Raw genomic sequence first — 57,123 nt, 5'->3', positions numbered from 1 at the left:
CGGCGCCGCACTGGCTCAACCTGCGCCGCTGGCTGGACGCCAACCCCGACGACGAGCTGGCCGGTGAGCTGCGCCGGGAGCTGACCGAGGACCCGCTGCGGCACGTCCGCCACCGACGGGAGTACCTCGGCTGGGGCGTCTTCGCCCTGCTTCGACGCTGACCGCCGGGGGTCGGCCGCCGCGCCAGTCGCGGCGGCCGGCCCGCCGGTCAGCTTCGCGCCGGGGCGGTCCGGGGCAGGCGCTGCACCTGCACGGCGACCGCGGGTCAGTCGCCGCCGCCCTCGCCGTGCCCGGCGGTGGCCGCCGGGGTGTCGCCCCAGACGGCCTTCGCCCCGGAGTCCCCGATCCGATAGATCTGCACCACATTGGCCACCGCGACGACCACGGCCAGCACGGCGACCACCACGCCGAGCGCACCCTGCCCGGTGGCACGCCGGGGCTCGGCCGTGTCCCCGGTCGCACCGGCGGCGGACCGGCGGTGCAGCCAGTACAGCGCGACCGCGGCGACCAGCAGCGGCACCGCGAACCAGATCAGGGTGTCCCCCAGCTCGGCGTGCTCGCCCGGGTTGCCGACCCGCCGCTCCAGGCTCTCGCCGCTGTCGCTGGCGAGCGGGACCATGCCGGTGGCCAGCGCGGCGATCAGCACGACGAGCACGCCGAAGCGCCCCCGCCAGGAGGGTCGGACGGCCAGCGCGACCACGCCGAGCGCGGCCAGCGGCAGGAGGACCACGACGGCGTGCACCACGAGCGGGTGCAACGGCAGTCCGTTGACGGTGTCGGGCACGGATCTCTCCTCGGCGGTCGGCGATGGTCCGGCCACACTGTGCCCGGCGTTTCTTGGAAATTTCTTGGCCGGCCGGAGGTGGTGGACGCAGGCGTCCGTGCCCGCCCGAGGTGAGGTCGATCACGGGCGGTGGGCCCGGGCCCACCGGTACCGTTCCTCCTCGGGCGTGCGCACGTCGCGCGCCGCCCCACGGCGAGCGGCCGACCTGCCGCACCCCGCCCGGATCACGGCGCTCCCGCCGGACCAGCCGAGTAGAGGAGGGCACCGTGCCGGACGCCGGTCAACTGCTCGCCGACGCCCTCGCGGCAGCGCGCGGCACCGACGTACGGGCGGCCGAACGTGCCCTCGACCGGCTCGTCGTCGGCGACGGCCCGACGGTGGACGCGGCGCTGCTCGCCCGCCTGGTCCGCGGCGTCGGGCGGCTCTGGCCACGCGGCTGGCAGCCGGTCGACCTGGACCGGATCGCGACCCGGCGGCTGGCGGCCCGCGGCGTACGGATGCTCCGGGACGTGCTGGCCGCCCAGCGCCGGAAGCAGCCCGACCCGGTCCCGCCGTGGTTCGACGACCAGCTCGCCGAACTCGGCGCGGGCTGGGACGGCGACACCGGATGGCTGGACCGGCGGGCCGACGGTGACCGGATCACCGCGCTTCGGGACGCCGTCGAGGCGCTCGCGCTGGTCGAGGGGCTGCCGCCGGTCGCGGTGCTCCGCCCGCCGCCCGGTGGCACGGCCGCCGCGCCACGCGCCGCCGCCCCGGCCGGTGCGTCTCGGATGTTGGACCGGGTACGCGCGCTGCTGGCCAAGGCCGAGTCGACCACCTTCCCGGCCGAGGCGGAGGCGCTGACCGGGAAGGCGCAGGAGCTGATGGCCCGGCACAGCATCGACGCGGCCCTGCTCGACGCGACCGCCGAACGGCCGGACCAGCCGAGCGGCGTCCGGCTCGGCACCGACGCCCCGTACGCGGCGGCGAAGGCGTTGCTGATCCAGGAGGTGGCGGCGGCGAACCGGTGCGAGTCGGTGTGGTCCGACGACCTCGGCTTCGCCACCGTGCTCGGCTTCCCCGCCGACCTGGCGGCGGTCGAGCTGCTGCACACCTCGCTGCTGGTGCAGGCCACGACGGCGATGTTGCGGGGCCGGGGCGAGCGCACGGGCAACGGCCGAGGCGGCGGGCGGCGCACCAAGGGGTACGACGAGTCGTTCCTCAACGCCTTCGCGCTGCGGATCGGGGAGCGGCTGCGGGCGGCCACCTCGGCGGCGGACCGGGCGGCGGCCGAGGAACGCGGCGACGACCGGCTGCTACCCGTGCTCGCCGCCCGCTCGGACGCGGTCCGGGAACGCGTCGACCAGCTCTTTCCCGGCGTCACCCGGCACCGGCTGCAGGTACGCGACGCCGAGGGCTGGACCTCGGGCACCTCGGCCGCCGACCGGGCCTCGCTCGATGTCGGCTCCCCCGGCCACCGCGCGGTGCGTCGCGGTCGCTGACTTTTCTCGGGAGAATGTCGGATCGGGCGTGCCGGCTCCGACTCGTCCGGTGAGAGGCCACCGCCGGTGGCTCGTACCCGAGGAGTGACCGTGAAGTACATGCTGCTGATCTGGAACCGGCCCGGCTTCGTCGAGGCGCTGTCGGAGGAGGAGCGGAACGCGCTCTTCGGCGAGGTCGACGAGATCATGAAGGCGCTGACCGAGTCCGGGGAGCTGGTCGGCGGCGACGCGCTGGCCCACCCGTCGCAGACCCGTACGGTCCGGTCCCGCAGCGGTGGCGTCGAGATCACCGACGGGCCGTTCGTGGAGAGCAAGGAGCAGTTCGCCGGCTACCTGACGGTCGACTGCGAGACCCCGGAGCGGGCCGCCGAGATCGCCGCGAGCTGGCCGGACGTGCGGCGCGGCCTCGGCGTGCTGGAGGTCCGGCCGGTGATGGGCGGGGGCGGGACGGAAATGTGACGACCGCGGGTGTCGAGGACCTGCTGCGCACCCTCGCGCCGCAGGTCCTCGGCGTGCTCGTGCGCCGGCACGGCCAGTTCTACGCCTGCGAGGACGCGGTACAGGAGGCCCTGCTCGCCGCCGCCACCCAGTGGCCGGAGCAGGGCGTCCCGGACCACCCCCGCTCGTGGCTGGTCACCGTGGCGACCCGCCGGCTCACCGACGAGTGGCGCAGCGAGCGGGCCCGCCGGGACCGCGAGGTCGCGGTGGCGGTCCGGCAGCCGGCGTACGCGGCGGTCGCCCCGCCCGCCGACGAGGAGCCGCCGAGCGGGGATGACACGCTGAAGCTGCTGTTCCTCTGCTGCCATCCGGCGCTCACCGGCTCCGCCCAGGTGGCGCTCACGTTACGGGCGGTCGGCGGGCTGAACACGGCGGAGATCGCCCGGGCGTACCTGGTGCCGGAGGCGACGATGAGCCAGCGGATCCGCCGGGCCAAGCAGCGGATCGAGGCGGCCGGCGCGCGCTTCGTACTGCCCTCGGCCGCCGAACGGGACGAGCGGCTGCACGCCGTGCGGCACGTGCTCTACCTGATCTTCAACGAGGGCCACACCGCCTCCAGCGGCGGCGAGCTGCACCGGGCGGAGCTGACCGGGGAGGCGATCCGGCTGGCCCGGGAGCTGCGCCGGCTGCTCCCCGACGACGGCGAGGTCACCGGACTGCTGGCGTTGATGCTGCTCACCGACGCGCACCGGGCCGCCCGGACCGGCCCCGGTGGGGAGCTGATCCCGCTCGCCGAGCAGGACCGCACCCGCTGGGACCGGGGCGAGATCGAGGAGGGGATCGCCCTGGTGACCGAGGCGCTGACCTGGTCACCACCCGGCCCGTACCAGGTGCAGGCGGCGATCGCGGCGGTGCACGCCGAGGCGCCGACGGCGGCGGAGACCGACTGGCCGCAGATCGTCGGCCTCTACCGGGTGCTCGCCCGGATCGCGCCGAACCCGATGGTCACCCTCAACCAGGCCGGCGCGGTGGCCATGGTGGACGGCCCCCGGGCCGGGCTCGCCCTGCTGGCGCCGCTCGCCGCCGACGAGCGCGTCGCCGGGCATCACCGCCTCGCCGCCGTCCGCGCCCACCTGCTGGAACTGGCCGGCGAGCGGGACGACGCGCGGGCGGCTTACCTGGCCGCCGCGCGGGCGACCACCAGCCGGCCTGAGCAGCGCTACCTGGAGGTACGCGCCGCGCGGCTGGCCGCCGAGCGGTGAACCCGACGGGGTGGACGGCCGACCCGCCGCCGGCTCCGGGCGGACCGGGCCGGCGGCGGGTCGGGCCGCTCAGTCGACCGGGCGGAAGCGCCGCAGCCGGAGGCTGTTCGCCACCACGAAGACCGACGAGAAGGCCATCGCGGCACCGGCGATCATCGGGTTGAGCAGGCCGGCGGCGGCCAGCGGCAGGGCAGCCACGTTGTAGGCGAAGGCCCAGAACAGGTTGCTCTTGATGATGCGCAGCGTCCGCCGGGAGAGCCGGATGGCGTCCACGGACGCCATCAGGTCGCCCCGGACGAGGGTCAGGTCGGAGGCCTCGATCGCCACGTCGGTGCCGGTGCCCATGGCCAGTCCCAGGTCGGCCTGGGCCAGTGCGGCGGCGTCGTTGATCCCGTCGCCGACCATGGCAACCGTCCGCCCCCCGTCCTGGAGCCGGCGTACCGCGTCGACCTTGTCGGCCGGCAGCACCTCGGCGATCACCTGGTCGATGCCGACCTCGGCGGCCACCGCCCGGGCGACCGTGGCGTTGTCGCCGGTGAGCAGCACCGGGGTGAGCCCCAGCTCGCGCAGTCCCGCGATGGCGGCCCGGCTGGTCGGCTTCACCGCGTCGGCCACCGCGAGCACGCCCCGGGCCCGCCCGTCCCAGCCGGCGAGGATCGCCGTCCGGCCGGCGGCCTCCGCCTCGGTCGCGGCCCGCACGACCTCCTCGGGTACGTCGAGGCCCCGCTCCCGCAGCAGCCGAAGCCGCCCGACCACCACGTCCCGGCCGTCGACCGAGCCGGTCACGCCGAGCCCTTCGACGTTGGCGAAACCGGTGACCGCCGGCACCGGGCCGGCCTGCGCCGCGCCGTCGGCGACCGCCCGGGCGATCGGGTGCTCGGAGGCGGCCTCCAGCGCGCCGGCCAGCCGCAGCAGCTCGTCGGCGTCCTGACCGGCGGCGGGGAGCACGTCGACCAGGGTCATCCGTCCGGTGGTCACCGTGCCGGTCTTGTCCAGCACCACGGTGTCGACCTGGCGGGTGGACTCCAGCACCTCCGGCCCCTTGATCAGGATGCCGAGCTGGGCGCCCCGCCCGGTGCCGACCAGCAGCGCGGTCGGCGTGGCCAGCCCGAGGGCGCACGGGCAGGCGATGATCAGCACGGCCACCGCCGCGGTGAAGGCCGCGGTCGTACCGGCCCCGGTGCCGAGCCACCAGCCCAGCGTGCCGGCGGCCAGCGCGATCACGATCGGCACGAAGACCCCGGAGATCCGGTCGGCGAGCCGCTGCACGGCTGCCTTGCCGGTCTGCGCCTGTTCCACCAGCTTCGCCATCTGGGCGAGCTGGGTGTCGCCACCGATCCGGGTGGCCCGGACCACCAGCCGGCCGCCGGCGTTGACGGTCGCGCCGACCACGGTGTCGCCGGGGCCGACCTCGACCGGCACCGACTCGCCGGTGAGCATGCTGGCGTCGACCGCCGAGGTGCCGTCCTCGACCACGCCGTCGGTGGCGACCTTCTCCCCGGGGCGGACCACGAACCGGTCCCCGACGACGAGCTGGTCCACCGGGATCCGGGTCTCCTGGTCGCCGCGCAGCACCGCGACGTCCTTGGCGCCGAGTTCGAGCAGGGCTCGCAGGGCGGCGCCCGCGGTGCGCTTGGCACGGGCCTCGAAGTAGCGGCCGGCCAGGATGAAGACGGTGACGCCGGCCGCCGCCTCCAGGTAGATGTTGCCCGCGCCGTCGGTGCGGGTGATGTCGAAGCGGAACGGGTGGGTCATCCCGGGCATCCCGGCGTCGCCGAGGAAGAGCGCCCAGAGCGACCAGCCGAACGCGGCGAGGGTGCCGAGCGACACCAGGGTGTCCATCGTCGCCGCGCCGTGCCGCAGGTTGATCCAGGCGGCCCGGTGGAACGGCAGCCCGCCGTAGACGACCACCGGGGCGGCCAGGGTCAGCGACAGCCACTGCCAGTAGTCGAACTGCCAGGCCGGCACCATGGCCAGCAGGATCACCGGCACGGCCAGCGCCACCGACACCCACAGCCGGGTACGCAGCCCGCGCAGCTCGTCCAGCGGCTCGGCGGTCGCCTCGGCGGCGGCCTGCGCGGGCGGTGGCGGCACGGCGGCCGTGTAGCCGGTCTTCTCCACGGTGGCGATCAGGTCGTCCGGGGTGACCTCGTCGGCGTACCGGACGGTGGCCTTCTCGGTGGCGTAGTTGACCGTTGCCTCGACGCCGTCCATCCGGTTGAGCTTCTTCTCGATCCGGGCGGCGCAGGAGGCGCAGGTCATGCCGCCGATCGCGAGTTCGATCAGGTTCGGCGCGACCGGCAGGGGCGCGGAGCCCGTGCGCGGGCTTTTGGCGGTCGATGTCATCGCGGCACCTCCGGTCAATTGTGCCCGTGACCGGGGACGCCGTGCCCGGCGTCCGGGGTCGGTGCGGTGGTGGCCGGCGCCTGCGGCGCCGGAGCGGCCTGGTCGCCGGCCAAGACGGTGAACTCCGCGGTGTGCACCGCGTCGCCGTGCCGGAAGTCCAGGAACAGGCGGTACGTCCCGGCCGTGGGCACCTCGGCGGCGAAGCTGACCGCCGGCCCGGCCGGGGTCCGCCCGTCGCCGGGCGCGCCCTCCGGGTGCACGTGCAGGTACGCCAGGTCGCCCTGTCGCAGCGCCACCAGGTGCCCGTACGCCCCGAGGTAGGGCTGCAGGTCGGTGACCGGTTTCCCGTCCCGGCTGATGGTCAGGGTGAGCTGGCTGGTGCGGCCGGGCTGCGGGGCCCCGCTCAGGATGACGGTGTAGCCGTCGACGGTGGTGCTGGTGACGGGCGTGGGCAGTGGGCGCTCGACCAGCTCGCCGGGGACGGTGACGTCGACCCCGAGCGTGAGGGGCTCGCCGCCGGTCGGGGTGAAGTCGGCGAACGCCCGCCAGACGCCGGGGCCGGCGAGCGGCGAGGCGACCCGCCAGGTGCCGTCGGTGGCCAGCTCCGGGTGGACGTGCCGGAAGCCGGAGAGGTCGCGGCGGGCGACGATCAGGTGCATGCGCTTGTCGTGCGCCACGTCGTAGCGGGTGACCGGCTGACCGTCGGGCCCGGTGATCCGGAAGGCGAACTCGCCGGCGGGGGCGGTCACCGGTTGCAGGGTGTAGCCGCGGTCGGAGACGAGCAGCCCGCCGGGCAGGTGGTCGGTGGCGCCGGCCGTGTGGTCGGCGCCGGTGTGGCCGGCTTCGTTGCCGCCGCCGGTGTGGCCGGTTTCGGTGTTGTCGTGGCGGGTCTCGGCGGCCGGGGTGACGGGGCCGGTCAGCTGGCCGACCCCGTACGCCGTGCCGAACACCGCCGCGAGGCCGAGGGTGAAGCCGCTCAGCTTCGTCGCCGTGTTCATGGTGTTACCTCGGTTCCTTCGGGTCCGGCGGACCCGTCACGCCCCGACGAGGTCGTATCCGGCCTCGTCCACGGCGGCGCGGACGGTGTCCGTGTCCAACTGGCTCTCACTGGTGACGGTGACCTGGCCGGAAGCCAGGTCGACCTGGACGTCGCTGACGCCCGGGATCGCGCCCACCTCGGTGCTGACCGAGTTGACGCAGTGCCCGCAGGTCATGCCCTGCACCTGGTACGTGTTGGTGACCATGGCTAATCTCCTTTCCCACCGCCTCCGACCTTATACCCCCTAGGGGTAATTGGAAGCGAGACGTCTGCCACTTGACTCGTTACCGCTACCCCGTGGGGGTATCGGCCACGGGAAGGAACATAACATACCCCGGAGGGGTAAGCTATCCTCGACTTCATGACCGCACCGACGACCCCGACCCGGGGCTACACCGCCAGCAAGGACCAGCTGCTCGCGCGGCTCCGCCGCATCGAGGGCCAGGTTCGCGGCATCGAGAAGATGGTCGAGGACGACCGCTACTGCATCGACGTGCTGACCCAGATCTCCGCCATCCAGGCCGCCCTGGACAAGGTCGGCCTCGGCCTGCTCGACGGGCACGCCCGGCACTGCATGCGGGAGGGTGCCGCCGAGGGTCGCGCCGACGAGATGGCCACCGAGATGATGGCCGCCGTCGGCCGGCTCATGAAGCGCGGCTGAGCCGGTAGCCCCGGGGCGGACTGGCTACCATTCCCGGCGACAACCCGCTGGCGCCGCCCCGGCGCGCCTCCGCCGGCCGGTGGACCCGACCGGCCCGGCGACACGCTTGCCGCCGTGAATCGTTGGGAGTCTCGTCATGGGCGCCGACCACACCCGTCCCGCGCCGTCCGCCCCGCCGGGCGTACGACGGATCCTCGTCGCGACGGTGGTGCCGCTCTTCGTGATCACCGTGGTCGCCGCGCTCGTGCTCTGGCCACGGGACACCGGCCGGGAGCCGGCGGGCGGCCCGGACGTGCCCCGCTACCACGGCACGGTGACCCGGGTGGTGACCGAGCCCTGCCCACCGGCGCCGGAGACGCCGGAGGGCGCCCCGGGCGGATCCACCGGCCCCTGCGGGACCGTCACCGTCACCGCCGAGCAGGGCCCGGACGCCGGGCGACAGGTCGAGGTGCCCGTCCCGGCCGGACCCGGCGCGCCCCGGGTCGAGGTGGGTGACGCGGTCGTGCTGGTCGAGCTGACGGACCCGGCCGACCCGGCGGCGAAGAGCTACCAGATCGCCGAACACCAGCGCGGCGCGCCACTGGCCTGGCTCGCCGCGCTGTTCGCCGTCGCCATCGTCGCGTTCGGCCGCTGGCGCGGGCTGGCCGCACTGGGCGGCCTGGTGGCGAGCTTCGCCGTCCTGCTCGGTTTCATCCTGCCCGGGATCAGCGCCGGCCAGCCGCCGCTGCTGGTGGCGATCGTCGGGTCCGCGCTGATCATGTTCGTGGTGCTCTACCTGACCCACGGGATCACCGCGCAGACCTCGGTGGCGGTGCTCGGCACCCTGGGCAGCCTGGTACTGACCGGCGTCCTCGGCGCGCTGGCCACCGCGGCCACCCATCTGACCGGGTTCGGCAGTGAGGACGCCACCACCCTGTTGATGTTCCAGAACGACGTCGACCTGCACGGGCTGCTCCTGGCCGGCATCATCATCGGCTCGCTCGGCGTGCTGGACGACGTCACCGTCACCCAGGCCGCCACGGTCACCGAGCTGGCGTACGCGAATCCGGGGCTGTCCCGGATCCAGCTCTACCGGGCGGCCACCCGGGTGGGTCGCGCCCACATCGCCTCCACGGTCAACACGATCGTGCTGGCGTACGCGGGCGCGTCGCTGCCGCTGCTGCTCCTGCTCGTCGCCGACTCCCGCCCGCTGAGTCAGATCCTGACCAGCGAGTTCCTGGCCCAGGAGATCGTCCGCAGCATCGTGGCCACGCTCGGCCTGGTCGCCGCCGTACCGCTGACCACCGGGCTGGCCGCGGTGGTCACCGCCGCCGGGCGGCGCGCCGGGTCGGACGGCGAGCCGCCGGTGCCCCCCGCCGCTCGGCCACCGGCGGAACGGGACAATGCTCTGGAGGCGCTCGGCGGGGCGGCCGCGCGGCGGCGCGGGCCGCAGGGGAGCACGGAGGTCGCATGGTGAAACTCCGTAGCGTGACCGTCGGTTCCAAAGGCGACGGCGGTCACGCAGGGCAACGACGAAATCGCACTATTAGTCGGCTTCCGGACGTAGATCGCCGTGGGGACTCTCAGGTAACCTCGCTGCCGGTCACCGCCGAAGGCGCGCTACGGCGCCTGCGGTGCCGCCGCCCAATCGCTCGACGGCGAGCCGGGGAACCAGGTACGAGGGGTGAATCCGCGACCAGCGGTAGGGGCCACTTCCGCCCCGAACCCGGCAGCTAACCCGGTCGGCGGTCTACGGAAGGGAACACTGTGACGGCACCCCTGCGCCGCTGGTTGACACCCGTGGTGGCCGTACTCGCCGCGTTCGCCGTCGTCGCCGGGCCGACCCCGGCCATGGCGGCGCCCACCAACCCCACCCCGTCGGGGCACGAGGAGGACGACGATCCTCCGCTCATCACGGACGTCCTCAACGCCACGAACCGCGCGTACCTGCAGGCCAAGGCGAAGCTCGACAAGTCGCAGCAGCGCCAACGCCAGCTGGCCGGCGAGGTACGCGCCGCGCAGGCCGAACTCGACGCGCTGCGCCCGCAGGTCAGCCAGATCGCCGCACAGTCGTACCGCACCGGCCGGCTCGGCGTGATGGCCATGTTGCTGGAGAGCAACACGCCCGACTCGTTCGTCCAGCGCGCCGCCGCCCTGGACGAGCTGAACATGGTCCACGCGCAGCGGCTCGCGGCGGTCAACGCGGCGAAGACCCGGGCGGAGCAGGCCAAGCTCGCGGTCGAGGCCGAGGTACGCGAGCAGGAGAAGCAGAAGAACGCGATGGCGCGGGAGAAGGTCGCGGCGGAGAAGGCGTTGGCGCTGGTCGGCGGGCGGGGATTCACCGGCGGTCTGGTCTCGGCCACCTCGCCGGTCGCCCGGATCGGGCCCGGTCGCACCGCCGACGGTGACTGGAAGTCCGAGTCGTGCAGCGAGAACGATCCCACCACCTCGGGCTGCATCACGCCGCGCACCCTGCACGCCTACAAGGAGGTCCGGCGAGCCGGCTTCACCCGCTTCGCCGGCTGCTACCGCTCCGGCGGGCCGTGGGAGCACCCGAAGGGTCGGGCCTGCGACTGGTCGTTGCAGAACAGCGGCTTCGCGCCCTGGCACAACAACGACACCCGGATGTACGGCAACAACGTCGCCGCCTTCCTCATCCGCAACGCCGACCGGCTGGGCATCTACTACGTGATCTGGAACCGGCAGATCTGGTTCCCGGCGACCGGTTGGAAGTCCTACAGCGGGCCCTCCAACCACACCGACCACGTCCACATGTCGCTGCTCTAGGGCGTGCCCTGGTCGCTCCCGGCTGGGCCCTGGAGCGTCCCCACGGTGGTCGGGGTGCCTGGCGGCACCTCGGCCACCGTCCGCACCTCGCCCGCGCTGAGCCGGTACGACATGCCGACCACCCCGCACCGGCCGGCGGCCACCAGTTCGGCGATCACGGCGGACCGGGCCAGCAGCGCCTCCAGGGTCTGCGCGATGTGGATGTCGACGATCCCGTCCACGTCCTCGATGCCCTGGCGGGCGGCCTGGCGCAGGCTGGGCACGACGGCCTCGACCACCGCACCGAGGTGCCCGGCCGGTGAGGTACCGGTGGTGACCGCGTCGCGGGCGGCCTGCACCGCCCCGCAGGAGTCGTGGCCGAGCACCACGACCAGCGGTACGCCGAGCACGGTGATCGCGTACTCGACGCTGCCGAGCACCTCGGGTCCGACGGTGTGGCCGGCGGTCCGCACCACGAAGAGGTCACCGAGGCCGCGGTCGAAGATGATCTCGGCGGCGAGGCGGGAGTCGGAGCAGCCGACGATCACCGCGAAGGGGTGCTGGCCGTCGGCGACGGCGGCCCGGTGACCGGCGTCCTGGTTCGGATGGCGAGGCACACCGGTGACGAAGCGGGCGTTGCCGGCGTACAGCTCGGCGAGCGCCTGTTCGGGTGTGTTCGGCGTCATGGCAGTCACCTCGTCCTCGCGCGATACGACCTGGTCGACCCGGTCGGCGGCGGAGACGGCCGCAAGAACCAACGTCACACCCTCAGCGAAGATACGTCAAGATTTACGTGATACAGATTTCATGTGTTTGCGGGCGCTTGACCTGACGGCAACCGGAGGGGGGTCGGGGCAGGAGCCGGAACGCCCCGAGCGGGGTCATACCATGACCATCATGGCGACGACAGCGAGCGAGAACGGGAGCGGCCGTAACTGGACCTTCCTCACCAACCACGGGCACGTGCTGCTGGCCATCGCGCGCAACCCGACCGCCCGGCTGCGGGACGTGGCCGACGAGGTGGGGGTGACCGAGCGGGCCGCCCAGGCGATCGTCGCCGACCTGGAAGCCGGTGGTTACCTGCGTCGCACCCGGGTCGGGCGGCGCAACGAGTACACGATCAACCCGAGCGGCCACTTCCGGCACCCGGCGGAGGCCGACCAGCAGGTCGGCGCCCTGCTCGCCCTCTTCACCGCCGAGCCGGCCGCTCCCGGCGCCTGACGCCCGCGCTCCCGGACCGGATCGTCGCGCGGCGGGACCCGGCCCCGCGCCCACCGGACAGCCGGTACGCGCCGGGCGGTCGGTCCATCGCCCCGGCCGCCCGGCGCCACACTCCCGGCACCCTGCCGCCGGCACAGCGACGGTAATCTCAGCGAGTGCGCGACAGCTTGCGGCCGGACGGGACGACGGTGAGCGTCCGAACCGGACACCGGTTCCGGTCCATCCTCTGTGCGGCTGCGGTCGCGGCGCTGCTCGGCGGCGTCCTGGCCCCGCCAGCACCCGCCGTGGCCGCGCCGAAGTGCGGCCCGACCGGCGGTCCCGCACCCACCGAGAGGCCCTGGGCACTGGACCGGCTCGACCCGGCCGGGGCCTGGCGGATCACCCGGGGCGCGGGGGTCACCGTGGCGGTCATCGACTCGGGCGTCTCACCCAGCCACCCACTGCTGCGCGGCCAGGTGCTCGACGGCACCGACTTCAACAACCTGGCGCGGTCCAAGGGGCAGTGCGACCTGGTCGGCCACGGCACCCTGGTGGCAGGCATCATCGCCGGCCGGGAGGACACCGACACGGCGTACAAGGGGATCGCGCCGGAGGCGAAGATCCTGCCGATACGCGTGCTCGCCGACGGCAAGAAGACCTTCGACGAGTCGATCCCGGCACAGATCGGCCTGGCCATCACCTGGGCGGTCGACCACGGGGCCGACGTGATCAACCTGTCCCTGGCCACACTGGACGACCCGGCGCTGAAGAAGGCCGTCGACCGCGCCCTCGACGAGGGGGTGATCCTGGTGGCCGCCGCCGGCAACCGGCAGGAGAACCAGCAGGACCAGCCCGCCTACCCGGCCGCGTACCCGGGGGTCATCGCCGTCGCCGGAGTCGACGACAAGGACGAACACGTCGGCACCTCGGTCACCGGCGACTACGTGGACGTCGCCGCGCCCGGGCTGAACATCGTCGGCCCGGCGCCGCAGGGGGGATACCTCGCCGAGCCGCAGGGCGGCACCAGCTTCGCCGCGGCGTACGTCTCCGGGGTTGCCGCCCTGGTCCGCGCCGCCCACCCGAAGCTCAGCCCGAAGGAGGTCGCCCACCGGCTGACCCACACCGCCGACAACCCGCCGGAGGGGCGCAACGCCGAGGTCGGCTACGGGGTGGTCGACCCGTACCGGGCGGTGACCAGCCTGCTGGGCACGCGCAGCGACCCACCGGTCGGGGCGATGCCGGAGCCGGTCCCGCCGGCCGACCCACTGGCCTGGCAGCGGACCGTGGCGGTCTGGGTGGCCGTGGTCGGCGGGGCGATGGCCGGCGTCCTGCTGGTGCTCCGGCCGATCATGGTCCTCGGCCGGCGTCGCGGCTGGCGCCCCGGACGGCGGCCGGCCCGGCTGGACGCCTGAGCCCGTTCCAGGGCGGCCGTCGAGCCGCACGATGTTGATGACGCGCTATCGGCGTGTGGGCGGGCTCCCGGCCGCCGACGGCAGCCGCCCGCGGCGGGGTACGCCAGCCGTCAGCGGCCGGAATCCGGACCGCCGGCAGCGGCACCCGCGCCCGGAGGAAAAGCACTACGGCTCCGTCCCGGCCGAGCCGGGGCGGAGCCGCAGAGGACCCGTCAGATCAGGTCCAGAGCTTGGAGTTGCTCATCTCGGTGGACATGTAGTTCTCCCGAGCGATGCCGACCGCCTGGCCGATGTCGTTCAGGACCCGGTTGATGTCCTTCACCGCAGCGTCCCACTGGGCCTGGTGCTGCTGGTAGGCGACGCGGTCCTCGCCCTCCCACTCGAGCCTGGTCAGCATCGAACGCAGGGTGTCCAGCTTCTCGTCGATGGTCCGCGAGATGGCCTGCATCTGCTGGTTGCTGCTCTCGAGGACGGCGTAGTCGACCTTGATGCTCATCAGTTCCTCCTCTGCCTGGCTACGCGGATCACGGGTTGAGAGCAGCGTGGAACTTGTCCAGCATCTGCTGCTGCTCTTCGTCGTTGACCTGGTGCGTCGTGCCCGACTTGTCGAGCAGGTCAGCGATGCTGTCCATCGCCGTCAAGAGCTTCGCCGTGTCCTCGTTCCAGCGCGTCATCAGGTTCTGGAAACCCGTGGACGCCTGGCCCTTCCAAGCCATCGCCAGGTCGTCGACCACGTTCCACAGCTTCTTGAGCTCGCCATCGACGTCGCTGCGCGTGGACCGCACGTCACTCGCGGCGGTGTGCAGAGTCGCTGCACTGACCTCGAACGCCATGCTTCACACCCTTCCGTCATCTTCGTGGCGGCGGATCCGCCGCGCCCTCCCCCGCGGCAAGGCCAACGCACCCCACCGACGGACACTTCACCTCGAACGGTAGCGGACAAGCTCCAACCCGCGCAGCCCTGCATCCCTATCGTCGTTTTCGACAGGCCAGGACCGGCAACCGCTCCCGCTCCGTACCGTACAACGTGGACGGCGCTCGGCCCGAGCCGGACCGCAACCGTCGGCATCGATCGCCTGACGCCCCTCCACTAGGCCGGATCCGTCCACGCGGTCTGAATCAGCTGCTGACCGTCGCGGCGGCGGACCAGCGTGCCCCGGCCCGGCGGCTGCGGGCTCGGCCGCAGGTTGCCGAAGACCGCGCCCTCCTCCCGGCTGCCGGACATCAGCAGGCCCGGCGAGTCCAGCTCACGCAGGCGTTGCAGCACCGGCTCGTACAGGGCTCGGGCCACGCCGCCCACCCGGCGGGTGAGGATCAGGTGCAGGCCGATGTCCCGGGCCTGCGGCAGCAGCTCGTGCAGCACGCTGAGCGGGTTGTTGCCGCCGGACGCGACCAGGTCGTAGTCGTCGACCAGGATGTAGAGGTCCGGGCCGTTCCACCAGCTCCGGTCGCGCAGCTGGGCGGTGGTCACGTTCGGGCCGGGCAGCCGGTTCTGCAGGGCGGTTCGGATCGAGCCCAGCCCCTGACTGAAGACCTGGTTGGACGGCGCGTAGTCGAGCAGGTGGTCGCCCTCCACCGCACCCAGCAGACCGCGCCGGTAGTCGGCGATGACCAGCCGGGCCTGGGCCGGGCTGTACCGCTCGGCGACACCCCGGGCGATCAGCCGCAGCAGGTTGGTCTTGCCGCACTCGGCGTCGCCGAAGACGGTCAGGTGCGGCTCGCTCGCCAGGTCCAGGTACACCGGCGCGAGCGCCGACTCGTTGACCCCGATCGGGATGCCCGGGGCCGACCGGTCGATGACCTTCGCCAGCTCGGCGACGGAAAGCTTGCGCGGCAGCAGCCGTACCTTCGGCGCGGGACGACCCGGCCAGTTGGTCGCCACGTGCCCGGCCAGGGCGACCGACGCCTCGGTCAGGTCCTCGATGTCGCGCTTGCCGTCGATCCGCGAGATCCCGGTGAGGAAGTGCAGCTTGTCGTGGGTCAGACCACGGCCGGGCGTGCCCGTCGGCACATTCTGCGCGGCCCGGCGGTCGATCTCCGACTCGGCCGGGTCGCCGAGCCGCAACTCCAGCTTCGTCCCGAGCAGATCCCGCATGTTGATCCGGATCTCCGCCCACCGCACGGCCGTGACAACCACGTGTACGCCGAAACCCAGCCCGCGGTTGGCCAGGTTGGTGATGGTCTGCTCCAGCTCCTCGTACTCCTGGCGCAGGGTGTTCCAGCCGTCGACCACCAGAAAGATGTCGCCGAACGGGTCGTCGGCGAACTCGCCGGCCGCCCGCCGCCGGCGGTAGCTTGCCACCGAGTCGATGCCGTGCTGGGTGAAGCGCAGCTCCCGCTCGTCGATGATCGCGACCACCTCGGCGATGGTCCGCCGGACCGCCTCGGTGTCCCGCCGGCCGGCCACCCCGGAGGTGTGCGGCAAACCCTCCAGGCTGCGCAACGCGCCACCGCCGAAGTCGAGGCAGAAGAACTGCACCTCGCGCGGGGTGTGGGTGAGCGCCAGCGAGGCGAGCATCGTCCGCAGCAGGGTGCTCTTGCCGCTCAGCGAAGCGCCGACGATCACCACGTTGCCGCCCGCGCCGGCCAGATCCACCATCATCGGGTCACGCCGCTGCTCGTACGGGCGGTCGACGATGCCGACCGGCACGGTGAGCCGGCCGCGGCCCGGCCAGTTGGCGGTGCACAGGCCGAACGTCGGGTGCACGCTCAGCGGCGGCAGCAGCTCGCCCAGGCTCGGCGGCTCGGCCAGCGGCGGCAGCCAGACCTGGTGCGCCGGCCGGCCCCGCCCCTTGAGCCGGTCGATCAGCACGTCCAGCATGGCCACGGCCTTGCCGTCGGCCGCCTGCTCCGGCTCCGGCGCGGTCTCCAGCGGGCTCGGCAGGGCCGGCACCGGCACGTAGTCGATGCCGTACGGGACGATCCGGCGTTGCACCTGCGCCCGGGTGGACCGCTGCACCTGCCCCGGCGCCCGGTACGGCCCCGAGACGTACGCGGCCCGGAACCGGAGCATGGTGCTGGTGTCGGTCTTGAGGTAGCCGTGACCGGGCGCGTTCGGCAGCTCGTACGCGTCCGGCACACCGAGCACGATCCGGCTCTCGACGGCCGAGAACGTCCGCAGACCGATCCGGTACGACAGGTGGGTGTCGAGGCCCCGGAGCTTCCCCTCCTCCAGCCGCTGGCTGGCCAGCAGCAGGTGCACGCCGAGCGACCGGCCGAGCCGGCCGATCATCACGAACAGGTCGATGAAATCCGGCTTGGCGGCGAGCAGCTCGCTGAACTCGTCGCAGATGATGAGCAGGCTGGGCATCGGATCCAGCTGTTCGCCGGCCGCCCGGGCCTTCTCGTAGTCGTACCGGGAGACGTAGTTACCGGCCGCCCGGAGCACCTCCTGGCGGCGGTTCATCTCGCCGGCCAGGGCGTCGCGCATGCGGTCGACCAGCGGCAGCTCGTCGGAGAGGTTGGTGATCACCGCACTGGTGTGCGGCAACGCGTCCAGCGAGGCGAAGGTGGCGCCACCCTTGAAGTCGACCAGGACGAAGTTGAGCTCCTCGGACGAGTGCGTGACGGCCAGCGCCCCCACGACCGTACGCAGCAGCTCGCTCTTGCCGGAACCGGTCGCGCCGATGACCAGGCCGTGCGGGCCCATACCCTCGTGGGCCGACTCCTTGAAGTCCAGCTCGACCACGTTGCCGTCCGGCCCGACACCGAGCGGGATGCGCAGCCGGTCCCGGTGGCTGCGCGGCCGCCAGGTCTGCTGCACGTCCACGGTGGCCGCGTCGCCGACACCGAGCAGGTCCGGCAGCTCCATGCTGCGCGACAGCGGCTCCTCGGCGGTGGCCCCCTGCTGCTGCGAGAGCCGGTAGGGGGCGATCTGCCGGGCCAGCCCCTCGGCGGCCGCCACGGTGAGCCGGTCCGGCCGGCCGAGCCGGGACGACGTGGTGCCCCGGGCCAGGTCCAGCCCGGTGCCGTCGCCGACGTCGAGGCAGAGCAGCCAGCGACCGGCGTCGCGGGGCACGGTGCCGGAGAGGTCGATCACCGTGGCGCCGAGCAGGCCAGGTCCCATCAGCGCGCAGGTCGCGGAGACCTCGCCGCCGTCGAGCAGCACCACCAGGTGCGGGGCGGTGGTGAGCGGCTTCGCCTCCGGAGCGAACCGGGGGCGGCCGTTCAGCTCGTTGCTGAGCGCCCCCTCCGCCTCGGCGAGGCTGGCGAAGACCATCCGGCGGGCGCCCGCCGCGTCCGTCCGCCCCGGGTGCTGGGCGTGCGGCAGCCATTTCGCCCAGTCCCACACCGGCTGCCGGTCCGGCGCGGCCACCACCGCCACCATCAGATCGTCCGGGGCGTGGAAGGTGACCAGCTGGCCCAACGCGGCCCGGGCCAGGTCGAGCACCGGCTCCCGGTCGCCGCGCAGCACGATCCGGCTGAACGCGCGCAGCGACAGCGCGGTGGGCAGGTCCGGCACGCTGGAGTGGGCCCGGACGAACCGGCGCAGCGCGATCGCGCTCATCGGCTCCAGGTCCTCCACCGGCTTGGTCTCCGGCGGCACGATCTCCACTGCCAGCCGCTGCGGGCCGAGCGCGATGCGGGTCTCGCCGAAGTCGTCCTCGGTGATCCGTCGCTCCCACAGCCGGCGCGAGGAGGCGATCGACCAGAGCGCGTCCGGCTCCGGGTGCCGCCAGGTCATCGCGGCGCGCTGCTGCTCGGCGGCCCGGCGGGTGCGCTTGCGCATCTGGGCCAGGTAGCGCATGTAGTCGCGCCGTTCGGAGGTCAGCTCGGCCTTGTTGTTGTTGCCGGCGCCGAGGGTCCCGATCGCCATACCCAGCATCGACACGCCGAAGAGCCCGCCGGCCACGTACGTCATCATGCCGCCGCCGCGCCCGGCGTAGAGGAACGCCATCGCTCCGACCCCGCACAGCATCGGCAGGATCATCAACACCTGGCCCATCCCGCGCGGCTGCTGCTCGGGCAGCTCAGGCGGTGACTCCAGCAGCACCTCGCCGCGCGGCAGCGCGGGCCCCGGTTGACGCGGAAGCCGGCGGAACACCACCGTGCTCACGGCATCTCCTCCCCAGAAGCGGCCCTGATTGCGGTCTGCCACTCACCCGAGGCGTCGGGTGGGCAACCTGTGCGACAGCCATCGTAGGTAATCTCCCGAAGGCGTCGGGACCCATGGGGGGCGACACCACCGGCCGGGTGGATCGTATGCGAGCACAAGGAGGCCACTGTGGCGACGAAGACGGCGACCGGCGGGCTGAGCCGGATCACCATCGTGGCGCCGCGGACCAGGATGGACCTGGCGCTGCCGTCGGACGTTCCGCTGGCCGACCTGCTGCCCACCCTGCTGCGGTACGCGGGCGAGGACCTCGCCGACGAGGGCGTGCGGCACGGCGGGTGGAGCCTGTCCCGGCTCGGCGGGCATCCGCTGGACGGCGGCCGTACCCCCGCGCAGCTCGGTGTGCGCGACGGCGAGGTGCTCTACTTCAACCCCCGGGCCGGTGCCGCTCCCGAGATCGTCTTCGACGACGTGGTGGACGCGGTCGCCACCGCCACCAACCAGCGTCCCGGCACCTGGCAGGTCGGCACCACCCGCGCGTTCGCCGTGCTCTTCGCCGGGGTGGCCCTGGCCGGCGGCGCGGCGGCGGCGCTCTTCGCCGGTCCGCCGCAGTTGCCCGGTGCGCTGGCCGCGCTGGTGGTCGCGCTCGCCCTGCTGGTGAGCGCCGCGGTGCTGTCGCGCGCGGCCGGCGACAGCCGCACCGGCGCGGCGCTGGCCATGGGCGGTCTCGGCTACGCGGCGATCGGCGGCCTGCTGGTCCTCGCCGGGGACCGGAAGCTGACCGAGCTGGCCAGCCCGCACGTGCTGCTCGCGGCGACCGCGGTGGTGCTCTTCGGCGCGGTGGCCGCGCTCGCCGTCGGAGACCGGCTGCCGCTGTTCCTCGGCGCGGTCGCGGTGGGCGCCGCGGTCGGCTTCGGCGCGGTGGTCAGCCTGGTCTTCGGGGTGGGCGCGGCAGCGGCCGCAGCGGTGATCGCCACCGTCGCGTTCGCCGCCCTGCCGATGCTGCCGATGGTCGCCTACCGGCTGGCCCGGCTGCCGGTGCCGTCGATCCCGACCGGCCCGGACGACCTGAAGACCGACACCGAGTCGGTCGACGGGCCGGGCGTGCTGCGCAACAGCGAGCGGGCCGACGCGTTCCTCACCGGCCTGCTGTGGACGGTCGCGCTGCTGGTGCTCGGCGGCCAGGTGGTGCTCGCCCACAACGGCCGGCTGCCGGCGGTGCTGCTCTGCCTGATCCTGGCCCTGCTGTCGCTGCTGCGGGCCCGCCCGTTCATCGGCCGCGCCCAGCGCACCCCGGTGCTGCTCGCCGGCACCGTCGGGCTGGGGCTGGCCGCCGCGGCCGCCTTCGGCGCCGGGGCGCTGCCCGTCCGGCTCGGGCTGATCCTCGGCGGCCTGCTGCTGGCTGCGGTGATCAGCCTGATCTACGGCCTCAGCGTGGCGGGCAAGCGGATCTCGCCGGTCTGGGGACGGACCCTCGACATCGTCGAGATCCTGCTGATCATCGCCCTGGTGCCGCTGGCCGTCTGGGTGTGCGGCGCGTACGGCTGGATCGTCAATCTTCGACCGTGACCGTGCCCATCACGGTCGCCACCGGCGCGGTCGCATAGACGCCCGGACCGTGCTGCCCGTCCAGCGGACGGGCCGGCACGCCGGACCGGCCTGCCACGTCCCGGACGGCCTTCACCAGCGCCTCGGCGTGCCCGTCCATCGCCGCCACCCGCAGCAGCGGCGGCACCCGACGCCCGCTCGGGAGCACCACCGCCGCGACGGTGTGCGACGGCGCCGAGGTCGCCGTGACCGCGTCGACCAGTGCGCCCAGCGACCCGTTGGGGCGTACCCGCAGCGCCAGGCAGCGCTGCGTCCAGCCGCCGCCGTGCAGGCTGGTCCAACTCTCCACCGGTGACTCGGGCGCCAGGTCGAGCCCGGCCCCGGAGACCACCGCCGCGTGCAGCTCGTCACGGCTCAGGACGCGGTGGCTGAGACCGGCGGCGTTCAGCGTCTTGCCGAGCCGGCCGATCCCGGCCGCGACGGTGCGATGCACGCCGCGCAGCCCGCCGCCCCGGCTCACCGTCTCCGCCCGGGCGTCGGAGACCGACAGTCGCAGCGCCACCCAGACCGTGCGGTGGGCGGCCGGCGGCGCGCCCGGCGCCGGGTACCAGACCAGGGTGTGCGACACGACCTGGGTCTGGGTGACCGGCCCGGTGAAGTCGGCGAGCACCGCGAGGGCGCGGTCCACCATCGCCGCCTCGACGGAGCCGGCGGGCGCGCCGGGGCGGCCGGTCAGCGCGACGGCGGCGAACCAGCCCCGGTCGTCCTGGCCGATGCCGAGCCGGGTGCCCCGATCGGTCAGCTCGACGACGGCCAGCTCCGGGGCGAGCGCGCCGAGCCTCGGGTCGCCGGCCGGCGCCGCGCCCCGCGCCCGCGCCCGGCGGCGGCGCAGCCGGCGCCGGAGCACCCGGTCCTCGTACCACCAGCGGCCGCCCCGGCGGCCGAAGGCGACGAAGACCGCCACCACGGCGAGCCCGGCGACGGCGGCGAGCATCCAGACCGGACCGGCGGTGGCGAACCAGACGGCCAGCGCGGCGCACTCCAGCACCACGAGCTGACCGACGACGACCGGGCCGAGCCGGCCACGCCGACGCCGGTCGGCCGGGGTGATCGGTCGGTCCGCCGCGACGGCGGGGGCGGTGGCCGTACGACCGGATGGCGCCTGGACCTGGGTCATCGGTGAGCGTCCCTTCTGGACATCCTGGGCATCCCACGGGTCGGTGTGTCGCCGGAGTGCGGGCGGGGTCCCGGTCAACCGTCGACGGCCCCTTATCGTAGGGAAGCCCGCGGCGGAGTTTCGGACCTGATCGCCGCGGACCCACCCCTGCCGGAGGTTACTCATGCGGACCCGCCGCGATCAGGTGCAGGCGTACCGCTTCGTCACCCGCCGCATCGTCTCCGCGCTGCTCTCCGGTGACCCGGAGACCAACGACCTGCCGATGCGCCGGCTCGGCATGGCGGTGTTCGGCAGCGTGATCGCCGCCGCCGTAGTGCTCGGCGGCGCCGGCGCGTACGGGCAGCTCACCGGCAACGCCGCGCCGCTGGAGTCGAACACGTTGGTGATCGAGCGGGAGACCGGTGCCACGTACGTCTTCACCGAGGACGTGCTGTACCCGACACTCAACTACGCCTCGGCCCGGCTGATCCTCGACGAGGCCGACCCGACGGTGCGGACCGTCTCCCAGGCGTCGATCAAGGACCGGCCGCGGGGCCGGGCGGTGGGCATCGTCGGCGCCCCGGACGACGTGCCGGACCGGAAGTCGCTGGTCGGGCTGCCGTGGTCCGTCTGTGACGTGCCCGATCCGGCCGACCCGCAGCGCTCCACCACCCGGCTGGTGGTCGACCGGCCGCTGCCCGGCGGCACCCCGCTCACCGACCGGGCGGTGCTGGTCCGGGCGGACGGCAAGCGGTACCTGCTCACCAACGGCGCGCGGCTGCAGATCGTCGGCGACCAGCAGGCGCTGGTGGCGTTGAAGATGGCCAGCGCGACGCCGCTCACCGTCGGGCAGCAGTTGCTCAACGCGGTGCCGGTCGGGCCGGAGCTGCGGAAGCCGGCGATCGACGGGAGCGGCGGGCTCACGGTGGGCGACCGCCCGGCCCGGGTCGGGCAGGTCTTCCGGGCCGCCGAGCAGTACTACGTGCTGACCCGGCAGGGGCTGATGACGGTCACCGAAGTGACCGCGCTGCTGCTGCTCGGTGCCGGCGGCCAGGTGACCGACCTCACGCCGGACCAGGTCGGCCAGGTCTTCACCGGCCAGCGGATGGATCCCGTGGGACTGCCGGAGAAGCTGCCCGTCATGCACGAGGTGCAGCCCGGCCGGACCGTGCTGTGCGCCACCTACCGGTCGGGTGGGCCGGGGCAGCCGCCGGTCACCACGCTGGAGGTCTTCGACCAGCCGCCGGCCGAGCTGACCGCGGCAACCGGGGTGGACGCCCGGCAGGGGAGCCGGGACGCCGTGCGTACCGCGGAGCGTGTGCTGCTGCCGGGCGGCAAGGGCGTGCTGGTGCAGGCGACGGCAGGTGAGAGCGGGAAGGCGGCGGCCGGCGCCACGGTCTATCTGATCACCGCCCAGGGGGTGCGCTACCCGCTCGGGCCCGACGCGAAGGCCGCGCTCGGGTACGGCGACGTGACGCCGCTGGCGGTGCCCGCCTCGTTGCTGGCGCTGGTGCCGACCGGGCCGACCCTGGATCGGCGGGGCGCCATGACCCATTTCGACCTGGGTGCCAGGTCGTCCGGCTCGACGGCCGGATCCGACGACACGGAGGCGACCCCGGCCCAGGGCGGCTGACCGCCGATCTGATGTGGAGCATGGCCGGCTGTGGGTCGCCCGGCCCGGCACCGGTCGACTAACCTGAGTGTGGCCAAGAATCTCGACGATGACTACGGGGATGCAGTCATGACCGGGCGCACGACAGTTGACGTACTGTCCTTGGAGGACTTTCACCAGCGGCTCGAGCGGCGGTTGAGCGAGGCCGAGGCGGTACTGAAGAAGCTCAACACCGAGATGCAGTGCCAGCCGCCGGCGCTGGGCACGTTCACCGACGCAACCGCCAACTCCCGCCGCTACTCCGAAACGCACGCGGGCTACGTCGACCACGCCGAGCGGCTGCACCGGGCGATCGTGGCCGCCAAGAAGGCGACCCACACGATCATGACCAACTACCGGACCACCGAGGCGCGCAATGCGGCCGTCGCGGCCGACATCATCGCCGCGCTCTCCGGGTTGAGCGACGCGATGAAGCCGGCGAAGGGAGATGATCCGCGTGTCTGAGTACACCAGCCGCTATGAGCACGTCAGCCACAAGGAGCTCTACCACGGCGTCACCGCGGGCGACCCGAAGCAGATCGACACGCTCGGCGCCCAGTGGAGCTCGCTGAAGGACACCCTCGAGGGCCTCAGCCGGGATCTGACCGGCGACCTGGACGCACTGGCCAAGAGCTGGACGGGCGACGCCGCCCGGGAGTTTCACCAGCGGCTGAACCTGGTCGTCGACTACTCCGGCAACCTCGCCCGCGGCACGGCCGAGATCCAGCAGGCGCTCGGCATGATGGCCACCGAGCTGCGCACCGCCCAGACGAAGGCGGAGAGCCCGGAGGAGACCGACGACAACGACAAGTTGCTCGCCGGTGCCGGCAAGGGCTTCATGCTGGGCGGCATCACGGGTGCCGTGATCGGCGGCATCGTCGGCCACGAGCAGGACAAGGCCGAGCAGGAGAAGGCGCACCAGCGGATGGTGCAGGTCGTCGCCAACCTGGCCGAGGGGTACGACTTCTCCGCCTACGGGCGGGTCGTCATCCCCGAGCCGCCCCCGCCCCGCCTGCCGGGCCACTCCGACCCGAGCGACCCGACGCTGCGCAAGGGCCCGTCGGTGGCCACGCCCTCGTCGGGGCCGACCTCCGGCACGGCCGGCCACATCCCGGGGGCCACCGCGACCACGCCCGGCGTCCACCACACGGTGCCGAGCGGCGGCACGGGGCCCGGCGCCGTTCCCGGGGGCCCGGGCACGGGCCACCCGGGCATCATCGGCTCCGTAGACGTGGTCGAGCCCGCCGGCACCTCGCTCGCCGGCGCCGGCCCGGTGACCACCACCGGCCCGTCGGTCACTGGCCTCACCAGCACCGGTGTCGGCGGCACCACCTCGACCCTCTCGCCCGGCGGAAACCTCTACGGGCCGGCCGGCGTGGTGGGCACCGGCTCGCTGGCCGGCGCGGGGCCGGCGTCCGGCCGGCCCGGCGGGATGTCCGGCCTGGAGAACCGGTCGGCGGCCGGCACCGGGCGGCTCGCCTCCGGGCGGGGCCTGGTGGTGGAGTCCGAGGGTCGGACCAACGGTGGCCGTGGCACGAACACGCGCCCCGCGATGGCCGGGCGCAACGGCGTGCTGGGCGGGCGCGGCCAGCACGCCGAGGACGAGTCGGAGGAACGGCTCACCTGGCTGACCGAGGACGAGATGGTCTGGGGCGACGGCCGGTCGGCGCCGCCGCCGGTGCTCGGCACCGACTGATCGCACGCTGACGGACGGCGCGGCGAGCCCTCACCGGAGGGGTCGCCGCGCCGTCCGCGTTCGCGCACCGGGGTATACCTAGCAGGTATACCGGCTGTGTATAGTCCACGCCATGTCGATCGGACACACCTTCCTCGGGCTGCTGGAATCCACACCCCGACACGGCTACGACCTCAAGCGGGCGTACGACGAGCGCTTCGGACACACCCGGCCGCTGCATTTCGGCCAGGTCTACTCCACCCTGTCCCGGCTGCTCCGCAACGGCCTCGTCGAGGTGGACTCGGTCGAGCCCGGCGAGGGCCCCGAGCGCAAGCGATACGCGATCACCGAGGCGGGCGTGACCGACGTCCAGCGCTGGCTGTCCCAGCCCGAGAAGCCCGAGCCCTACCTGCAGAGCGTCCTCTACACCAAGGTGGTGCTCGCGCTGCTCACCGCCCGCCCCGCCGCCGACGTGCTGGACACCCAGCGGGCCGAGCACCTGCGGCTGATGCGCGAGCTGACCCGGCGCAAAGCCGGCGGCGACCTCGCCGACCAGCTCATCTGCGACCACGCGCTCTTCCACCTGGAGGCGGACCTGCGCTGGCTCGAACTGACCACCGCCCGCCTCGACGAACTGGCGAAGGAGATCCAGCGGTGACCGGCGACGTTCTGCTGACCGGAACGGACCTGCACAAGTCCTTCGGCCCGACCCAGGCCCTCGCCGGGGCTTCGGTGTCCGTACGTGCCGGCGAGGTGGTGGCGCTGATGGGCCCGTCCGGGTCGGGCAAGTCCACCCTGCTGCACTGCCTGGCCGGCATCGTGCGCCCCGACCAGGGCCAGGTGCACTACCGGGGCACCGAGCTGACCACCCTCTCCGATCCGGCCCGCAGCGCGCTGCGCCGCCGGCAGTTCGGCTTCGTCTTCCAGTTCGGGCAGCTCGTACCGGAGCTGACCTGCCTGGAGAACGTCGCGCTGCCGCTGCGGCTGGAACGCGTACCCCGCCGTGAGGCGGAACGGCGGGCCACCGAGTGGCTGGACCGGCTGGAGGTCACCGACGTCGCCGGTAAGCGCCCGGGCGAGATCTCCGGCGGCCAGGGCCAGCGGGTGGCGGTGGCCCGCGCGCTGGTCACCGGCCCGCGGGTCGTGTTCGCCGACGAGCCCACCGGCGCCCTGGATTCGCTCAACGGCGAGCGGGTGATGCGCCTGCTCGCCGAGACGGCCCGGGAGGCCGGCGCGGCCGTCCTGCTGGTGACCCATGAGCCGCGGGTGGCGGCGTACTCCGATCGCGAGGTCGTGGTCCGCGACGGCCGCGCCCGCAGCCTGGAGCAGGTGGCGTGAGCGAGCGGAGCGAGCGAACCATCAAGCTCAGTAGCGTGGCGCCTCGCGCCGCCGTGGAGCGAAGCGGAGCGGTGGCGTGAACGAGCGGAGCGAGCGAACCATCAAGCTCAGTAGCGTGGCGCCTCGCGCCGCCGTGGAGCGAAGCGGAGCGGTGGCGTGAACGTCATAAAGATCCAGCGGCCCGGCGGCCGGTTGCGGGCCGGGCTGGGCGACCTGCTGATGGGCGCGCGGATGGCCCTCACCGGCGGACGGGAGGGTTGGACGCGGACCCTGCTGACCGCGCTCGGCGTGGGCGTCGGCGTCGCGATGCTGCTGCTCGCCGCGGCGGCGCCGGGCGCGATCGGCGCCCGCAGCGACCGGACCGCGGCCCGGTCCGACATGGGTCACCGGCCGGATGTGGCGGCGGCGAACACGTTGCAGGTCGTCCCGGTCGACACCATCTTCCGGGGGCACTACGTACGAGGGCGGATCGTCCACCCGGAGGGCCCGGACGCCCCGCTGCCACCCGGGCTGGCCGCCTTCCCCCGCGACGGCGAGGCGGTCGTCTCACCGGCGCTGCGCGCGCTGCTCGACTCGCCGGACGGCCGGCTGCTCACCCCTCGCCTGGGTGGGTCCCGGGTCACCGGGACGATCGGTCCCGAGGGCCTCTCCGGCCCCCACGAGTTGGCCTTCTATCTGGGGCGCGACACCGTGCCGAGCGAGGCCGCGATGCGCCTGGACCGCTTCGGCGACGCCGACGCGGGCGAGGAATTCAGTCCGGTGCTGTGGCTGCTCGTCGTGGTGGTCTTCGTGGTGCTGCTGCTGCCGATCGTGGTGTTCCTCGGGGCGGCCGTCCGCTTCGGCGGTGAGCAGCGCGACCGCCGGCTCGCCGCGCTCCGGCTGCTCGGGGCCGACGCCGGCATGGTTCGCCGGATCGCCGCCGGGGAGGCGGGCACCGGTGCCCTTCTCGGGCTCGCCGCCGGCGGGCTGTTCTTCCTCGCCGGTCGCCAACTGGCGCCGCTGGTATCCGTGTACGACATCAGCGTGTACCCCGGCGACCTGCGCCCGGCGCTGTGGCTGGTGGCGCTGGTGGCGCTGGCCGTGCCGCTGCTCGCCGCCGGGGTGGCGCTGCTCGCCCTGCGTGGTGTGCTCGTCACGCCGCTGGGCGTCAGCCGCCGATCCACCCCGGTCCGGCGTCGGCTCTGGTGGCGGTTGCTGCTTCCGGCGGCCGGACTCGCACTGCTCCAGCCGCTCGTCGACGTCCGGGCCGGCCGCTCCGACACGGCCCAGGTCCAGGTCGCGGCCGGCGCGATGCTGCTGCTCGTCGGCACGGTCGCCCTGCTGCCCTGGCTGGTCGACGTGCTGGTACGCCGGCTGCGCGGCGGCCCGCCGCCCTGGCAGCTCGCGGTGCGGCGGCTCCAGCTCGACAGCGCCGCCTCGGCCCGGCTGGTCAGCGGGGTGGCGGTCGCGGTGGCCGGCACCATCGGGCTGCAGATGTTGGTGGCCGGCATACAGGACGAATTCCGGGAGACCACCGGCCAGGACCCGACCCGGGCCCAGGTTGCCGTCTGGCTGTACAACCCGCCGGAGCCCGGAAAGGCGCTGGCCCAGGTTGCGGCCATCCCCGGGGTGACGCGCAGCGTCGGCACCCTGAATCTGACGGCGGCCGCGCTCACCGACCCCGCCGGCGCCGACGAGTCGGAGGGCCGCCTCGCCGAGGTGCTGGTCGGCGACTGCGCGACGCTCGCCGAGTACGGCAACCTCGGGTCCTGCACCGACGGTGACGCATTCCTGATCTGGCCGGAGGATCCCAACGCCGGCATCGGCCCCATCGCCGGCATCGGCCCGGGTGCCCGGCTGAGCCTCGGCGACGGCATCGCGACCTGGCAGGTGCCGGCGACCGCCCGGACCGTCCCGGTGCGCAATGACCCGATGGGGGCACGACACTCCGGGCTGTTGGTCACCCCCGGGGCGATGCCGTCCCTGCCGCGGTCCGGGGTCTCGGCCAACGCGCTGCTCAGCCTGGATCCCAACGACCCGGACGCGGCGGAACGGGTCCGCGCCGAGGTCGCCGGGCTGGACCTGTTCGCCCCGGTGAACGCGCTGACCGGGATGCGGGAGAGCTCGCAGTTCGCCAACGTCCGGCGCGGGCTGCTCGCCGGCGCGGTGGTGACCCTGCTGTTGATCGGGGTGAGCATGCTGGTCGGCGTCCTGGAGCAGCTCCGGGAACGCCGCCGGCTGCTCGCCGCGCTGGTCGCCGTCGGGACGCCGCGGAGCGCGCTCGGCTGGTCGGTGCTGGGGCAGACCGGGGTGCCGGTGCTGGCCGGGCTGGTACTCGCCGCCGGCATCGGGGTGGCGATGGGGGCGGCCCTGCTCAAGATGGTGAGTGCACCGGTGGTGGTGAGCTGGCCGGTGGTGGGGCTCGGCGTCGGGCTCGGCGCCGCGGTGGTGCTGCTGGTGACCCTGGCGAGCCTGCCGGTGCTCTGGCGGCTGACCCGTCCGGACGGGTTGCGGTTCGAGTGACTCGGGCGGCCCACCCGGTGGCTCGGGGCACCGGGTGGGCCGGGTCGCGCGAGCGCTGTCCGTCCATGACGGAGGGTGGGGCGAGTCACGTCGCCCGCGCACTTCTCGAGCTGCACCACGCGGTTCGGCCGGATAGGTTGGATTGGTGCTTCCGGTAGCGTTCGCCCCGTCCCTCTGGGCGGCGACGCTGCGCACTCTGCGGGAGCTGACCCGGGTTGCGGTGACCGCCCTGGTGCTCGTCGTCGGGCTCAACGGGCTGGCCGCCGCGCCCGCCTCCGCCGGCGCCGTCCGGCCGATTGAGACGCCCCACCCGGTCACCGGTCCGCGGACGCCTTCGGCCTCGGCCGACCGGCTGCCGGTCACGACCCCGGATGCCGCCGCCGGGCCGATCGTCCGGCCCGCTGGCACGGTCAGCAGCGCATCGGCCGCCGAGTTCCGGCTGGCCACGCTGGACGCCGAGGCCACGGCCGGGCAGCCGCGACCGGCGTCCGTGTCGCCGGTGCGCGGCGTACCACCGCGGCACGCCGACCACGACGTCGCGGCACCGCCCACGACCACCCTCGCGGTGCCGGCCGCCGATCCCGGCCGGGAGTCGATCGCCCGTCGCGGCCCGCCGCGCGCCTGAGCACGCCGGCCGCCCGCGCGGCCTCCGGTCCGTTCCTCGCCGTGCCATCGGGTACGGCCTCAGCGACGCCTTCGCGCCCGGCGCGTCCACGGCGATCCGCCGCCCGCCCAGCGGGCCCAGACCCGAGTTCCGACCGTTCCACCACGAGGTGCTGGTGATGCAGACCATCTTCTCCCCCGTCCTGCCCGACGTTCCCCAGGCCGCCGGAATCTGGCTGGCCCTGCTCGCCGTGGCGGCGGTCGTCGTCGCCGCCCTGGTCCTCCGCCCGGGCCGGTTCCGGCCGGTGTTCGGCGACCGGATCAGCGAGGCGGCCAGGCCGAGCAGCCTGGAACTGGCCGAGGAGATCCGGGAGCGGGCCCGGTACGCGCAGGAGATCGAGGTGGCGGCGACCCGCGCGGCGGCCACCGCCGAGCGGCGACGGACCGAGTGGCTGGCCGCCCAGGAGGAGGCCGAGGGGGCGTGGCAGGCGTACGAGGCGGCCGACGAGGACGTCCAGCGACTGGCCGCTGCTGCGGCACTGCCCCTGCCGCGTACCGCCCGGACGCCGGCCGAGTACGCGGACCGGGAGCGCTGGCTGCACCGGGCCGCGCTGGACGCGCAGTGGCGTAAGGAGATCACCGTCCCGCAGCTCAGCGACATTCTCGGGCACCGGGGCTGGGACCCTCGCCGGCACCCGGTGGAGCAGGAACTGCTGCTGCGCCGGCTGGTTCGGGACAACCTGCGCACCCGGCAGCAGGCCGCCCGGGAGCGGGAGCAGGCCGCCTGGCAGGCCGCCGAGCTGGCCGCCGCCGCGGCGCGGAGCCTGCGCGACGAGGCGTACACGGCGGCCCGTCCCGCGCCCGAGGCGCAGTCGGCGCTGTCCATCGTGGATTTCACCGGCCCGGAGGCCACCCGGGAACTGCCGGCCGGCCCCGCCGAGGTCACCCGCGAGATCGCACCGGTGGCCCGGGGCCGGGCGGCCGTTCCGGTGTACTGACATCCGGGGAGGCGGCCGTGTCGGTGTGCCGGCACCCGGCGGAACCGGCCCGGCTCGGCTAGCGTGGCGCTGTGTCCCGTGAGGCCTGGATCCTGGTCGTGCTCGCCGGTCTCGTCGCGTTGGCGACGCTGGTCGGTGCCGTGCTGCTCGCCATCCGGGTGGTGCGGACCCGCCGGATGCTCGGCGCGCTCGGGGCCGGCGGCAAGGTGGCGTTCTACGGCGCCCTGATCTACGCGATCCTCCCGGTGGATCTGCTCCCCGACCCGATCTACCTGGACGACATGGGCGTGCTGGCGGGCGCCCTGTTCTACCTGGGTCGGCTGGCCGCCCGGCGGCGCGCGGCGCAACCCGGGCCGCCCGAACGCACGCCCGTCCCGCCGGGCCCGGACCACCTGCGCCGACCCCTCTCATGATCGCGCGAGGCCTCACGGCACGACCGGCTACGACTTTCGGGCCCTCCACGGCGTTCATCCCGAATATCCGTATTTAGGGTGACCGGCGCCATGCCTCCGGTGGAAATCGCCGCCCCTCCTGGCTGGTTCCACTTCTCGTAGGACGAACACGACGGCTCGACGGGCGGAATTGCCCGGTCCGCGGCGGTCGTTGCAGAACCGAGCGCCACTCCCGGTGCCGCGTCCGTATCCGGACGTCATCCCCCGAATGGAGCTTCGAGATGAACCAGATCTTCCGCAGGAGCATGCTCTCCGTCGCCGGCCTCATCATGTCCGGTGGTGTGGTCGCCGGTCCCGCCGTGGCCGCGCACGCCGCCCCGCCGGACAACTCGGCGGCCGCCGACAAGGCCGGCGCCAACGGCGGACCCCGCACCGGCTTCCAGTACCAGGCCCAGCCGAACTTCTACTACTGCGGCCCGGCCTCGACCCGGATCGCGCTGTCGGCCGAGGGCAAGCAGGTCAGCCAGGACGAGCTGGCCCAGAAGCTGGGCACCACCGTGAACGGCACCGACTCCGCCCTCGACATCACGCGAGTACTCAACGAGTACACCGACGGCAAGTACAAGACCACCGAGATCCGCGACGACGCGGCCACCAAGGATCAGGTCGAGCGGCTGCAGACCGACGTCAAGGCCGCGGTCGACCAGGGTCGCCCGGTCGTCGCCAACATCATCGGCACCGCCCTGGACATCGACGGGATGGCCCACAGCTACACGGGTCACTACCTGACGGTGGTGGACTATCAGGATGACGGCAAAACGGTGCTGATCGCCGACCCGGCCAGTCCGGGCGAGCCGACGTACTGGATGAACGCGGCCAACCTGGCCAACTGGATCGCCAGCCGCGGTTACAGCTCCTGACCTGGAGCAGCACGAGGGCCGGTCTCCCGTCGCGGGAGGCCGGCCTTTCGCCGTACCGGCGGACCGCAGCCGAGCGCGGAGCGCAAACGGCTCCATGATCGGCAGGTGGCTCAGGCCGGGTGGGGAGTACGCAGGTGGCTGGTGAACCAGGCGCCGGCCTGGTCGGCCACCTGGTCGAGGGCGCCGGGCTCCTCGAAGAGATGGGTGGCGCCCGGGACGATCCGCAGCTCGGCCACCTCGCCCAGCTCGGACCGCGCCTGCTCGTTGAGCACGATCACCTCTTCGTCCAGGCCGCCGACCAGCAGCAACGTCGGGGCGCGTACCGCCGACAGGGCGCTGCCGGCCAGGTCCGGCCGACCGCCGCGGGAGACCACCGCGGCCACCCGGTCGGGCCGGGCGGACGCCGCCACCAGGGCAGCCGCCGCGCCGGTGCTGGCTCCGAAGAGTCCGACGGGCAGCGGGCCCAGCGAGGGGTCGTCGCCCATCCAGTCGACGATGGCGGCCAGCCGCTCGGCGAGCATCCCGATGTCGAAGCGCAGCTCGGCGGTCCGGGCGTCCAGCACGTCCTCGTCGGGGGTGAGCAGGTCAACCAGCACGGTGCCCAGCGACCGGGCGTTGAGCTGGTGCGCGACCGCCACGTTGCGCGGGCTGTGCCGAGAGCTGCCGCTGCCGTGCGCGAAGAGCACCACGCCGGCCGCGCCGGCCGGCATGATCACGTCGGCGGCCAGCCCGCCCTCGACCACCGGAATCGTCACCTCGCGCGTCTCCATGCCCACCCGCTTACCCCGCGCCGACCCGCACCTCACCTCCCCAGCTCGCGCGGCGGCTAGGGCAGGGCTGATCAACTCCGCATACGCGATGTTGCGGTCTCCCAGCTCGGCCCGCCCGCTGAGCCGCGCGCTGATCAACTCCGCATACGCGACATCGCGGTCTCCCAGCTCGGCCCGCCCGCTGAGCCGCGCGCTGGGCCACGCGCTGATCAACTCCGCATGCGGGACATTGCGGTCTCCCGGGCCTCGAAGACCGCGATGTGCCGCACACGAAGTTGACCATGGCCCACGATGCCGCGATGTGCCGCACACGAAGTTGATCAGCCCGAGCAGGGGACACCGCGAGCCGCCGTTTGCCGGCACGCCGACCGGGAAGGCGCTAAGTGACCCACGGACCGGCGCAGCCGCGCCCCGACGGATCGCGAGGATCGTCATGGCCCAGCAGCAGAACAGGTCCCGGCAGCAGGACACCGAGCGGGAACGCCGCGAACAGGACGCCGAGCGCTCCCGGGACTGGGCGGACGAAGCAGCGCAGGCGCGCACCGCCGACGACCCGCGGGCGATGGCGCCCCGCGACGCCGAGGGGCGACCCTCCAACGGCCGCCAGTTCTGACCTACGCCCGGACGGCCCGGCCCTGTATCACCAGGGCCGGGCCGGCTCAGCCCGCGACAGACCCAGCGGTCCCGGCGCAGCCCACGACACACCCGGACGGGCCCGGCGCAGCCCACGACACACCCGGACACCCCGGTCCGGGTCAGCTGGCGTTCTCCGGCAGGTGCAGCAGGGGCGCCCGGCCGGGCGGTTGCTCCGGCGTGGGACCGGTCGGGTCGGCCGGCGGCACCGGCATGGTGACCGGCTGGTCGCAGGTGACCCGAATCGGTTCGCCGTGGTGCCGCAGCTCCAGCACGGTGTCCGGGTCGCCCCGCAGCAGCGAGTACGTCGTCTGGTGGGGCCGGACATCGACCCGCAGGTGCAGGGAACGCCACTGGAGCGAGAACTCCAGGCGGCTCAGCCGGCTGGACAGGCGGGGCGAGAAGGACAGGATGCCCTCGTGGTCACGCAGGCCGCCGAAGCCGGCGACCAGGGCGATCCAGGCACCCGCCAGCGAGGCCATGTGCACGCCGTCACGGGTGTTCTCGTTCAGGTCGTGCAGGTCCATCAGCGCGGCCTCGCGCAGATATCGGTGCGCCAGTTCGGGGTGGCCCACCTCGGCCGCCATCACCGCCTGGGTGCAGGCGGAGAGCGAGGAGTCCCGGACGGTCCGCCGTTCGTAGTAGAGGAAGTTGCGCATCTTCTGCGGGCCGTCGAACGCGTCGCCCCGCCAGTGCATGGCCAGCACCAGGTCGGCCTGCTTGACGACCTGCTTGCGATAGAGGTCGAAGTACGGGTAGTGCAGCAGCAGGGGGTACTTCTCGGGTGGGGTGTGCTCGAAGTCCCACTCCTGCAGCCGGGTGAACCCGTCCACCTGCTGGTGCACGCCGAGGTCCTCGTCGTACGGGATGTGCATGGAGCGTGCGGCGTCCCGCCAGGCGGCCGCCTCCTCCTCGGTCACCCCGAGGTCGAGTGCCTGGTCCCGCAGCCGCATCGCGCAGTCGGCGGCGGTCAGCAGGTTCCGCTGCGCCATCAGGTTGGTGTAGATGTTGTCGTTCTTGACCGCGGTGTACTCGTCCGGGCCGGTCACCCCGTCGATGTGGAACTGCCCGTCCCGGTCGTGGTGGCCCAGTGACCGCCAGAGCCGGGCGGTCTCCACCAGCAACTCCAGGCCGATCTCCCGTTCCAGCGTCTCGTCCTCGGTGGCGAGCATGTACCGCCGCAGCGCGTCGGCGATGTCGGCGGCGATGTGGAACGCGGCGGTGCCCGCCGGCCAGTACGCCGACGACTCCGGGCCCTCGATGGTCCGCCACGGGAAGGCGGCTCCCCGCAGGTTCAGGGTCCGGGCCCGGTCGTGCGCCTGCGGCAGGGTCGAGTGACGCCAGTACAGCGCGTCGCGCACCGCGTTCGGTTGGGTGTAGGTGAGCACGGGCAGCACGAACATCTCGGTGTCCCAGAACGCGTGCCCGTCGTACCCGGGGCCGGTGAGCCCCTTGGCGGAGATCGGCCGGCGTTCGGCCCGGGCGCCGGCCTGGAGCACGTGGAACAGCCCGAAGCGGACGGCCTGCTGCACCTCCGGGTCGCCCTCCACCCGCACGTCGGAGGCGTCCCAGAACTCGTCCAGGTACTCCCGCTGTGCCCGGCGCAGGCCCTCCCAGCCGTCCAGCCGGGCGGCGGCGAGGGCCGCGCCGACCTGGTCGCGCAGCGCCGGCAGCGACCGCCGGCTGGACCAGGTGTACGTCAGGTACTTGACCACCCGAAGGGTCTGGCCCGGCTGGAGCACGCAACCGACCGTGGTACGGACCCAGTCCTCGTACCCCTCGGAGGAGATCGTGGTGCGTTCGGGGCCGTGCACCTCGTGCGCCATCGCGGTGGCGACCCGCAGCCCGCTCACCTTGGTCCGGTGGATCAGCAGTCCGCCGTCGGCGGTGGTCAGCTCCTCCTCGGCCTGCAACGGAGACTCGAGCACGGCGGCGACCCGTGGGTCGCGGCTCTGCGGTGGCAGGGTCTCGTTGGCGACCAGCCCGGACTGGACGATCAGCCGCAGCGGCCCGTTGACCGGCTCGACCTCGTAGTTGATCACAGCGACCGTGCGCTGGGTGAACGACACCAACCGGGTGCTGCGGACCTTCACCTCCCGCCCGGCCGGCGAGCGCCAGTGCAGCTCCCGGTGCAGGGTGCCGGCCCGCAGGTCGAGGATCCGCTCGTGGGCGAGGAGTTCGCCGTACCGGACGTCGAGCGGTTCGTCGTCGACGAGCAGCCGGATCAGCTTGCCGTTGGTGACGTTGACGATGGTCTGGCCGGACTCGGGGAAGCCGAAGCCAGCCTCCGCGTACGGCAGGGGCCGCAGCTCGTAGAACGAGTTGAGGTAGGTGCCGGGCAGGCCGTGCGGCTCGCCCTCGTCCAGGTTGCCGCGCAGCCCGAGGTGGCCGTTGGAGAGGGCGAACACCGACTCGGACTGGGCCAGCACGTCCATGTCGAGCCGGGTCTCCCGGACGTGCCAGGGCTCGACCGGATACGCCCGTTCCCGGATCATCGGGCCGCCTCCGTCATCAGTTCGGCCAGGTCGGTCACCACCACGTCGGCGCCGTGCGCGCGCAGGTCGTCGGCCTGGCCGACCCGGTCGACGCCCACCACGTACCCGAAATCGCCGGCCTTTCCGGCGGCCACCCCGGAGAGGGCGTCCTCGAAGACGGCGGCCTGTGCCGGCGCCACCCCGAGCAGTTGCGCACCGGCGAGGAAGGTGTCCGGGTACGGCTTGCCGCGCAGCCCCCGCTCGCGGGCGACCAGCCCGTCCACCCGGGCCTCCAGCAGCCGGTCCAGCCCGGCAGCCTCGACCACGGCCTGGGCGTTGGCGCTGGCCGAGACGACCGCCCGGCGGAGCCCGGCGTGGGCCGCCGCCTCCAGGTAGCGCACCGAGCCCTGGTAGACCTCGACCCCGTCGTCGCGGAGCCGCTTGAGCAGGACCACGTTCTTGCGGTTGCCCACCCCGTTGACCGTTTCCGCCTCCGGCGGGTCGTCCGGCGTGCCCTCGGGCAGGCTGATCCCGCGGGAGGCCAGGAATGATCGCACCCCGTCGGCGCGCGGTTTTCCGTCCACGTACCGGTTGTAGTCCGGTCCGGGGTCGAACGGGCGGAACGGCTCGCCGGTGGCCGCCGCGTGGGCTGCGAGGAACGCGTTGAAGGTCTCGGTCCAGGCGGCGTTGTGCACCTTGGCGGTCTGCGTCAGCACACCGTCCAGATCGAAGAGACAGGCGGTCACGTGAGCGGGTAGACCCAGCACGGTACGACCCTATCCAGCGGACCGCCCGGGTAAACCCGGTTCGGGCCTCAGCGATTCGGGCGGAGCGTCCAGGTCACCGTCATCGTCGAGGTGGTGACGCCGTCCTCGGTGCCGATCTCCACCTCGACCGGGAACTCCGGACGCCGCCCGGCGTCCAGCTCGGCGAGCACCTCCGCCGGGGTGCACGCCAGTCGGGCGGTGGCCAGCACCGGCCCGAGCGCCATCTTCTGGTACGCGATGGTGGCGGTCACGGCCAGCGGCACCGCCCGGTCGAGGACGTGCCCGAACGCGGCGAGCACCACCGCACCGGAGGCGGTCTCCCCGAGGGTGAACATGGCCCCGGCGTGCGGACCGCCGACGTGGTTGCGGTGCTCCGGGGCGTCGGGGAGCCGGACGACGGCCCGTACTCCGCCCTCGGCCTCGGGCGCGACCTCGACGAATTCGATACCGAGCGTGCGGGCGAACGGCACGGCCTCCAGCAGGCCGGCCGCCACCTGGCGGGAGTCGACGGACATCCCCGCACGCTACTCGCCAGTAACCACCTGGGCAAGGCCGCCTGCTCCGCTCGCGTCGCCAGCCATCGGCACCCCGCCAGAGGCGTGTTAAAAGGGGCTCTTCCTATACCGGAAACGTTAACCAGGCGCCCTTCCTTGCACGCTCAGCGCCAGCCGACGTCGATCCGGTCGCCCCGCTCGTCGAAGAAGTGCAGGGCGTCCATGCGCACCTGGACGGCCAGCGGGTGCCCCGCCGACACCGCCGGGTACGGGGCGAGCCGGACGGCCAACTCCGCCGGACGGCGGTGGTGCCGACCGGGGTCGGGAAGCACGCTGGTCCGGTTACCTCCGCCGACCTGCGCGGGGGGCGGGGACTCCACCGCCCGGCCGGCGAACCGCTGCACGACCTGCCCGAAGCGGCGCAGTCCCCGCTGGCCGGGCACGGCGTTCTCCGCCGAGCTGCCCATCTCGTCCACCATGATCGCGGTGGCGCCGATGTCGAGGAATGCCAGCGACTCGTGACCGTGGTGCTCCAGGTAGCGGATCCGCCCCTGGAGCACGTGGCCGGCGGAGTCCGGGGCGACCGGGGTGAGCGCCTCGGCCCGCATCCCGACCACGATCCGCTCGCCGTGGTAGTGCGCCACGGCCCGGCTGCGGATGTCGTCCCAGGGCAGGTAGAGCGTCTGCTCTCCGAGGTTGAGCGCCACGTACCGGTCGAGGTGGACGTAGACCGACGCCTCCAGCAGGTTCATCCGGGGGCTGCCGAGGAACGCGGCGACGTAGAGGGTGGCCGGCCGGCCGTACACCTGGGTGGGCGTGCCCACGTCCTGGAGCACGCCCTTGCGCATGATGGCGACCCGGTCGGCCATGGTCAGCGCCTCGGCCTGGTCGTGTGTGACGTAGATGGTGGTGACGCCCAGTTCGCGGGTCAGCCCGGAGATCTCGGCGCGCAGCTCGGCGCGGAGGCCGCTGTCCAGGTTGGAAAGGGGCTCGTCCATCAGGAACAGCCCGGGGCGGCGCACGATCGCCCGGCCCATCGCCACCCGCTGCCGCTGGCCGCCGGAGAGCTGGCTGGGCTTGCGGCCGAGCACGTCGCCGATGCCGAGAGCGCCGGCCACGTCGTGGATCCGTTCCCCGCGCGGGCCCGGCTCGATTCCGGCCAACCGCAGCGGGAAACCGATGTTGTCGCCGACGGTCATGTGCGGATAGAGGGCGAAGTCCTGGAAGACCATGGCGATCCGCCGCTCCCGCGGCGGCAGGTCGTTGGCGACCTCGCCGTCGAGCAGGACCGCTCCGGTGCTCGGGTCCTCCAGCCCGGCGACCATTCGGAGCACGGTGGACTTGCCGCAGCCGGAGGGGCCGAGCAGCACCATGAACTCGCCATCGTTGACATCCAGATTGATGGTGTCGACCGCGACTGTCCCGTCCTGGAACACCTTGGTGACATCCTTGAGCGCGACGGTGGTCACCGTCTCCCTCCCCAGCTCTCGGCCGAAACCCGCAGATGACTGTGACCAACATCATCGAATTAGCACATCGGGTAAACGTGCCATGTTCGGCTCGTGACAGCCCTATTACGGCGGACCCGACAGCCCGGTCGCGGCCCAGAACCGGTTTAGGCCGGTTCATCGAGGAAGACCCGGCGCACCACCCGCTCGGCGGCGTGGCCGTCGTCGAGCGCGCAGAACCGGGCCCGGAACCGCTGCCTGGCCTGCTCGGCCCGCTCCGCTCGGAACGCGCCGGAACGGAACACGTCGAGCAGGGCGGGGAAGTCGAGGGCCACCGCGCCCGGCGACTCCGCGATCAGGTCGAGGTAGACGCCCCGGGTCACCCGGTACGCGTCCCAGTCCGGGGCGTAGACGACGATCGGCCGGTCCAGCACGGCATAGTCGAACATGGCCGATGAATAGTCGGTGACCAGCACGTCCGCGGCGAGATACAGGTCCTCCACCCGCTCGTGGGCGCTCACGTCCAGCACCCCGTCGCGCACCGCGCCACGAGGGCGCCGGTCCCGGTCGTGGAAGTAGTGGCTGCGCACCAGCACCCGCCCGGACGGGCCGAGCACCTCGCGCATCCGGTCCGGGTCGAACGGCGGCCGCCAGCCCGGCAGGTGCTCCCGGTGCGTCGGCGCGTACAACAACACCGTCTCGTCCGGGGCGATGCCCAGTTCCGCCCGGGCCTGGCGGCACTGCTCCGGGGTGGCCAGCGCCAGCCGGTCGTTGCGCGGATAACCGACCTCCAACCCGGTGAACCTGGCCGGGTACGCCCGCTCCCACATCTGCGTCGAGAAGCTGTTCGAGGTGACGCTGTAGTCCCACCGGTCCACCCGGCGCAGCAGCCGGGCGAAGTCCATGCCCACCGCGCCGAGCGGATAGCGCTGCTGGTCCAGCCCCATCACCTTGACCGGCGTGCCGTGGTGGGTCTGGAGGTGCACCGAGCCGGCCCGCTTGCGGACGTGGTCCGGGAAGTTGACGTTGTTGACCAGCCAGCGGGCCCGGGCCAGCACCCGGTAGTAGTCCCGGGTGCCGGCGACCACGTACTCGACGCCGGGCGGCAGGCTGGCGACCCGGTCCGGCCGGACGATCCACACCCCGCGTACCTCGGGGGTCAGCCGGCGGGCGGCGGCGTAGATCGCCGCCGGGTTGCAGGCGTACCCCCGATACCAGTAGGCGGCGTAGACGGCGAGCGTCGGGTCGAGCGGCCGGCGCAGCTCGGCCCGGTAGTACTCGCCCAGCAGGCCGTCCCGGGCCGCCCCGGCGGCCCGGCGGGCCACCGGCAGCACCCGCCGCCGGACCCGCCGGACCGAGCGGCGGGCGTGCTCCTCGGTCTGGTGGGCCGCGCGGAGGGCGCTGAACGTCCGCCAGCGCCCGGCCGCCACCAGCCGGTGCTTCACGCCGTCGAGCCCGGCCGGCACCGGGTAGCCCTCGGGCGGCAGGAAGCGTACGTAGTCGTCGTGCATCTGGGCGAAGAACGCGGGCCGCAGCTCGGGGGCGATCCGCTCGCCGTTGCCGAGCACGGTCAGGTAGTGCCAGATCATCCGCTCGAAGATGCCGGGGCGGAGCGCGGCCACCGCCGGCCCCCACCGGTCCATCAGCCGGAACACCCGGTGCCACTGGGCGAACACCTCGAAGTGCCGGTCCCCCCGGGTACGGGTGATCGCCCCGGTCCGGCGTTGCCGGTAGTTCAGGCAGATCCGGTCCAGTACGCCGATCCGCTCGGCGACCATCAGCACGGGGTAGCTGAACGAGACGTCCTCGTACCAGCCGGGCTCGAAGCGCAGCCCCCGCTCGATCAGGAACTCCCGCCGGACCACCCGGTTCCAGGCGGTGTGCAGCAGCCGCATCGTCTCCGGCCGGTCCCGCAGCCGGAACGTCTCCGTACCGGGTGGCTCCGGAAACACCTCGGGCATGGCGCTGCGGGTGCCCACGTTGTTCCAGAACGCGCGGACGTGGTCGACGATCAGCGCGTCCGGCCGGGTGGCGACCAGCCGGCTCGCCACGTGCGGCAGGCAGCCGGGGACCAGCCAGTCGTCGCCGTCGACGAACCAGACGTACTCGCCGGCGGCCCGGTCCAGCCCGACGTTGCGGGCCGGACCGAGCCCCACGTTCTCGGTGAGCCGGACCGGGCGGACCCGGGGGTCGCGGTCCGCGTACTCGGCCAGGATCTCGCCACTGCCGTCCGGGGAGGCGTCGTCGACCCCGATCACCTCCAGGTCGCCGTAGGGCTGGCCGAGGATCGAGTCGAGACACTCCCGCAGGTACCCCTGCACCTCGAAGGCCGGTACGACGAAGCTGATCAGGGTCATCCCGGCCGGCCCTCCGTCAGCCCGGCGAGCGGTCACCCCCACCCACCGGGACCGGCGTCCGTGGGGCGCGGGCCGGCAGGACCACCCAGGCGAGGACCACGCTCGCGACGAAAACTACGAGAAGGTACGCACCGAGTGTAATCAGGGCGATGCTGGCAAATCCCGCGAATGCCGCCAGCGCCAGCAGTGCCGACCGCCCGTCCCAGCCCAGCGTCCACGGGTGCAGCGGCGGAGCCGCCTGCCGCTTCTCCAGCCGGGCCGTCAGGTCGTAGTGGTGCAGGGTGAGCACGAAGACGTACCCGAAGATCAGCCAGGCGGGTGCGCGGCCGGCCACCCCGACGGCGATGGCGAAGAGATACTCGGCGGCCCGCAGCGCGGCCGGCACCAGCCAGTCCAACGGCCCGTCGTGCGACGCCCGCGCGCCGAGCCCGGCGACCAGCAGCACCAGCAGGGCCACCGGCACCGCCCAGCCCGGCAGCCGGTCGCCGGCATGCACGGTGAGCAGCGCCCAGAGCAACAGAGCCACCGCGCTGAGCGCGCCGAGCACCGCCAACGCCAGCGGGCCGGGCCGGCGGACGGCCGCCACCCCCCGCACCAGCGGCCCGTCGTCGCGCTGCAGCGTGGCGTCGACGGTGGCCAGCACCGGCACCCGCATCCACCACGCCCGCAGGGTCCGCAACGCCCCGGTGTACGCGAATGCCAGCGTCCCCCAGGTCAGCACCGCGCAGAGCGCCACCAGCGGGCCGAAAAGCGCGGCGGTCAACGCCATCAGCGCCCACCGCTCGCCGATCGGGAAGACCACGGTCCGCTTCAGCCAGTACGACACCGAGCCGGTGTCCGCCTGCACCTTCGTCGAGGCGGCGTTCAGCCGCCCACCGATGCCCCCGGCTTCCCCGGTCGACGGGCGGGGCAGCCGGGCCGCCTCGTCGTGCAGCGCGCCGTACCAGGTGTCGGTCATGTGCCGCACGGTCTGCAACGTCATCGCGGCGATGGCGAGGGCCCAGCCGTAACGGAAGCCGGCGTGCGTGGCGCCGTAACCGAGGCCGGCGTAGACAAGGTATTCCTTGGCCCGGTCGGCCATCGTGTCCAGCCAGCCGCCCCAGGCGCTGAACTGCCGGGTGTAGCGGGCCAACTGCCCGTCCACGCAGTCCAGCACGAAGCCCAGATAGAGCAGGACCGCCCCGGCGACCAGCGCGGGCCGCCCGCCGGCCCCGAACAGCAGTGCGGCGGCCACCGCGAAGGCCACCGAGATCATGGTCACCGCCGTCGGGCTGAGCCGCAGCCGGGCGGCGGCCTTCGTCACGTACGGGGACCAGGTGCTGACGAAAAACGTGGTGAAGAAGTCGTCCCGCTCCTTCACCGACAGCCGCAGCTCGGCCCTGTCCTCGTCGACCGCGGCCACGGCCGCCTCGGCGGCGTCCGCCTCGGCGGCGGTGCCGACCCGGTGCGCCACGAGCAGGCGTACCCGGTGGGCGAAGGTCAGGGTGCCGCAGGCGGTGAGTTCGGCGAAGAGCCGGTCCAGCGCGCCCACCGGACCCGCCGGAGGCCCCCCGGCCGCCGTCGGCACGCCCGGTGCGGCGCCGGCTGCCGCCTCGGCCGCGGCGGCGAGGGCCGGCAGGTCGGCCGCGCCGACGCGCAGCGCGCTGCCGAACACCCCGGTCGCGCCCGCCGGGTCGCCGACGGCCACCACCTGGCCGCGCTCCTCGCGGACCGGCACCTGTCCGGGCGCGGGCGGGTCGGTGAGCACCAGGGCCACCGTCGGCCCCACCGGGCTGGTCGCCAGATGCCGGAGTACGGCCGTGTGCGCCACCAGGTCGGCCCCGCTGACCAGCACCGGGCCGGTCGCGCCGGCCACCAGGGCGGCCAACTCGGCCAGGTCGGCGGCCACCCGCACGTCGCTCGCCCCGGCCCGTCGCCACTGCCCGACGAGCCGGTCGACCAGTCGCTGCCCGGCACGGGTGATCAGGCTCGCGGCCGGGTCGGCGGCGAGCACGATCGCGAGCGTCACCGCTGCGCGGCGCTGGCGTAGGCCTGCAGCGCCTCGTCGATCGTCCCGTCCACGGTCAGCCGCCCGCCGTCGAGATAGAGCCCTCGGCGGCAGAACCGGGTGAGGTCCTTTTCGTTGTGTGACACCAGCACGAGTGTGCGCCCTTCCGCGAGAAGTCGCTCGATGGTCGCATAGCACTTCGCGCGGAACTCCGCGTCCCCAACCGCGGTCACCTCGTCCACCAACAGGATCGGATGCGGCAGGTGGGCGATGACCGCGAAGCCGAGCCGCACCTTCATGCCGGACGAGTAGTGGCGGACCGAGGTGTCGATGGAGCGTTCGACCTGCTCCCCGGCGAACGAGACGATCTCGTCGAAGTGCCGTCGCAGGTACGCCGTGGACAGCCCGTGCAGCCCACCCACCAGGTAGAGGTTCTCCCGGCCGGTCAGGTCGTTCGAGAAGCCGGCGGAGAGTTCCAGCAGCGGGGCCACCGTCCCGCGTACCCGGATCCGGCCCTCGTCGGGGATCAGCACCCCGGCGATCAGCCGCAGCAGGGTGCTCTTGCCGGTGCCGTTGCGACCGATCACCCCGACGGTCTCGCCGGGCTCGATCCGGAAGGACACGTCCCGCAGCGGCCAGAACTGGCCGGCGGTGCTGTTCCGCCCGCCCCGGTGGATCATCAGCTCCCGCAGCCGGAGCTGGCGGCGCCGGTTGCGGACGAACCGGATGCCGAGCCCCTCCGCCTCGATGATCGCCGTCATCACAGTTCCTTGAGCACGGCGGGTTCCAGCCGGCGGAACGACCACCAGCCGAGCGCCAGCACCAGCAGGCTGCCCAGCACGGTGATGGTGAGCAGCCGGGCGTCGGGGAACTCGTCCGGATACCAGATCGAGTGGTGCAGCTGGAAGATGCCGACCAGCGGGTTCAGCTCGTACCCGAACTTGACCCAGGCCGGCATGCCGGAGCCCCGGACCAGGCCGAGCGGATAGATGATCGGGGTGGCGTAGAACAGCACCCGGATGATCAGCCGCATGAAGCGCTCGATGTCGCGCATCAGCACGTTGAACGCCGACAGCAGCAGCGCGATCCCCGTCAGCAGGACGAACTGCACCGACACGGCCAGCGGCAGGGCGAGCAGGGTCCAGCCGACGTGGATCTTCCCGTGCGCCGCGTAGATCGCCGCGATGCCGGCCAGGATGGGCAGGCCGGCGGCGTACTCGGCGAAGCGACCGGTGACCCGGCCGATCGGGAAGACCTGCCGGGGCACGTTCATCGTGGTGATCAGCCGGGCCTGCCCGGTCAGCGCGTTCGTCGCCTCGTTGAGCGCGGAGCTGGCCCACATCCAGGCGAAGATGCCGGTGACCAGGAACAGCGGGTACGACCCGGCGGCGTCGCCCAGGTGCCGGCGGGTGGCCCCGGAATAGAGCACCCCGAAGACGAACCAGTAGATCAGGCCCATGCCGAGCGGCTCGATGAGCGACCAGAGGTAGCCGAGCACGGACTGCTGGTACTTCACCGCGAGGTCCCGCTTGACCAGGATGCGCAGCGAGTTGCGGGCCGACCAGAGCGCGGCGACGCCTGTCGTCACCGTCCCATCCTCGCGCACGCCACCCACCGTCGGCACCGGGACGCGCCGCATCACCCCATCGGGTTCAGCACTCGATCACGTTCACCGCGAGGCCACCCCGCGCCGTCTCCTTGTACTTGACCTTCATGTCGGCGCCGGTCTCCCGCATCGTCTTGATCACCTTGTCCAGCGACACGGCGTGCACTCCGTCGCCGCGCAGCGCCAGCCGGGCGGCGGTGATCGCCTTGATGCTGGCCACCGCGTTCCGCTCGATGCACGGAATCTGCACCAGGCCGCCGACCGGGTCACAGGTGAGGCCGAGGTTGTGCTCCATGCCGATCTCGGCCGCGTTCTCCACCTGTTCGGGGGTGCCACCAAGCGCCTCGGCGAGCCCGGCGGCGGCCATCGAGCAGGCCGAGCCGACCTCGCCCTGGCAGCCGACCTCGGCCCCGGAGATCGAGGCGTTCTCCTTGAACAGCACCCCGATCGCGCCGGCGGCGAGCAGGAAGCGGACCACGCCCTCGTCGGAGGCGCCGGGCACGAAACGGGTGTAGTAGTGCAGCACGGCCGGGATGATCCCGGCGGCGCCGTTGGTCGGCGCGGTGACCACCCGGCCGCCGGCCGCGTTCTCCTCGTTGACCGCCAGCGCGAACAGGGTCACCCAGTCCATCGCGTGCAGCGGGTCGGTTGCGTCGGCCTCCGCCTCCAGGCCGCGGCGCAGCTCGGCCGCCCGGCGGCGGACCTTCAGCCCGCCGGGGAGGACGCCGTCCCGCTGGCAGCCGGCCTCGACGCACTCCCGCATCACCCGCCAGATGTCCAGCAGCCCGGACCGGACGTCCGCCTCGCTGCGCCAGGACAGCTCGTTGGCGAGCATCACCTCGCTGATCGACAGGCCGTTGCCGGTGGTGACCGCCAGCAGCTCCGCACCGGTCAGGAACGGGTACCGGACCTGGGTGGTGTCCGGCTTGATCCGGTCCGCCCCGGCCGCCGCCTCGTCGACCACGAACCCGCCACCGACCGAGTAGTACGTGCGGGCCCGGACCTGGTCGCCGGCCGCGTCGAAGGCCGCGAAGGTCATGCCGTTCGGGTGGTACGGCAGCGAGCGGCGTCGGTGCAGCACCAGGTCCCGGTCCGGGTCGAAGTCGATCTCGTGGGTGCCGAGCAGGCTGAGCCGCCGATCGGCCCGGATCCGCTGCACCCGGGGCCCGACCGAGTCCGTGTCGACCGTCTCCGGCGCCTCGCCCTCCAGCCCGAGCAGCACCGCGCGGTCGCTGCCGTGGCCGTGCCCGGTCGCGCCGAGCGAGCCGAAGAGCTCGGCCTGCACCCGGACGGTGTCGGCGAGCAGCCCGTCCGCCTTGAGCCCGGTCACGAAGGTGCGGGCGGCCCGCATCGGCCCGACGGTATGCGAGCTGGACGGCCCGATGCCGACGCTGAAGAGGTCGAAAACACTGATCATGACTGCACTTTCCTCGCCGTCGTACCCGTCGTGCGGGTCCGGCCCGGGATGTGCCGCTCCCGGTCCGGGGCGGCGGGCGGCACCCGGGGTGTGGGCGCCCGACCGGCGAGCCTACCTGCCCAGGTCAGGACCTGCCCGCGGCCCGGCAGGCGCACCCCCCGCCGCGCCGTCACACGCCCGCCCCAGTGCGGAGGTGGTGGCCACGGAGCGGCCGGGAGGGCGCTCGATCCAGGATCGAGCACGATCTTGCCGCGGCGAGACCCGGTGGGGTAAGCACCTACGGGTGCGGGAGCGGGCGATCATCCTCGGGGGCGAGGGCGGGAGTCGCTGCCGTTCCTAACCTGGAACCAGCGCGGCGGATCGCCGCAGAGTGGGAGTACGACGATGAGTCGCAAACTGGTCCGGCCCCGCCAGGGGCGCATGGTCGCCGGGGTCTGTGCCGGCCTGGCCCAACGGTTCGGCCTGTCGACCAACCTGGTCCGGCTGCTGTTCCTGCTGTCCCTGCTGCTGCCCGGCACCCAGGTGATCATCTATCTGGTGCTGTGGATCCTGATGCCCAACGAGTCCTGACCCACTCCGGCCGAACATCGGGAAAGTGCCGCCTCCGCTCGCGGCTGAAGCAGCACTCTCCCCGAATCCGCCGCCTGGCGCCGGGGCCGGTCGGCCCCGGCGCCGGCGGTGTCAGGGGGCCGTGTAGGTGACGGTCACCTTCTCGTAGCCGAGGGAGCGGAGCAGGCCCTCCAGCATCTTGCGGGTGTTCTGCTCGGCCCGGGCGGCGAGCCCGCTGTCCCGGGCGGCGGCGGTGATCCGGTCCTCGGCCAGCCGGTAGACCTGCTGCTGGCGGTTGGGGTCGCCGGCCACCAGGTCGTTGAGCCGGTTGAGCAGGCCGCGCTGCTGGGCGAAGACGTAGCTCTTCGACATGTCGAGGTCGGTCTCGCCGAGCTGCGGGGCGGGCAGCTTGATCTCCACCGTCTTCTTGTCGGCCGACTCCACCACCGCCCCATCGGCGATCTTCGAGAAGTCGACGTACGCCTCGACCCGGCCCGCCCCCACGAAGAGCGTCCGCTCGTTGAGCAGGAAGTCCGGCACGTTCCGCCGGTCGTTCTGCAGGTCGATCACCACCTGGAAGTCGCCCTCGGCCGCGACGTACCGGCTGAGGTCACGGATCGACTTGAGCAGCGTCGGCTGGCTGCGGTCGGTCTGCTCCTTGGCGAACGGATTGCGGAAGTCCGGCAGGATCCCGCTCGCCTGCACGCCGAGCAGCACCACCACGACCAGCGCGGCCGCGCCGAGCACCCAGAGCAGGCCGCGGACCGGGCCACCCGCCGGTGCCGGGGCAGCCGGCCCCGGCTCGGCTGTGCCGTCGGATGGGCCCGGCCGGGAGTCGTCGGCCGGGTAACCGGGGAACTCCATGGTGGGTTCGTTGATGTCACCGTCGCGGGCCATCGCCCTCACCGTCCTCGTCAGACACTGCGCCTGAAGATGACGGTAAGGCCCCGGTACGACACCCGCTCGGCGAGCGGCGGCGGACGGGAAAACCGCAGGTCAGGCGAAGGCGGAGAGCCCGGTCAGCCGCTGCCCGACGACCAGTTGGTGGATCTCCGAGGTGCCCTCGTAGGTCAGCACGCTCTCCAGGTTGTTGGCGTGCCGCATGATCGGATATTCGCCGGAGATCCCGTTGGCCCCGAGGATCGTCCGGCACTCCCTGGCGATGGCCAGGGCCTCCCGCACGTTGTTCAGCTTGCCCACGCTGACCTGATCGGGGCGCAGCCTCCCGGCGTCGGCGAGCCGGCCCAGGTGCAGCGCCAGCAGCAGGCCCTTGTTCCACTCGACGGCCATGTCGGCGAGCTTGGCCTGGGTGAGCTGGAAGCCCGCGAGGGGCCGGCCGAACTGGGTCCGGGTGGTCGCGTACGCCAGGGTGGTCTCCAGGCAGTCGCGGGCCGCGCCGAGCGCGCCCCAGACGATGCCGTACCGGGCCTCGGTCAGGCAGCTCAGCGGCGCCTTCAGCCCGACCGCCTCGGGCAGCCGGGCGTCGGACGGGAGCCGGACGCCGTCGAGGACGATCTCCCCGGTCAGCGACGCGCGCAGCGACATCTTGTGCCGGATCTCGCGCGCCGTCACCCCCGGCGTGTCCATGGGTACGGCGAAACCTCGCACGCCCTCGTCGGTGCGGGCCCAGATCACCCCGACGTCGGCGACCGGCGCGTTGGTGATCCACATCTTGGCGCCGTCGAGGATCCAGTCGTCGCCGTCCCGACGCGCCCGGGTGGCCATCGAGGCCGGGTCGGAGCCGTGGTCCGGCTCGGTCAGCCCGAAGCAGCCGATCGCCTCGCCGGCCGCCATGGCGGGCAGCCAGCGCTGCTTCTGCTCCTCGCTGCCGTAGCGCCAGATGGCGTACATGGCCAGCGAACCCTGCACCGAGACCAGCGAGCGGACGCCGGAGTCGCCGGCCTCCAGCTCCAGGCAGGCCAGCCCGTACGCGACCGCCGGCGCGCCGGCGCAGCCGTACCCGGTCAGGTGCATGCCGAGCAGGCCGAGCTTGCCGAACTCGCGGGCCAGCTCGCGCGCCGGCACCTGACCGTCCTCGTACCAGCCGGCGACGTGCGGGCGTACCCGGTCGTCGACGAGCTGGCGCACGACGGCGCGGATCTGCCGCTCCTCCTCGCCCAGCGACGCGTCGATGTCCAGCAGGTCGAGAGGGGTCATGCGGCCACCTTAACGAAGGCTCAGGAGGACGTCACTCGCCCTGCGGGCTGAGCACCAGCACCCGGGCGTGGATCTGGTTGCGCTGCTGCAGCGCCGCCCGCAACGCCCGGTGCAGGCCGTCCTCCAGGTAGAGGCCGCCGTTCCACTGCACCACGTGCGGGAAGAGGTCGCCGTAAAAGGTCGAATCCTCGGCGAGGAGCTTGTCCAGCGCCAGCTCCCGCTTGGTGGTGATGAGCTGGTCCAGCCGCAGCGGACGCGGGGGGATCTCGGCCCACTGCTTGAGTGTGAGGTTGTGCTCCGGGTAGGGACGCCCGTCCCGGACCGCTCTGAAGATCACGGCGCGCTCCCCTCCCCCTGGCCCGACCCGCCTCGGCGCCCGGCCAGGTCAGGGCGAGACGCCACGTGGAACGGCTGATGATGTCCGTGCCAGCCTATCCGCACCCGCCACATTGCGTTTTACTCCCTCATGTCGGTTTCGCTACCGCCGATGCCCCGACCGGCCCGGACAGACCCGCCGTCAACTCCAGCGACCCCGCCGGACCACCTCGTCGGCCGGCCGTCGGCCGCGGCGCAGCGACGGTGACCGATGGTCGGGTGCGCGGTAGCCGACGGTGACCGCGCCGATCGGGTGGTATTCCGTAGGCACGCCGAACGCCTCCCGGTACGCCCCGATCCGCTGCGGCGGGATGCCGAAGAAGCAGGCACCCAGCCCCTCGTCGACGGCGGTGAGCAGCATCAGCAGCGCGGCGAAGCCGGTGTCCACGTACCAGTAGGGCACCGGCCAGCGGTCCTCGGCACGATCCGTCCAGCCCTTGTCCGGCTCGGCGTACCGGTCCAGGTAGGCGGAGCGGTTCGCGTGCGGCACCACGATCAGCGGAGCGCGGCGCATCCCGGCCAGCCAGCGGTCCCGGCCGCCCCCGCCCGGGGTGGCCGCGCTCCAGAACCGCTCCCGGTCCGCCGGCTCCTCCAGCACCAGGAAGCCCCAGCCCTGGGCGAAGCCCGCCGAGGGGGCCCGGACCGCGTGCTCCAGCAACCGGTCCACCACCTCGGGCGGGACGGGCCGGTCGGGGTCATAGTTGCGTACCATCCGGCGACGCCGGACGACCTCGGCGAACTCCACGCTCAGGCCCCGGGCCGGATGCCCCAGGCGCCCCGCCAGGTCTCGCCCGGGGCCAGGACGATCAGGTCCTTGCCGGAGCGGAAGGCGTCCGCCGGGCAGGTCATCGGCTCGACCGCGACCGAGCGGCGGTGCCGCTCGCCGGTGAGGGTGTCCCCGGTGAAGACCTGCCACCAGCCGAACTCCCGGCCAGCCCAGACGTGCACCGCCGAACCGTCCGGCGCGGCCAGGGTCACACTCGACCGGCCGTCGCCGTCCCGGACGATGTCACCGAAGGCCAGGTCGAGCACCGCGCCGCCGATCGGCCGGGGCTCGGTGAAGTCGTACTCGGTGCCGGCGACCCCGGTCGCGCCCACCGGGAGCAGCCGGCCGTCCAGCAGCATCCGGATCCGCCCCGGCACCCGCAGCGACAGCTCGTCCACGCCGGCCTTCGGCAGCCGGAGATACGGGTGCACCGAGAAGCCGAACGGCGCCGCCTCGCCGGCCAGGTTCGTCACCTCGTGCTCGGCGCGCAGCCCGTCCGCCCCGACACTCCACCGGGTACTCAGCCGCAGCGCCCACGGATAGCCCGGGGTCGGCGGCAGGTCGTAGCCGAGCGTGACGCTCTCCGGCGTCTGCTCGACCAGGTGCCAGTACACCCAGTTGACCAGGCCGTGGATGGCGTTGTTCCGGGCCGGCTCGGTCAGGTCGAGCTGCATCGTCCGGTCCCCGAACGTGTACACGCCGTCCCGGACCCGGTTCGGCCACGGGGCCAGCACCTGTCCGGCCGAGCCCGGGCAGATCTCGTCCGCCTCGTACCCGTCGAGGTAGTCCACCTCGTCGTGCCGATACGCCCGCAGCCCGCCGCCCACCTCGACGACGACGGCCTCGTGGCCGTCGGCGGAAATACTCCACTGTGCCCCCGACGGCGAGGGATACGCCCCGTTCTCCATGTTGGCGACCCTAGTGGATGAGAGGAAGGGTCCCTTGTTAACGCCTGCGGTATAGGAAGGGGCCCTCCAATCACCTGGGAAGCGCGGCGCGCGGGCGGGACAGGCGGACGTCAGGGTTGCTCGGCGGAACCGGTGGCCGAGCGGTAGCGGAGCAGCGCCGGGAAGGCCACCACCAGCAGCACGGCGAGTACGGCCGAGACGAGGCCGCCGCCGACCCAGGCGACCCCGGCGCCGAAGCCGGCCGCCATCGTGCCGGCCCGCAGGTCGCCCAGGCGCGGGCCGCCCGCGACCACCACGGTGTTCACGCCCTGGAGTCGGCCGCGCATCCGGTCCGGCGCGTACACCAGCAGCATCGACTGCCGCAGCACCGAGCTGACCAGGTCGGCGGCCCCGGCGAGGCCGAGCAGCAGCACCACCAGCCAGAGCTGGCGCGCCAGGCCGGCCAGGGCGATCGCGAGGCCCCAGCCCACCACGGCCAGCGCCAACGCCAGCCCCTGCCGGCGCAGGCGGCCGATCCAGCCGGAGGTCAGGCCGCCCACCATCGCGCCGATCGCGATGGCGCTGTAGAGCCAGCCGACCGCGCCGCCACCGCCCAGCCGGCCCTGCGCCACCTCGGGAAAGAGCGCCCGGGGCATGGCCAGGATCATCGCGATCAGGTCGATGGCGAACGACAGCAGCAGTACCGGCGTGGTGGCAAGGTAACGGAAGCCGTCGACGATGCTGGCCAGTCCCGCCTTCCGCGGGCTGCCGTCGTCCGTCGGGTCCGGCTCGGGCGGCATCGCCGGCAGGCGCAGGGTGGCCCAGAGCGAGACGGTGAAGAGCAGCGCGTCCACCGCGTACGCGATCGGCAGCCCGACCTCGATGCGCCAGGTGGCGAAGATCAGACCGGCGGTGAGGGGCCCGAAGACGGCGGTCGCGGTGAACGTGGTGAAGTTCAGCGTGCTGGCCGCCGGCACCAGCTCGTCCGGCACCAGGCGCGGCAGGATCGCGCTACGGGCCGGCGAGGTGATCGCGAACGCGGTCGACTGCACCGCCACCAGGGCGAGCAGCAGCCCCGGGCTGCCCACCCCGAACAACGACTGGGCCAGCAGACCCAGGGTCGACGCCCAGAGCAGCGCGCCGGCGGCCAGCAGGACCTGGCGCCGGTCCCGGGCGTCGGCGACCGCCCCGCCCCAGAGCCCGAAGAGCAGCAGCGGCAGGAACCCGGCCACGCCGAGGAGGCCGACCCAGAACGAGCCGCCGGTCAGTCCGAACATCTCCACCGGTACGGCGACCGCGGTGAACTGGAAGCCGAACATCGCCACGCCGTTACCGAGCCACACCCGCCGGTACGCGGGCACGGCCAGCGGACGCAGGTCGATCGCCCAGCGGCGCGGTTCGCGCGGCCGGGCCTCCTTCACCCCGGTCACGGCGCCAGCCGCTCGGTGACCCAGGTGCCGCCGCCGGCACGCCGGAACCGCAACCGGTCGTGCAACCGGCTGGCCCGGCCCTGCCAGAACTCCACCGTCTCGGGGAGCACCCGGAACCCGCCCCAGTGCGGCGGCGCGGGGATCGGCTCGACGGCGACGAAGCGCTCGGCCGCCGCCCGGTACGCCGCGTCCAGCGCGGCCCGGTCCGGGATGACCCGGGACTGGGTGCTGGCCCAGGCGCCGAGCTGGGAGCCGCGCGGCCGGCTGGCGAAGTACGCCTCGGTCTCGGCCCGGTCGACCCGCACCACCCGGCCGGCGACCACCACCTGGCGCTGCATCGGGAACCACGGGAACACCAGGCTGGCCCACGGGTTGGCGGCCAGCTCGCCGCCCTTGCGCGAGTCGTGGTTGGTGTAGAAGACGAAGCCCTCCGGGTCGTACCCCTTGAGCAGCACGGTCCGGCCGCTCGGGCGACCCTCGGCGTCGGCCGTGCCCAGCACCATCGCGTTCGGCTCGGGGAGTGGATACGCGACCGCGTCGGCGAACCACCGGACGAACTGGGTGTGCCAGTCCGGCGCCAGATCCGATTCGGAAAGGCCCAGGTCGGCCGCGTACTCGTTACGCATGGCGGCCGGAGCCGGTGTGTCGCCCGTCACTCTCCACGTCCCTTTCGTCGAGGCGGCCGCGTCCCCCGACGCTGGCCACGCCCCACCGACCAGTCTGGCCGAGACCGTGCGCCTGTCCACAGGTGGGGATGTCGCGTGTAGCACAGTCGCGGTGGGTCGCAAACTTAGTTACTCAGCAGGCAAGATGGCACGAACACATCGCTGAGGGTCGCCGGGGCGCTGGGTTCGGCTGAGCCCGCGCGGGCGCACCGCCGGAAGCCAGGAGACAACATGTCCGACTTCAAACCGGGCCTGGAGGGCGTCGTAGCCTTCGAGACCGAGATCGCCGAACCTGACCGCGAGGGTGGCGCGCTGCGCTATCGCGGCGTGGACATCGAGGATCTGATCGGTCAGGTCTCCTTCGGCAACGTCTGGGCGCTGCTGGTCGACGGGCGCTTCGGCCCGGGCCTGCCGCCGGCCGAGCCGTTCCCGGTGCCGGTGCACTCCGGCGACATCCGCGTCGACGTGCAGTCCGCGGTCGCCATGCTCGCCCCGTACTGGGGGCTCGACCAGATGCTCGACATCTCCGACGAGCAGGCCCGCGCGGATCTCGCCCGGGTCTCCGTGACCGCGCTCTCCTTCGTGGCCCAGTCCGCCCGCGGCCTGGGCCTGCCGGCCGTGCCGCAGAAGGAGATCGACAAGGCGGAGACGATCGTCGAGCGGTTCATGAAGCGCTGGCGGGGTGAGCCCGACCCGCGGCACGTCAAGGCCGTCGACGCCTACTTCATCTCGGCCGCCGAGCACGGCCTGAACGCCTCCACCTTCACCGCCCGGATCGTCGCCTCCACCGGCGCCGACGCCGCCGCCTGCATCTCCTCCGGCATCGGCGCGCTCTCCGGCCCGCTGCACGGCGGCGCGCCGTCCCGGGTGCTCAGCATGCTGGAGGCCGTCGAGCGCAGCGGCGACGCCGACGGGTACGTCAAGGGCGTCCTCGACCGGGGCGAGCGGCTGATGGGCTTCGGCCACCGGGTCTACCGGGCCGAGGACCCTCGTGCCCGGGTGCTCCGCCGCACCGCGAAGGAGCTGGGCGCGCCCCGCTTCGAGGTCGCCGAGGCGCTGGAGAAGGCCGCCCTCTCCGAGCTGCAGGCCCGCCGCCCGGACCGGGTGCTCGCCACCAACGTCGAGTTCTGGTCGGCCGTGGTGCTGGACTTCGCCGAGGTGCCGGCGCACATGTTCACCTCGATGTTCACCTGCGCCCGGATGGGCGGCTGGTCGGCGCACATCCTGGAGCAGAAGAAGCTCCAGCGGCTGGTCCGCCCGTCGGCCCGGTACGTCGGCCACAGCCCCCGCAAGCCGCAGGAGGTCGAGGGCTGGGACGCCATCCCGCACGGCGTCTGATCACCTGCCCGTCGAGCCCCGCCCGGCCCCCGGGCGGGGCTCGTGCTTTCCCCCTGTTTCCCGTCCACAGCGCAAGATCCGCACAACCTCGCGGCAAGCGGCCCCTCATGAGGCCGGGAAGCAGCACGTTCCCTGAAAGTGCGCGGTGTGGGGTGTGTTCGACGCCTCACCTCACAGGCCGGGACCAGCCGCCGGAGCGGGTCGCGCGGGTGCGAGGATGAAGGCCGGCAGTGCCGCCGGACCGGGCTCGGATCCCGGCCTCCCCGCGCGCTCGCGCGCGGCCGCCGTCGGTTCGCGCCCGCACAGAGGGCCGTCCCCGCCCACGCGGAAGGATCGAGAAAACCGTGGCTGACGCACCGACCATCCGGATTCCCGACGACATCAAGCCCGCCGACGGGCGCTTCGGCTGCGGGCCGTCCAAGGTCCGTCCGGCGGCGGTCTCCGCCCTCGCCGACGTCGCCACCAGCTACCTGGGCACCTCGCACCGGCAGAAGACCGTCCGCGACCAGGTCGCCCGGCTGCGCCGGGGCATCGCCGAGTTCTTCTCCCTCCCCGAGGGCCACGAGGTGATCATCGGCAACGGCGGCACCACCGCCTTCTGGGAGGTCGCCACCTTCGGCCTGGTCCGGGACCGGGCCCAGTTCGCCAGCTTCGGCGAGTTCGGCGCGAAGTTCGCCAAGTCGGTCAAGGACGCCCCGTTCCTGGGCGAGCCGACCGTCCGCAAGTCCGAGCCGGGCAGCGCGCCGGCCCTGGTCGCCGAGGCCGGCGTGGACGTCTACGCCACCCCGCACAACGAGACCTCCACCGGCGTGGCCGTGCCGATCAGCCGGGTGGCGGGCGCCGACGAGGGCGCGCTGCTGCTGGTCGACGCCACCTCCGGCGCCGGCGGCCTGGAGGTCAACGTCGGCGAGACCGACGTCTACTACTTCGCCCCGCAGAAGTGCTTCGGCTCCGACGGCGGCCTCTGGCTGGCTCTGATGTCGCCGGCCGCGCTGGCTCGGGCCACCGAGATCAAGGAGTCCGGCCGCTACATCCCGGCCTTCCTCGACCTGGTCACCGCGATCGACAACTCGCGGCTGGAGCAGACGTACAACACCCCCGCGCTGGCCACCATCTTCCTGGCCGCGGAGCAGACCGACTGGATGAACGCCCAGGGCGGCCTGGCCTGGGCGGCCAAGCGCACCGCCGAGAGCGCCAACATCGTGTACGGCTGGGCCGAGCGCGCCGAGTTCGCCACCCCGTTCGTGGCCGACCCGGCGCTGCGCTCCAACGTGGTCGCCACGATCGACTTCGCCGACGGCGTGGACGCCTCGGCGATCGCCAAGGCGCTGCGCGCCAACGGCATCGTGGACACCGAGCCGTACCGGAAGCTGGGCCGCAACCAGCTGCGGGTCGCGCTCTTCCCGGCGGTCGAGCCGGCCGACGTGGAGGCGCTCACCGCGTCCATCGACTACGTGGTCGAGCGACTCTGATCACTCGGTGACGGTGGGTGGTTGTCGAGGCCTCGGCGACCACCCACCGTGATCATCGCCGCAGCTCAGTCGCGACATGCCGGGTGTCGCATCCCCCACCTTCGGGTAGATGAGCGTACGGTGGTGCGAGACGCCCGGGTGGCCGACCCGCGGCGTGACGGCCAGCGGAGCGGGACGGAGGCAAGCACATGCGCCCAGTACGCTTCGTCGCCCTCTCCGAGGACGGCCAGGCCATGGTGCTCGCCGACGAGGTCGGGCGCCTGCTCGCCCTGCCGATCGACGAACGCATCGCCGGGGCGCTGCACGCCGAGCCCGGGTCGGCACCCCTCGCGGTGGTGCCGAACGCCGCCGACCCGACGCCGTCCCTCTCTCCACGGGACATCCAGGCCCGCATCCGCGCCGGCGAGTCCGCTGAGGACGTCGCCCGGATCGCCGGCGTCCCGGTCGACCGCGTCCTGCGCTACGCGGGCCCGGTGCTCCAGGAGCGGGCCATGCTCGCCCAGCACGCCCGGCGGACCCGGCTCAAGGGTGCGGAGAAGCCGACCCCGCTCGCCGAGGTGGTCAACGGCCGGCTGGCCCAGCACGGGATCGACACCGAGAAGATCTCCTGGGACGCGTACCGGCGGGACGACGGCACCTGGCGGATCATCGCCACCTGGCCGTCGGGCAAGGCCACCGCGCAGGCCGTCTGGGACCTCGACAAGGCCCGGCAGCACGTCGCCCCGCACGACGACATGGCGCAATATCTCTGCGCCGAGCGGCCGACGCCGATCCTCGGCCAGGAGCCGGCCCCGGAGCGGGGCGGCCACGCGCTGCCCGGCCCGTCGCGCGGCGAGCCGAGCCGGGGCGGGCACGGCCTGCCGACGCCCGCCGAGCACGCCCGCCCGGGGCGGGACCCGATCCGCGCCGGCCGGGACGCCCTGCTCGCCTCGCTGGACCGGCCGCTCGGCTCGACCTCCGGCCGCGGGCTCGAACCACGCACGCCGGCCGCGCTGGCCGGGCCGGACGCCCCCCGCCAACGCCCCGTCAGCGGTGGCGCGGCGGCGCTGCTCGGCGGCGGCCCCGGGTCCGCGTTCGACGACGACTCGGACGCGCCGAAGGAGGTTCCGGCCGTACCGTCGCTGGCGGTGCTGCGACCGCGTCGCACCGGCGCGGCGGCGGCCGCAGCCGGCAACGAGTCCACCGAGGCCGGCGGCAAGCCGCGCAAGCGGCTGCCGAGCTGGGACGATGTCCTGTTCGGCACCGGCCCGGCGGCCCGCGAGTCGTCCTGATCCATCGGGCACCCTGGTGTCGTAGGCACTCGAAGTCCGGGCGTGCCAGGGTGAACCCATGGAGTACACGAACCTGGGACGTACCGGTCTGTCCGTGAGCCGGCTCTGCCTCGGCACCATGAACTTCGGTCCGCAGACCGACGAGCCGGACAGCTTCGCCATCATGGACCGGGCACTGGAACACGGGATCAACTTCTTCGACACCGCGAACGTCTACGGCTGGAAGCTCGGCGAGGGCGTCACCGAGCGGATCATCGGCCGCTGGATCGCCCAGGGCGGCGGGCGCCGCGACAAGGTCGTCCTGGCCACCAAGGTGTACGGCAGGATGGGCGAGTGGCCCAACGAGCAGGGCCTCAGCGCCCGGCACATCATCCGGGCCTGCGAGGACTCGCTGCGCCGGCTCCAGACCGACACCATCGACCTGTACCAGATGCACCACATCTCACGGGCCACGCCGTGGGAGGAGATCTGGCAGGCCATGGAGACCCTGGTCGCCCAGGGCAAGGTGATCTACGTCGGATCGTCCAACTTCGCCGGCTGGCACATCGCCCAGGCGCAGGCCGCGGCGGGCCGGCGCAACTTCCTCGGCCTCGTCTCCGAGCAGTGCATCTACAACCTGATGACCCGGTACGTCGAGCTTGAGGTGATCCCGGCCGCACAGCATCACGGGCTGGGCGTCATCCCCTGGTCGCCGCTGCACGGCGGCCTGCTCTCCGGCGTCATCCGCAAGATGGCCGAGGGCGGCGCGGCCCGCAGCGCCGCCGGCCGGTCGGCCGACGCGCTCGCCGCGCACCGGCCCACCATCGAGGCGTACGAGAAGCTCTGCGCCGACCTGGGTCACGACCCGGCCGACGTGGCGCTGGCCTGGCTGCTCTCCCGGCCGGGCGTGACCGCCCCGATCGTCGGGCCGCGCACCGTGGACCAGCTCGACCGGAACCTCGCCGCGCTGGAGATCGAACTCGACGAGGCGACCCTGACGCGCCTCGACGAGCTCTTCCCACCCGTCGGCAACGGCGGCCCTGGCCCCGAGGCCTGGGCCTGGTGACCCGTCGAGCC

The 57,123-nt window shown here is 73.4% G+C and carries 52 protein-coding genes and 1 riboswitch (1 of these 53 running past the window's edge); of the genes, 26 read left to right on the top strand and 26 right to left on the bottom strand.

From position 1 onward, the window contains the following. On the top strand, positions 1-161 hold the end of the coding sequence (locus ACIRG9_RS12440; RefSeq protein ID WP_402854302.1) for an SAM-dependent methyltransferase. 586 nt of this gene lie to the left of the window's left edge; 161 of the gene's 747 nt are visible here — the last part of the coding sequence; its start codon lies off the left edge, out of view; its stop codon occupies positions 159-161. A 104-nt stretch (positions 162-265) separates the two neighbouring features. Here the strand turns inward: ACIRG9_RS12440 and ACIRG9_RS12435 are convergent, their stop codons facing one another. After that, positions 266-784, bottom strand: coding sequence for a DUF2231 domain-containing protein (locus ACIRG9_RS12435; protein ID WP_402854165.1), 519 nt, complete (start codon positions 782-784; stop codon positions 266-268). Between the two features lie 266 nt (positions 785-1,050). Between ACIRG9_RS12435 and ACIRG9_RS12430 the strand changes: the two genes are divergently transcribed. The 3 genes from ACIRG9_RS12430 (at position 1,051) to ACIRG9_RS12420 (ending at position 3,965) form a co-directional block, all read left to right on the top strand. Then, on the top strand, positions 1,051-2,265 hold the full coding sequence (locus tag ACIRG9_RS12430) for a DUF2786 domain-containing protein (protein ID WP_402854162.1): 1,215 nt from the start codon (positions 1,051-1,053) through the stop codon (positions 2,263-2,265). A 99-nt stretch (positions 2,266-2,364) separates the two neighbouring features. After that, the gene (locus ACIRG9_RS12425) at positions 2,365-2,724 is read left to right on the top strand and encodes a YciI family protein (protein ID WP_402854300.1); all 360 of its coding nucleotides are present in this window, start codon (positions 2,365-2,367) and stop codon (positions 2,722-2,724) included. Then, complete coding sequence (locus ACIRG9_RS12420) at positions 2,721-3,965, top strand: RNA polymerase sigma factor (RefSeq protein WP_402854159.1); 1,245 nt, start codon at positions 2,721-2,723, stop codon at positions 3,963-3,965. Before ACIRG9_RS12425 ends, ACIRG9_RS12420 begins: the two co-directional genes overlap by 4 nt. Before the next feature lie 69 nt (positions 3,966-4,034). Here ACIRG9_RS12420 and ACIRG9_RS12415 read toward each other — a convergent pair whose 3' ends face one another. Genes ACIRG9_RS12415 through ACIRG9_RS12405 form a run of 3 tightly spaced genes read right to left on the bottom strand, consistent with a single transcriptional unit; the run spans position 4,035 to position 7,555 of the window. Further along, a complete protein-coding gene (locus tag ACIRG9_RS12415) occupies positions 4,035-6,311 on the bottom strand; it encodes a heavy metal translocating P-type ATPase (protein WP_402854156.1) in 2,277 nt (758 codons plus the stop codon). Between the two features lie 14 nt (positions 6,312-6,325). Further along, a complete protein-coding gene (locus tag ACIRG9_RS12410; protein ID WP_402854154.1) occupies positions 6,326-7,309 on the bottom strand; it encodes a hypothetical protein in 984 nt (327 codons plus the stop codon). Positions 7,310-7,345: 36 nt separating this feature from the next. Then, positions 7,346-7,555 carry a heavy-metal-associated domain-containing protein gene (locus tag ACIRG9_RS12405; RefSeq protein WP_402854151.1) on the bottom strand — a complete coding sequence of 70 codons (210 nt, stop codon included), beginning with the start codon at positions 7,553-7,555 and terminating at the stop codon, positions 7,346-7,348. Positions 7,556-7,711: 156 nt separating this feature from the next. On the opposite strand from ACIRG9_RS12405, the gene ACIRG9_RS12400 reads away from it, so the two are divergent. From ACIRG9_RS12400 to ACIRG9_RS12390, 3 genes are all read left to right on the top strand, one after another. Further along, entirely contained in the window at positions 7,712-8,011 is a 300-nt protein-coding gene (locus tag ACIRG9_RS12400) for a metal-sensitive transcriptional regulator (protein WP_123239535.1), read from the top strand. A 136-nt stretch (positions 8,012-8,147) separates the two neighbouring features. After that, positions 8,148-9,467, top strand: coding sequence for a YibE/F family protein (locus ACIRG9_RS12395; protein ID WP_402854148.1), 1,320 nt, complete (start codon positions 8,148-8,150; stop codon positions 9,465-9,467). A gap of 154 nt (positions 9,468-9,621) precedes the next feature. Then, a riboswitch (cyclic di-AMP (ydaO/yuaA leader) is annotated at positions 9,622-9,755 on the top strand. Positions 9,756-9,757: 2 nt separating this feature from the next. Beyond that, complete coding sequence (locus tag ACIRG9_RS12390) at positions 9,758-10,777, top strand: coiled-coil domain-containing protein (RefSeq protein ID WP_402854145.1); 1,020 nt, start codon at positions 9,758-9,760, stop codon at positions 10,775-10,777. Here ACIRG9_RS12390 and ACIRG9_RS12385 read toward each other — a convergent pair. Continuing rightward, a complete protein-coding gene (locus tag ACIRG9_RS12385) occupies positions 10,774-11,442 on the bottom strand; it encodes a carbonic anhydrase (protein ID WP_402854298.1) in 669 nt (222 codons plus the stop codon). The two genes, ACIRG9_RS12390 and ACIRG9_RS12385, sit on opposite strands and share 4 nt — an antisense overlap. A 202-nt stretch (positions 11,443-11,644) precedes the next feature. On the opposite strand from ACIRG9_RS12385, the gene ACIRG9_RS12380 reads away from it, so the two are divergent. Together ACIRG9_RS12380 and mycP are read left to right on the top strand one after the other, a co-directional pair. Further along, positions 11,645-11,977, top strand: coding sequence for a helix-turn-helix transcriptional regulator (locus tag ACIRG9_RS12380; RefSeq protein ID WP_402854142.1), 333 nt, complete (start codon positions 11,645-11,647; stop codon positions 11,975-11,977). A gap of 155 nt (positions 11,978-12,132) precedes the next feature. Next, the gene (gene mycP, locus ACIRG9_RS12375) at positions 12,133-13,368 is read left to right on the top strand and encodes a type VII secretion-associated serine protease mycosin (RefSeq protein WP_402854140.1); all 1,236 of its coding nucleotides are present in this window, start codon (positions 12,133-12,135) and stop codon (positions 13,366-13,368) included. A 217-nt stretch (positions 13,369-13,585) separates the two neighbouring features. Here mycP and ACIRG9_RS12370 read toward each other — a convergent pair whose 3' ends face one another. The 3 genes from ACIRG9_RS12370 to eccCa all read right to left on the bottom strand — a co-directional run bounded on the left by ACIRG9_RS12370 (position 13,586) and on the right by eccCa (position 18,424). After that, on the bottom strand, positions 13,586-13,864 hold the full coding sequence (locus tag ACIRG9_RS12370) for a WXG100 family type VII secretion target (protein ID WP_402854138.1): 279 nt from the start codon (positions 13,862-13,864) through the stop codon (positions 13,586-13,588). Between the two features lie 28 nt (positions 13,865-13,892). Then, positions 13,893-14,201 carry a WXG100 family type VII secretion target gene (locus ACIRG9_RS12365; RefSeq protein WP_402854136.1) on the bottom strand — a complete coding sequence of 103 codons (309 nt, stop codon included), beginning with the start codon at positions 14,199-14,201 and terminating at the stop codon, positions 13,893-13,895. Positions 14,202-14,458: 257 nt separating this feature from the next. After that, positions 14,459-18,424, bottom strand: coding sequence for a type VII secretion protein EccCa (eccCa, locus tag ACIRG9_RS12360; protein WP_402854133.1), 3,966 nt, complete (start codon positions 18,422-18,424; stop codon positions 14,459-14,461). Positions 18,425-18,592: 168 nt separating this feature from the next. Here eccCa and eccD point away from each other — a divergent pair, with 168 nt between their 5' ends. Beyond that, positions 18,593-19,990: a type VII secretion integral membrane protein EccD gene (gene eccD / locus ACIRG9_RS12355; protein WP_402854131.1), complete on the top strand. Its 1,398-nt coding sequence runs from the start codon at positions 18,593-18,595 to the stop codon at positions 19,988-19,990. Here the strand turns inward: eccD and ACIRG9_RS12350 are convergent. After that, positions 19,974-21,146 (bottom strand): type VII secretion protein EccE, encoded by a 1,173-nt coding sequence (locus ACIRG9_RS12350; protein WP_402854129.1) that lies wholly within the window; start codon positions 21,144-21,146, stop codon positions 19,974-19,976. The two genes, eccD and ACIRG9_RS12350, sit on opposite strands and share 17 nt — an antisense overlap. Positions 21,147-21,309: 163 nt before the next feature. On the opposite strand from ACIRG9_RS12350, the gene eccB reads away from it, so the two are divergent. The 10 genes from eccB (at position 21,310) to ACIRG9_RS12300 (ending at position 31,204) form a co-directional block, all read left to right on the top strand. Continuing rightward, positions 21,310-22,758 carry a type VII secretion protein EccB gene (gene eccB, locus ACIRG9_RS12345; RefSeq protein ID WP_402854127.1) on the top strand — a complete coding sequence of 483 codons (1,449 nt, stop codon included), beginning with the start codon at positions 21,310-21,312 and terminating at the stop codon, positions 22,756-22,758. Between the two features lie 108 nt (positions 22,759-22,866). Beyond that, on the top strand, positions 22,867-23,241 hold the full coding sequence (locus ACIRG9_RS12340) for a hypothetical protein (protein ID WP_402854124.1): 375 nt from the start codon (positions 22,867-22,869) through the stop codon (positions 23,239-23,241). Further along, a complete protein-coding gene (locus tag ACIRG9_RS12335; RefSeq protein WP_402854121.1) occupies positions 23,234-24,472 on the top strand; it encodes a WXG100 family type VII secretion target in 1,239 nt (412 codons plus the stop codon). Before ACIRG9_RS12340 ends, ACIRG9_RS12335 begins: the two co-directional genes overlap by 8 nt. Before the next feature lie 112 nt (positions 24,473-24,584). Further along, entirely contained in the window at positions 24,585-25,109 is a 525-nt protein-coding gene (locus ACIRG9_RS12330; protein ID WP_402854119.1) for a PadR family transcriptional regulator, read from the top strand. Then, positions 25,106-25,789 (top strand): ABC transporter ATP-binding protein, encoded by a 684-nt coding sequence (locus ACIRG9_RS12325; protein ID WP_402854116.1) that lies wholly within the window; start codon positions 25,106-25,108, stop codon positions 25,787-25,789. The genes ACIRG9_RS12330 and ACIRG9_RS12325 overlap by 4 nt, the downstream gene beginning before the upstream one ends. Before the next feature lie 156 nt (positions 25,790-25,945). Next, complete coding sequence (locus ACIRG9_RS12320; protein WP_402854113.1) at positions 25,946-28,291, top strand: FtsX-like permease family protein; 2,346 nt, start codon at positions 25,946-25,948, stop codon at positions 28,289-28,291. 145 nt (positions 28,292-28,436) lie between these two features. Continuing rightward, positions 28,437-28,916: a hypothetical protein gene (locus ACIRG9_RS12315; RefSeq protein ID WP_402854110.1), complete on the top strand. Its 480-nt coding sequence runs from the start codon at positions 28,437-28,439 to the stop codon at positions 28,914-28,916. 157 nt (positions 28,917-29,073) lie between these two features. After that, positions 29,074-29,892: a hypothetical protein gene (locus tag ACIRG9_RS12310; RefSeq protein WP_402854107.1), complete on the top strand. Its 819-nt coding sequence runs from the start codon at positions 29,074-29,076 to the stop codon at positions 29,890-29,892. A 71-nt stretch (positions 29,893-29,963) separates the two neighbouring features. Next, the gene (locus tag ACIRG9_RS12305) at positions 29,964-30,305 is read left to right on the top strand and encodes a hypothetical protein (RefSeq protein ID WP_402854104.1); all 342 of its coding nucleotides are present in this window, start codon (positions 29,964-29,966) and stop codon (positions 30,303-30,305) included. A 260-nt stretch (positions 30,306-30,565) separates the two neighbouring features. Then, positions 30,566-31,204, top strand: a complete 639-nt coding sequence (locus ACIRG9_RS12300; RefSeq protein ID WP_402854102.1) for a C39 family peptidase — start codon at positions 30,566-30,568, stop codon at positions 31,202-31,204. Between the two features lie 110 nt (positions 31,205-31,314). Here the strand turns inward: ACIRG9_RS12300 and ACIRG9_RS12295 are convergent, their stop codons facing one another. Beyond that, on the bottom strand, positions 31,315-31,974 hold the full coding sequence (locus tag ACIRG9_RS12295; RefSeq protein ID WP_402854099.1) for a dienelactone hydrolase family protein: 660 nt from the start codon (positions 31,972-31,974) through the stop codon (positions 31,315-31,317). Between the two features lie 433 nt (positions 31,975-32,407). Here ACIRG9_RS12295 and ACIRG9_RS12290 point away from each other — a divergent pair, with 433 nt between their 5' ends. Next, the gene (locus ACIRG9_RS12290) at positions 32,408-32,587 is read left to right on the top strand and encodes a hypothetical protein (protein ID WP_402854097.1); all 180 of its coding nucleotides are present in this window, start codon (positions 32,408-32,410) and stop codon (positions 32,585-32,587) included. A gap of 142 nt (positions 32,588-32,729) precedes the next feature. Here ACIRG9_RS12290 and ACIRG9_RS12285 read toward each other — a convergent pair whose 3' ends face one another. The 9 genes from ACIRG9_RS12285 to ACIRG9_RS12245 all read right to left on the bottom strand — a co-directional run bounded on the left by ACIRG9_RS12285 (position 32,730) and on the right by ACIRG9_RS12245 (position 45,157). Next, the gene (locus tag ACIRG9_RS12285; protein ID WP_402854095.1) at positions 32,730-35,102 is read right to left on the bottom strand and encodes a glycoside hydrolase family 65 protein; all 2,373 of its coding nucleotides are present in this window, start codon (positions 35,100-35,102) and stop codon (positions 32,730-32,732) included. Then, complete coding sequence (locus ACIRG9_RS12280) at positions 35,099-35,848, bottom strand: HAD family hydrolase (protein ID WP_402854092.1); 750 nt, start codon at positions 35,846-35,848, stop codon at positions 35,099-35,101. Before ACIRG9_RS12280 ends, ACIRG9_RS12285 begins: the two co-directional genes overlap by 4 nt. A 47-nt stretch (positions 35,849-35,895) precedes the next feature. Then, positions 35,896-36,363, bottom strand: a complete 468-nt coding sequence (locus tag ACIRG9_RS12275; RefSeq protein WP_402854089.1) for a DUF4442 domain-containing protein — start codon at positions 36,361-36,363, stop codon at positions 35,896-35,898. A 143-nt stretch (positions 36,364-36,506) separates the two neighbouring features. Further along, the gene (locus ACIRG9_RS12270; RefSeq protein WP_402854086.1) at positions 36,507-37,811 is read right to left on the bottom strand and encodes an ABC transporter ATP-binding protein; all 1,305 of its coding nucleotides are present in this window, start codon (positions 37,809-37,811) and stop codon (positions 36,507-36,509) included. Between the two features lie 146 nt (positions 37,812-37,957). Continuing rightward, the gene (locus ACIRG9_RS12265; RefSeq protein ID WP_402854083.1) at positions 37,958-40,147 is read right to left on the bottom strand and encodes a CDP-glycerol glycerophosphotransferase family protein; all 2,190 of its coding nucleotides are present in this window, start codon (positions 40,145-40,147) and stop codon (positions 37,958-37,960) included. 16 nt (positions 40,148-40,163) lie between these two features. Beyond that, on the bottom strand, positions 40,164-42,155 hold the full coding sequence (locus tag ACIRG9_RS12260) for a DUF5941 domain-containing protein (RefSeq protein WP_402854081.1): 1,992 nt from the start codon (positions 42,153-42,155) through the stop codon (positions 40,164-40,166). Further along, positions 42,152-42,898 carry an ABC transporter ATP-binding protein gene (locus tag ACIRG9_RS12255; RefSeq protein WP_402854079.1) on the bottom strand — a complete coding sequence of 249 codons (747 nt, stop codon included), beginning with the start codon at positions 42,896-42,898 and terminating at the stop codon, positions 42,152-42,154. Before ACIRG9_RS12255 ends, ACIRG9_RS12260 begins: the two co-directional genes overlap by 4 nt. Next, complete coding sequence (locus ACIRG9_RS12250) at positions 42,895-43,722, bottom strand: ABC transporter permease (RefSeq protein WP_402854076.1); 828 nt, start codon at positions 43,720-43,722, stop codon at positions 42,895-42,897. Before ACIRG9_RS12250 ends, ACIRG9_RS12255 begins: the two co-directional genes overlap by 4 nt. Before the next feature lie 64 nt (positions 43,723-43,786). Further along, positions 43,787-45,157, bottom strand: a complete 1,371-nt coding sequence (locus ACIRG9_RS12245) for an L-serine ammonia-lyase (protein WP_402854073.1) — start codon at positions 45,155-45,157, stop codon at positions 43,787-43,789. Positions 45,158-45,541: 384 nt separating this feature from the next. Here ACIRG9_RS12245 and ACIRG9_RS12240 point away from each other — a divergent pair, with 384 nt between their 5' ends. Next, a complete protein-coding gene (locus tag ACIRG9_RS12240; protein WP_402854070.1) occupies positions 45,542-45,727 on the top strand; it encodes a PspC domain-containing protein in 186 nt (61 codons plus the stop codon). Between the two features lie 111 nt (positions 45,728-45,838). On the opposite strand, the gene ACIRG9_RS12235 is transcribed toward ACIRG9_RS12240, so the two are convergent. The 7 genes from ACIRG9_RS12235 to pdxH all read right to left on the bottom strand — a co-directional run bounded on the left by ACIRG9_RS12235 (position 45,839) and on the right by pdxH (position 51,947). After that, positions 45,839-46,603: a DUF4230 domain-containing protein gene (locus tag ACIRG9_RS12235; RefSeq protein ID WP_402854068.1), complete on the bottom strand. Its 765-nt coding sequence runs from the start codon at positions 46,601-46,603 to the stop codon at positions 45,839-45,841. A 99-nt stretch (positions 46,604-46,702) separates the two neighbouring features. Then, the gene (locus ACIRG9_RS12230) at positions 46,703-47,863 is read right to left on the bottom strand and encodes an acyl-CoA dehydrogenase family protein (RefSeq protein ID WP_402854065.1); all 1,161 of its coding nucleotides are present in this window, start codon (positions 47,861-47,863) and stop codon (positions 46,703-46,705) included. A 31-nt stretch (positions 47,864-47,894) separates the two neighbouring features. Further along, positions 47,895-48,200, bottom strand: coding sequence for a type II toxin-antitoxin system VapB family antitoxin (locus ACIRG9_RS12225; RefSeq protein ID WP_091113285.1), 306 nt, complete (start codon positions 48,198-48,200; stop codon positions 47,895-47,897). A gap of 180 nt (positions 48,201-48,380) precedes the next feature. Next, entirely contained in the window at positions 48,381-48,983 is a 603-nt protein-coding gene (locus ACIRG9_RS12220; protein WP_402854062.1) for a nitroreductase family protein, read from the bottom strand. Between the two features lie 2 nt (positions 48,984-48,985). Continuing rightward, the gene (locus ACIRG9_RS12215) at positions 48,986-49,912 is read right to left on the bottom strand and encodes an aldose 1-epimerase family protein (protein ID WP_402854059.1); all 927 of its coding nucleotides are present in this window, start codon (positions 49,910-49,912) and stop codon (positions 48,986-48,988) included. 110 nt (positions 49,913-50,022) lie between these two features. Then, entirely contained in the window at positions 50,023-51,321 is a 1,299-nt protein-coding gene (locus ACIRG9_RS12210; protein ID WP_402854058.1) for an MFS transporter, read from the bottom strand. Beyond that, the gene (gene pdxH / locus ACIRG9_RS12205) at positions 51,318-51,947 is read right to left on the bottom strand and encodes a pyridoxamine 5'-phosphate oxidase (protein WP_402854295.1); all 630 of its coding nucleotides are present in this window, start codon (positions 51,945-51,947) and stop codon (positions 51,318-51,320) included. The genes ACIRG9_RS12210 and pdxH overlap by 4 nt, the downstream gene beginning before the upstream one ends. Before the next feature lie 270 nt (positions 51,948-52,217). On the opposite strand from pdxH, the gene ACIRG9_RS12200 reads away from it, so the two are divergent. The 4 genes from ACIRG9_RS12200 (at position 52,218) to ACIRG9_RS12185 (ending at position 57,112) form a co-directional block, all read left to right on the top strand. After that, the gene (locus ACIRG9_RS12200; protein ID WP_402854056.1) at positions 52,218-53,324 is read left to right on the top strand and encodes a citrate synthase 2; all 1,107 of its coding nucleotides are present in this window, start codon (positions 52,218-52,220) and stop codon (positions 53,322-53,324) included. Between the two features lie 344 nt (positions 53,325-53,668). Next, complete coding sequence (gene serC, locus ACIRG9_RS12195; RefSeq protein ID WP_402854053.1) at positions 53,669-54,796, top strand: phosphoserine transaminase; 1,128 nt, start codon at positions 53,669-53,671, stop codon at positions 54,794-54,796. Between the two features lie 188 nt (positions 54,797-54,984). Next, a complete protein-coding gene (gene sepH, locus ACIRG9_RS12190) occupies positions 54,985-56,067 on the top strand; it encodes a septation protein SepH (protein WP_402854050.1) in 1,083 nt (360 codons plus the stop codon). 58 nt (positions 56,068-56,125) lie between these two features. Continuing rightward, positions 56,126-57,112 carry an aldo/keto reductase gene (locus ACIRG9_RS12185; protein WP_402854047.1) on the top strand — a complete coding sequence of 329 codons (987 nt, stop codon included), beginning with the start codon at positions 56,126-56,128 and terminating at the stop codon, positions 57,110-57,112. The last annotated feature ends 11 nt before the right edge of the window (positions 57,113-57,123 follow it).

Origin of the sequence: Micromonospora sp. NPDC093277, assembly GCF_044765245.1 — a bacterium.
Taxonomy (GTDB): Bacteria; Actinomycetota; Actinomycetes; order Mycobacteriales; family Micromonosporaceae; genus Micromonospora.
This window is presented reverse-complemented; position numbering and strand designations above follow the sequence as displayed.

Coding starts and splice junctions, on each gene's coding strand:
- ACIRG9_RS12300 (WP_402854102.1), top strand. CDS start 30,566: ATGAACCAGATCTTCCGCAGGAGCATGCTCTCCGTCGCCGGCCTCATC.
- ACIRG9_RS12265 (WP_402854083.1), bottom strand. CDS start 40,147: ATGACCCTGATCAGCTTCGTCGTACCGGCCTTCGAGGTGCAGGGGTAC.
- ACIRG9_RS12365 (WP_402854136.1), bottom strand. CDS start 14,201: ATGGCGTTCGAGGTCAGTGCAGCGACTCTGCACACCGCCGCGAGTGAC.
- ACIRG9_RS12380 (WP_402854142.1), top strand. CDS start 11,645: ATGACCATCATGGCGACGACAGCGAGCGAGAACGGGAGCGGCCGTAAC.
- ACIRG9_RS12410 (WP_402854154.1), bottom strand. CDS start 7,309: ATGAACACGGCGACGAAGCTGAGCGGCTTCACCCTCGGCCTCGCGGCG.
- ACIRG9_RS12285 (WP_402854095.1), bottom strand. CDS start 35,102: ATGATCCGGGAACGGGCGTATCCGGTCGAGCCCTGGCACGTCCGGGAG.
- ACIRG9_RS12340 (WP_402854124.1), top strand. CDS start 22,867: ATGACCGGGCGCACGACAGTTGACGTACTGTCCTTGGAGGACTTTCAC.
- pdxH (WP_402854295.1), bottom strand. CDS start 51,947: ATGCGTAACGAGTACGCGGCCGACCTGGGCCTTTCCGAATCGGATCTG.
- ACIRG9_RS12245 (WP_402854073.1), bottom strand. CDS start 45,157: ATGATCAGTGTTTTCGACCTCTTCAGCGTCGGCATCGGGCCGTCCAGC.
- ACIRG9_RS12415 (WP_402854156.1), bottom strand. CDS start 6,311: ATGACATCGACCGCCAAAAGCCCGCGCACGGGCTCCGCGCCCCTGCCG.
- ACIRG9_RS12405 (WP_402854151.1), bottom strand. CDS start 7,555: ATGGTCACCAACACGTACCAGGTGCAGGGCATGACCTGCGGGCACTGC.
- sepH (WP_402854050.1), top strand. CDS start 54,985: ATGCGCCCAGTACGCTTCGTCGCCCTCTCCGAGGACGGCCAGGCCATG.
- ACIRG9_RS12295 (WP_402854099.1), bottom strand. CDS start 31,974: ATGGAGACGCGCGAGGTGACGATTCCGGTGGTCGAGGGCGGGCTGGCC.
- ACIRG9_RS12290 (WP_402854097.1), top strand. CDS start 32,408: ATGGCCCAGCAGCAGAACAGGTCCCGGCAGCAGGACACCGAGCGGGAA.
- ACIRG9_RS12185 (WP_402854047.1), top strand. CDS start 56,126: ATGGAGTACACGAACCTGGGACGTACCGGTCTGTCCGTGAGCCGGCTC.
- ACIRG9_RS12370 (WP_402854138.1), bottom strand. CDS start 13,864: ATGAGCATCAAGGTCGACTACGCCGTCCTCGAGAGCAGCAACCAGCAG.
- ACIRG9_RS12385 (WP_402854298.1), bottom strand. CDS start 11,442: ATGACGCCGAACACACCCGAACAGGCGCTCGCCGAGCTGTACGCCGGC.
- ACIRG9_RS12235 (WP_402854068.1), bottom strand. CDS start 46,603: ATGGCCCGCGACGGTGACATCAACGAACCCACCATGGAGTTCCCCGGT.
- eccB (WP_402854127.1), top strand. CDS start 21,310: ATGCGGACCCGCCGCGATCAGGTGCAGGCGTACCGCTTCGTCACCCGC.
- ACIRG9_RS12275 (WP_402854089.1), bottom strand. CDS start 36,363: ATGTCCGTCGACTCCCGCCAGGTGGCGGCCGGCCTGCTGGAGGCCGTG.
- ACIRG9_RS12240 (WP_402854070.1), top strand. CDS start 45,542: ATGAGTCGCAAACTGGTCCGGCCCCGCCAGGGGCGCATGGTCGCCGGG.
- ACIRG9_RS12330 (WP_402854119.1), top strand. CDS start 24,585: ATGTCGATCGGACACACCTTCCTCGGGCTGCTGGAATCCACACCCCGA.
- ACIRG9_RS12310 (WP_402854107.1), top strand. CDS start 29,074: ATGCAGACCATCTTCTCCCCCGTCCTGCCCGACGTTCCCCAGGCCGCC.
- ACIRG9_RS12215 (WP_402854059.1), bottom strand. CDS start 49,912: ATGGAGAACGGGGCGTATCCCTCGCCGTCGGGGGCACAGTGGAGTATT.
- ACIRG9_RS12200 (WP_402854056.1), top strand. CDS start 52,218: ATGTCCGACTTCAAACCGGGCCTGGAGGGCGTCGTAGCCTTCGAGACC.
- ACIRG9_RS12230 (WP_402854065.1), bottom strand. CDS start 47,863: ATGACCCCTCTCGACCTGCTGGACATCGACGCGTCGCTGGGCGAGGAG.
- ACIRG9_RS12425 (WP_402854300.1), top strand. CDS start 2,365: ATGCTGCTGATCTGGAACCGGCCCGGCTTCGTCGAGGCGCTGTCGGAG.
- ACIRG9_RS12395 (WP_402854148.1), top strand. CDS start 8,148: ATGGGCGCCGACCACACCCGTCCCGCGCCGTCCGCCCCGCCGGGCGTA.
- ACIRG9_RS12400 (WP_123239535.1), top strand. CDS start 7,712: ATGACCGCACCGACGACCCCGACCCGGGGCTACACCGCCAGCAAGGAC.
- ACIRG9_RS12350 (WP_402854129.1), bottom strand. CDS start 21,146: ATGACCCAGGTCCAGGCGCCATCCGGTCGTACGGCCACCGCCCCCGCC.